The organism is Kribbella sp. NPDC020701, assembly GCF_055562215.1.
The window spans coordinates 251,277-306,009 of record NZ_JBVHFT010000002.1 but is presented as its reverse complement, the minus strand read 5'-3'; the positions used below and the strand labels follow the sequence as shown (position 1 = coordinate 306,009).

Here is a 54,733-nt window from a genome sequence, read left to right as displayed (position 1 = left end):
CCAACTGCTGGGCGGAGGCGGCGACGGGTGCCGCTCCCAGGGAGTCGGCCCGCGCGAGCGCTTCCATGGCGGTCTGTTCGATCTCGTTGAGGTCTCCGCTGCCGAGGAGAAGCGTGCCGCGCAGGACCCGGGCGGACACGATGTCGGTGGGATCGTCGGACTGCTCGGCGACGGCGACAGCCTGGTCTCCGAGCCCCGGGAGCCGGTCGCTCAAACCGCTCCGGGCGTCGAGAACCGCGAGTGCGAAGATCGCCCGGACCCGATCCTGGGACGGTACGACGGCCACGTCGAGAATGCGTTCCAGCCAGCCGGCTCCTTCGGCGAAATGACCCCGCGCCAGCCAGTACTGCGACAGGTTCACCCCCAGCAGCAAGGCCTGTTGGTGATCATGACGTACCGCCCACGCGAGCGCAGCGCGGAGGTTGTCGTGGTCGACGTCGAGCGACTGTGGACGTTCGACGACAACGCTGGCCCGTTCCGGATCCTGGGCGCAGGCCAACTCCAGGAAATGCTCGAAGTGCGCTGTCTCCAGCGGTTCGACCTCGTGCGCGGCGACGAGTCGCTCCCGCGCGAACTGCCTGATGGTCTCCAGCAGGCGATAGCGCGAACGCGGACCGTCGTGGTCGACCTGCAAGAGGGACTTGTCGACCAGGCGACCGAGACCGTCCAGCACGTCCGCGGCGGGAATCCGATCGTCCGCGCACACCTCCTCGGCCGACGGCAACGAGAAGCTGCCGGCGAAGACCGCGAGCCGCCGAAGCAGGATCTGCTCGTCGTCCGAGAGCAACGCGTGGCTCCACTCGAGCGCGGCCCGCAACGTCGCATGCCGCGTGATCTCACCGTGCCGGCCGAGCAGCGGAAGAGCCTGGCTCAACCGCTCGGCGATCTCCGCCGCCTCCAGGTGAGACGCGCGGGCGGCGGCCAGTTCCAGGGCGAGTGGAATGCCGTCGAGACGACGGCAGATCTCCACGATGGGCGCGGCGTTGTCCGCATCGAGGACGAAGCCGGGCCGGACGTCCTGGGCCCGGTCGACGAAGAGCCGTACCGAAGCCAGCGTCCCGAGCCGGCTCAGGTCACCGGCATCCTCAGGCTCCGGCAGCTCGAGTGAGGGCACCCGGAAGGTCACCTCGCCCGGCGTGTGCAGAGGCTCGCGGCTCGTCGCGAGCACGGTGACGCCAGGGCAGCTTCGCAGTACTGCGCTCGCGAGTCCGGCGCAGGCAGCGAGCAGGTGTTCGCAGCTGTCCAGAACAAGAAGGAGGTTTCGTGGAGCCAAGCGGGTGATCAGTGTGCGCAATGGGTCCGAGCCCGCTGCGGGATCCAGTCCCAATGCGGCCGCGACCGTGTCGGGGACGAGCCGCGGATCTGCCACCGGGACCAGGTCGGCGATCCAGATGCCATCGGCGTACGCATCGAGCAGCCGCCTCGCAGCCTCCTCCGCAAGTCGCGTCTTGCCCGCACCGCCGACCCCCGTGAGGGTGACCAACCGGCCCCGGTCCAGCAGGCGATGGAGGTCGGCGATCTCGCGCTCGCGTCCGACGAAGCTGGTCAGGGCGGGGGCGAGGTTGTGGCGGGGCCGGTTCGGGGGTGCCTCGCCTGTCAGAAGGTCGCGGTACACGCGTTGGGTCTCCGGGTCCGGATCGGTGCCGTACGTCGTACGCAGGTCGGTGCGGAGGCGTTCGTACTGGGCCAAGGCCTCCGACGATCGGCCCATCGCCGCATGACGCCGCATCAGGTCGCGGACGGCACGCTCGTGGAGCGGGTCGATGGCGAGGGCGCGTTGCAGGGCGTCGAGCGCCTCTACGTCGTTCTCCGTCGCCTCCGCCAGGTCCACGAGGAGGTCGCAGAAGGTCGCCCGGAGCTCGTCCCGCGGCCGGTCGGCCCAGTCCTCGAACCGGTCCTCGGGGAGCAGATCGCCGGCGTACGCAGCGACCGCGGCACGCAGGTCGGCGAGGTCACCGCTGGTCCGCCCGTGCGCGGCCAACTGCTCGAACGTCCGTACGTCGACCTCGACGAGACCGTCCGCGAGCAGCACCACGAAGTCGTCGCGCAACTCGAGCAAACCGTTGCTCGGCTCGTCGCCCGCAAGCGCTCGACGGGCGACGTGCAGCGCCTGGTGGAGATTGTTGACCGCGGACGTCGGAGCCCGATCGGGCCACAACGCCTCGAGCAGTACGTCGCGATGCAGCCGCTGATCCCGTGTCAGCGCGAGCAACTTGACCAGCGTCCGCGCCTTCCGCAGACGCCAGACATGGCCATCGACGGGTTGTCCCCCTCGATCGACCCCGAAACCTCCGAGCAGCCGGATCCGCACCAATCGCCCTCCCCCCGATGAGCGTAGACACAGATCCCTACGTCGCAACCACCTTCTCGGTTCAGCCTCTGCCCGTCGAGTAGACCAGCGCAACGGTTCCGGAGGGGTAGGACCGCGCGCTGTTCAACGTCAGCTTCCTGCGTTCGCCCACCTCCGAGAACATCGATCCGCCGCGACCGACGATCGCGGGGTTGAGCTTGAGCCAGTACTCGTCCACGAGATCTGCGGCGACGAGCGAGCGTACGGTCTGTACTCCTCCGAACACGACCAGGCTGCCGCCGGTGGACTCCTTCAACTGGCGAACCTGGTCCGCTCCGTCGCCGGCGGCCAGGGTCGAGTTCTCCCAGGCGCTGACGTCGAAGCTCTTGTCCGATGACAGGACGAACTTCGGCGTTGTGTTGAGCCACGCAGCCAGGTCGCCCTCGGCAGTCGTCCAGTAGGCGGCTGACGGTCCGAACGACTTGCGGCCCCAGATGATCGTGTCCGCAACGGACATCAGTTCGCCGGTCAGCTCGCTCGTCAGTTGCGGGTCATCGGCCATGAAGTCGAGGTCGTTGTCCGGTCCGGCCATGAATCCGTCGAGGGTCATGTCGCTGAAGACGATCAGTGGTCGCATGGTCTCCTCCTTGGGCTCTATCTCCCCAATCTCCCAGACGACGGTTTCAATCCGCTTTCAGCGATCCGGCCAACTGCGATGCCTCGGGCCAGGCCATCCATAGGCACTTCGGAGTGCCGTTGAGTCGAGTCGGATCTCCGCCAGGCGGTGGTACGGCGGCCGTTTCTACCGAACTGCCTCCCGCCGCCCGGTAGAAGTGCTGCGCGTCTGTGTTCTGCTGCAGCACCCACAGGTACATCGCGTTGCTCTTCGCCTCGCCGACGACCGCGTTTGCTGCGCGGGCCAGAAGCTGAGTGCCGATCCCGGTACGGCGTTGCCGATAGTCAACATGCAGATTGTCGACAAGGCTGCCCCACCGCGGATCCTTGTCGAACTCGACGTGGACGAAGCCCGCCAGTTGGTCGTCGTACTCGGCGAGGATGGTCGCGGACCTGGCCGGCGCCGCCAGCCGTCCCGACCAGACCGACCGACGATCGGCGTCGATGTCCCCATCGAGGAACGAGTCCGCATACGCGCCCCGGTAGTGCCGACGCCAGCTATCGGCGTGCAGGAACGCGACCTGGTCGGCGTCCTCCGCCCCGGCCGAACGGAACCGCAACGATGCCATGCCAAACCTCCCACTCGCGGCTTGCCCGGCACTCCTGCGCCGAGCCTGGTCCTCACCCGGGGCACCCCACCCACGAACGGAGGGTTGCCGGCCAGCAAGCCGGGGCTGAACGCTGACACTCATGACCAACGCCAAACCGTACCAGCGCCTCCTGAGGCCCCACCACCAACTACTGGTTCCTTCTCAAATCAACCGCGAACTGACTGACTCGGTCAGCGGGGGTTGTTGGTGCGCCAGGCGGCGTAGTCGGCGACTGACTTGGCGACGTCGAAGGTTGGCTCGAAGCCGGTGTCGTGGGTGAGCCGGGTGATGTCGAGGTACGGGTCTGCGCCGGGGCCGGCCTGGCGCCCGGGCAGGAGGTCGAGCTTCAGGCCGGGCGTGATCGCCTGCAGGGCTTCCGCGAACTCGCGGTTGGTGTACGGCCGGCCGCTGGACACGTTGTAGGTGTCGTGCCGCAACGTCTCCGCGGTCGTCAGGAGGGCGATCGCGCGCCCAGCGTCCGGCGCGTAACAGCAGTCGCCGCCGTCGTCGGCGTACAGCGGCTTCGGTTGCTCACCGCGGAGTACGGCGCTGATGTACGGCGGAATGTAGAAGAACGGTGATTCCGGATCGACGAGCGGTCCCCAGATGGTCCCGATTCGGAGTACGACCGGCTGGACACCACTGCCCTGGAGGCTGTGCGTGGTCAGCGGCTCCACGGCCTTCTTGAACGCGATGATCAGATGCGGCAACTGCGCGGTCGGCAGCGCGAGCTTTTCGTGCCAGGGGATCTCGGTCCGGCCGAGGTACGCGCCGAGGCTGCTCGCGACAGCGAACCTGCGGACTCCCCACGCGCGAGCGGCGTCCAACGCGTTGAGCAGGCCGGTCAAGTCCGTACGGAAGAAGTCGACCGGGTCCTCGCCGGGGATGCTGCCGGCGAGATGGACGATATTGCTGATGTCGTGACGATCGCCGAGGGCGAGGAAGGCTGCCCGGTCGGTGACGTCGAGGGATTCCACGGTGACCTGGCTGGCGAGGAACGACGGGACCTCGGTACGGCGGTACGTCGTGACGACGACCTCATGTCCGAGATCCAGGAGCGCGCGGGCGGTGTGGGCGCCGATCATGCCCAGGCCGCCCGTGACGAGGATCATCGGACCACCTCGTAATGGAGGTGCGTGACGCCGGGTGCCGGGATGGCCTCCACCAGCCGGAGCCGCACGTGCTTCGGGACCTCCTGGAAGAAGCTGCGACCGCCGCCGAGCAGGATCGGTACCTGATGCAGGATCACCTCGTCGACAAGGTCCGCCGCCAGGGCCGAGGTCAGTGCGCCGCCACCCATGACCGCGACATCCTTGTCCCCGGCAACCTCACGCGCCGCCGCGATCGCGTCCTCGATCCCTGTGGTGACGAGCGTCTGCTGCTCGCTGATCTCGGGCGCTGGCCGGTGGCTGAGCACGAAGAGCGGTGCCGTCGGATGCGGCCCATCGCCTCCCCAGTGGCTCGAGTGCTCGTACGTCGTACGCCCGGAGACCGTCGCCCCCACCCGCGCCGCGATGATGTCGAAGAACCTGGCGCTCGGCTCACTCAACTTGAACCCGCCGAACAGCTCGCTCGGCGTGTCCCCGTCGAAGTACCAGTCGAAGAGCATCCCCGCATCACCAAGCCCACGCCCGAACTCCGCAACCCCATCGGGAGTCCGCCCACTGATATACCCATCAACCGAAACAGCGTGCGCACTGAACACCTTGCTCATATCACTCCTCCGCTAGACCATCACAGTCCGAACCTACGAGCGGCCCCCCACCAAGTCTTGAACGAATCCAGCAGATCCACTTTGGCGTCAGGCGGGGGCGCCTAGCCAAGTGGTGAGGGCTGTTTGGAGTTGCAGCTCGTTTGGCGGTTCGCCGGGGGTGGTGGCCCAGGCTATTGCGCCGTCGGGGCGGATTAGGAGGGCGGATAGGCGGTTGTCGTCTATGGAGTTGACCTCGACGATTTCCAGGCGATCGCGCCGGCCGGCGGCCGCTTTGAGGGTGGGGGTGTGGGGTGGGGTGAGCAGTACGGCGCGGCCCGAGCGGGTGAACTGGTTGAGGCGGGCGGAAGTGGTCGCGGTGGTGAAGGTTAGGTCGGGGCAGTGGTGGCCGATTAGTTGGTGGTCGTCGGGTTTGGTGTACGGGAAGGTGTAGCGGAGTGCGAGGCCTCCGAGGAGGCGTCCGAAGTACTGATTGACTTCGCGGATGTCCATGAGTTCGGAGACGAGGTCGCGCAGTGCGTCAGTGTGGGGACCAGGGCGCATCAGGGCCGACTGTGCGCGGGTGTTGGCCAGTACGGCGGCGCCGGCGGGGTGCCGCTCGTCGGTGTAGCTGTCGAGGAGCCCCTCAGGAGCCACGCCTCGTACTTGCGCCGCCAGCTTCCACCCCAGGTTGACAGCGTCGACCAGGCCGAGGTTGAGACCTTGTCCGCCGTTGGGCGAATGCACGTGGGCCGCATCTCCTGCGAGGAGGATCCGGCCGAGTCTGTACGTGCTCGCCTGACGAGCGTTGTCGGTGAAGCGGAGTCCGTCGCTGACCTCGGTGATGTCCACGTCCACGCCGGCGACCCGCCGTACGCTCGCCTGCAGTTCCTCGGGCGTGACCGCACCCCGCGGTACGTCGGGACCCTCGACGAAATCGAACGTACCCAGCACGCCCGGGCCGTGGATCAACATCCCGCCTTCGAGCCGGCCGGACGGAGGGAGCTTGTCCGGATCGGCGATCTCGACCTGGGCTTGACGCGCGGTCATGATCGGCAGGGTGCCCGGGAAGTCGAATCCGGCCAGCCTGCGGATCGCGCTGTGGCCGCCGTCGCAACCCACGACGTACGCCGCCTCGAGCCGTCGCTCGCCGTCAGGTGTGGTGACTGTGACCGAGACGCCCTCGGCATGCTGGACGAGGTCGGTCACCGTGTACTCGCGCCGTACGTCGATGCCGAGGGCAACAACGTGGTCGGCCAGGATCCGCTCCAGGTCCGGTTGCCAGATCAGCCGCCCGGTGCGATCGGGCTCCTCCTGCAGATCAGGATCGATCTTGTGGATCCACGCGAAATGGTTCTTCGCGCTGCCATGATCTCGCTTCTTCTCGTCCTGCCGCTCGGGCTGGCAGGCCTCGAGCGCCGGGCCGAGTCCACGGCGCTGGAGCGCCTCGAAGGCCAGCGGACCGACGCCGCGTGACTTGCGCTGGGGAGCGGGCTCGGCCAGCCGCTCCAGCACGAGGGGCTGGACTCCGGCGAGCTGAAGCTCGATCGCGAGCGTCAACCCCACCGGGCCGGCCCCGACCACGATCACTTCGTAGGACATGGGATCTCCTTGTTCTTGGCGGGAAACGCCAGTGCGGGGAAAAGTGGAAGGACCGACAGCCCAAGCGCCCACGCGAAGGTGACGCCGTACGCCGCGGCCGGATTGCCTGTGTGTTGGGCCAGTTGGCCCTGGAGGATGAGCACAAGTACTGCCATGCCGATCGAGCCGCCGACGCGGTTCATCACGTTCAAGGCACTCGCGGCACGGGGAACCTGGTGCCGCTCGACACTGCCGAACGCCGTCGCCATCCCCGGAGCCATCGTCGCGCCGATCCCGGCACCGCGGACGGCCAACGCGAGGAGCATGATCCAGTTGGCGAGGCCGGAGCCGAGGAAGATCAGCGGTACGGTGCCGATCAGGCTGAGCATGATGCCGACGAAGATCACCCCACGAGGACCGATGCGATTCGTGAGACGGCCGGCGACGTACGAGATGGCCGCAGCGCCAAGCGCCTGCGGTGCGAGTGAGAATCCGGCCTCGATGGCACCCCTGTGCTCAACCTGCTGAAAGTAGAGCGGGAGGACGAGCATCGAGCCGTACAGCGTGGCGCCCAGAAGGAATGAATTCGTCGTGGCAGCGGTGAAACCGCGACGGGCGAACAGGCGCAGGTCGATCAGCGGCGGCTTCCTCGTGACAACCGCGTGCACGCAGTAAGCGCTGAGCAGTACGACGCTGCCGATCAGCGGGACGATCGCACGGACAGAGCCGGCGCCGTGATCGCCAACAGCGGACAAGCCGAAGATCAGCGCAGCCAGACCCGGTGACAGCAGGCCCAGCCCAAGCCAGTCGAGCTGCTCGCGACCTGCTGCGGGCCGGTCCTCAGGGATCACTCGCACTGCCATCAGCAGCGCGAGCACCCCGACCGGCACGTTCACGAAGAACATCCAGCGCCAGTCCAGGTCCTGCACGATCACTCCGCCGATGACCGGACCCACGACTGGTGCGAACAACACCGGGATGACCAGTACGCCGACGATCCGGCCGAGCTGATCAGGTCCGGCCGCCTGTGCCAGGATCCCTTGTCCGACCGGCTGCATCACTCCGCCACCGATGCCCTGGGTGACCCGGAACGCAATCAACGCGGGCACCGACCAGGCGAAGCCGCACAGGATCGATCCGGCCACGAACAGCGCAACCGACGCGATCCACACTCGCCGGCCACCGAACCGATCAGCCAGCCATCCGGAGAGCGGGATGACGATCGAGATCGCCAGCAGATAGCCCGTGGACACCCACTGCAGCGTGGACAACGGTCCACCCAGATCGCTCGCGATCGAGTCGATGCCGACACTCACGATCGTCGCGTCCAGCCCGGCCAGTACCGCGGCGAGGCTGAGTACGCCGCCCAACCGCAGCAGCATCGGGTCGAGCGGAACCAGCCCGCCTCGCCTCCCAGCCCGTTGACCGGTCTCCACTGGCATGCCGCACCTCCGTCTCTCTAGGTTCGGCAAAACCATATGCTCGACCTAATTTTATGTCAAACCTATCTATGGGTCGGACATAATTGAGCTAGGCTGCGACGTATGAGTGAGCGTGGGTCCGGACTGCGGGAGCGGAAGAAACAGCTGGCCCGGCAGCAGATCTCGGACGTGGCGACAGCGCTGTTCCTCGAGCGTGGCTTCGACGAGGTGACGATCGCCGAGGTCGCGGAGGCGGCCGGCGTCGCCAAGATGACGGTCACCAACTACTTCCCGCGCAAGGAGGATCTGGTCTTCGACCAGCACGTCGAGCTCGCCTCGCACGCCGCACAAGCGATCGCCGGCCGCGCGAGCGGGGAATCGGCTCTAGCCGCGCTACACCGTGCGTACTTCGAGGCACTCAGACGTCAGGACGCATCGGTCGGGCTGGCCAGTGAGGGGTTCGTCAAGATGATCACCGGCAGTCCCGCTCTGCTCGCCCGGCTACGCGAGATCGACGAACAGCGCGAAGTGGCCATCGCTGACACGCTCGCCGCAGAGACCGGCACAGAGACGGGCGCAGACATCACCTTGGCGGTCGCCGCAGCCCAGCTCGCCGCGGTTCATCGCGTCCTCTTCCGGCAAGCGTTTCGCATGACGCTCGAAGGCAAGACGCGTGCCGAAACGACGGACGAGCTCGCCGACCTGGCGCGCCAGGCCTTCGAACAGCTCGAACCTTCCCTCGGCGGCTATGCGATCCGCTGATCCGACAGCATGTGCTCAGGCGTCGGGCTTTGCCTCGATCGTGTCGAGATCGCGTACGGCGTACCGGTGGTGCTCCCACTCCTCCTCGAGAATCACGTGCAGGCAGGAGAGAACGGTCTCGGGGTAGTCGGGGGCGTGGGGATTCTTGCGCTGCGCGGCCAGCGACTCCGGTGTGACTGTGGCGAGGAAGTCGCGCACCATCTCGACGCGACCCGCTCGGACGTCGAGCACCTCGGCGTACGTCGGTTTGACCGTCGTGAAGACCGACCTGTCCAAGCGGCCGTCGTCCCCCGCCCCGGTGTCTGTTTGACCGATGGGGTGGAAGGGCTGTTCCTTCTCCAGAATCGCCCCGCCCAGCCACATGTCCGTGGCAAGGACCAGGTGCCGCAGCGTCTGCGCGAACGACCACTCGCCGGCCACTGACACGTCGACCGTGTCGGCCGGCATCGCCGCGACGCGTTCGAGCGTGGCCGCCCAGGTGCGCTCGAGGGCAGCCCAGGCCGCGCGCAGATCGTCCGGATCCTCGGCCCGTCGCTCGGATCGGCCGGGAAAGCGGCGGTCGAGCTCGGCCTCGACGAAGGGGATCACGTTGACGCCGTTGACGCGGAAGAACGTCTCGCCGTCAGAGAGCCAGGGTGCGTCGATGTCTGCCGCGCGTACCTCGACGCCGCGCATCACGACCTCGGACAGATCAGCCCCGACGAACCGCGCCCCCCGCAGATTCGTCTCGACGAACTCCGCGCCTTGCAGGTCATCGGACCGCGTGAAACTAGCCATGACATCCCCTCTCGCCACCCAGTTGCCGCAAGCTAACACGCCCCTCCGACAATGAACCGCGCAGATGGTCCCGATGTATCTGGTCGTGGCCCGGTCGCCTCCGAGGTAATGAAGGGGGTTGCCATGCCTGAGGATCTTGAGGTTGTCGTCGAGCCTTACGAGGACGAACTATCCGAGCGGCTGGTGCAAGCGCGGAATGTCCTGGTGCGCCACGAACGGGTCCGTGAGCACTTCGGTGATGCCGACCCATCCGCTCTGATAGTTCTCGGCCCGACCCTGCTGGGGCGCAAGCATGACGAGAGCTCACGATTCGTCGCGATGGTCTTCGACCCGCGAGAGAACAGCTCGGTCGAGGTGACTGGTCGGCTCGACAGCGACGACGTCGAGCTGACGCCGAGCGCCTTCCGGCCGAATCCGACCAGCGGCGAGCTTGGTGCTGCGCTCGAGGTGCTCCGTGATGACCCGGAGTTCGCTGAGCTGCGGGGCCGGGACGATGTCGTGGTTTACCAGCCGATGCCACCGCTGGCGGATGTCGAGCGGGACGACGGGACGACCCTGCGGCGAATCGCGTTAGGGGTGTTCGACCCGGAGGCCGAACGGCGGCACCGCTACGTCGCGGTCGACATCGGCGACCGGCTCGTGGAGTGGGACCCGGATCCCTTCCACGGGCTCGATGGGGACTGCGAGGAGAGCCTGCCGGTGGGCGTCGACAGCCTGCCTGACGCCGGAGGCCGTGACTGGGTCCGCGTCCGGGTACTGCGCGGGGGCCAGGAACTGTGGAATCTGGTCGTTGTCCGGCCGCGCGCGTCCGCACCTACCCATCTGGGCAAAGGATCCGGCGTGGAGCTGAGGCACGTCACCTACCGCGGGCGGCTCGTCCTGTGGCAGGCGCACGTACCGATCCTCAACGTGCTCTACGACGACGGCGTCACCTTCCGCGACTGGCAGAACCAAGAGACCCCCTTCCTCGCCAACGGCTTCGACCCGGTCGGGCCGGGCTGGCGGGTGTGCACGTCCCCGCCGGCAACGATCCTGGAGTCCGGGACCGACGCGGGGAACTTCCAGGGCGTCGCGCTGTGGTACGAGGACGGCGAGTTGCGCATCGTCAGCGAGGTCCAAGCCGGTTGGTACCGCTACGTGTCGGACTGGCGACTGCGCGACGACGGCACCATCGCGCCGCGGTTCGGGTTCGCCGGTACCCGCAATCCCCGGACCTGCATGCGACACCAGCACCACGTGTACTGGCGCCTGGACTTCGACATCGAGGGCGCCGGCAACGACGTTGTCGAGCAGCGCGGCCTGATCTTCCCCGGTCTTCCGCCGTGGTGGCGTCTGGTCCGGGAGACGAAGCGGACGCGATCGTTGTTCGCTCGTCGCTGGCGCGTCCTCGACGCCCAGAGTGGCCGCGGCTATGGCATCACACCCGGACCGGCGGACGGCACCGCCGATGCCTACGGCGTGGCCGACCTGTGGTTCCTCCGCTACCGGGCCACCGAACTCGACGATGGCGTCGGCGTCGTCGGTGGCTCACCAGCGGACACCCAATGCCGCCTCGACCAGTACCTGACCGCCGAGTCCATCAACTCCACCGACGTGGTCGTCTGGTACGCCGGGCACTTCCTCCACGACCAGGCGCACACCTCTCCCCACCACGGCCACATCGTCGGCCCCGAACTCCGCCCGATCAACTGGTAACGCCGCGAACATCGAAGACGGCCAGGTCGCCTTGGCCGGGGCGAAGTGGTTGGCGAAGTCGAGCGCGGTCTGCCCGAGGCCGCCGCGGCTCACGGCTTCGAGGCGGTACGGCGTTCCAGGGTTTCGATGATGGTGGGGCAGACGTCTATGTCGTAGAGCCTTTCGACGCTTTGCACTCCGCCCGGGCTCTCCGCGTTGATCTCGACCACCTTGTCGCCGATCACATCGATGCCGACGAAGTACATGCCGTCGGCCACGAGCTTCTCGCTCATCGCTTCGATGATGCCGCGTTCGGTGTCACCGAACTCGAGAGGGACCGAACGTCCGCCCGTACTGATGTTGGCCCGCGGGTCGTTGCCCGTGGGCACCCGCCGGAAGGCGGCCGGCTGTCCGTCGCGCTCGAGGATCTGTCCCTCGAGCAGGAAGATCCGGGCATCGCCGTTCTCGCCGCCGTCGACGAACTCCTGGACGATCGCGTAGCCGTCCTGGAGCACGGCCTCCGTCATCTGCGCAAGGTTCGCTTCGCCGCCATCGCCGATCATGAACACGTTCCGGCCCTTGGCGCCGTACAGCGGCTTGACGACGCAGTGCCCGACCTTGCCGGCGAACCGCTCGATCGCTTCTGGATCGCGCGTCACGAGCGATCGGGGGCGGATCTTGTCCGGGAACTCCTCCAGGTAGAGCTTGCTCGGTGCGCGGGTGAGCGACATCGGGTCGTTCACCACCGTGACGCCGCGCGCCTTGAGCATCTGGCCGAAGACCGCACCCAGTGGACTTGCCCACGGCCGCTCCTGCAGATCCGCGATCGATTCGTTGCGCAGGAACAGGGCATGGAGGTCGTCCATGACGATCCGTTCGGCATCGCGTTCCTTGATGCGCTCCATGAAGGTCTCGAGCGTGTCGTCTTTCGCGAACTCTGCGGCATGAGCCCGGGCCACCAGTTGGCCATCGCTCTCACCGAGCTCGACGTCTCCGACACCGACGTACCAAACCTCATGTCCGCCCTGGGCCGCGGCCCTCGCCAGCCGCGTAGTCGTGTACTCGTCGATCTCGGTAGCGACGTCGTTGACGAAGAATGCAAGCCTCATGCCGACACCGTTCCTTCGTACAGGTCCGTGACCGACGCGCCCGCACGCAGTCGGTCGAGGCGCTCCTGAGCGCCGGGCACATCCAGCCAGCGTGGACGGACCCACGGTGCCTCGAGTACCTCGCGGTCGAGCAGGTCCTGGATCAACGGGATGTGGTCCAACGCGAGCTTGCCGACGAAGAGAACATCGAGGCTGCTGCCCTCTGCGAGGGTTTCGAGCAGCCGCGTGATCCCACGGAGGTAGATCGCGTCCTTCACGGAACCGCCCCCGACGACGACCCGGATGGCGATGGACCAAGCGGTCCTCGTCGGTATCTGATGGTCTGCCCGTAACGACTCGAAGATCTCCAGGAATTCGGCGCCGTCGAGCATCTTGCCGATGGCAACAACTCGCGCAGCGAGCACGCGGAGACGCCGCGGGTCCAGTCCGCCGGTCAGGTACTCGGCGAGCACGGCAAGACCCTCTTGGGTCTCGTCGTACCCAGGCAGTCCGATCGTCAGCAGGGTCAGAGGTTGCCTGGCGCCGTTCTGGTAGGTGACGACATGGGTGCCGACCTCGTGGTGCAGCAAGGGCTCGACGCGGTCCGACCTGATCGCGGCGGCTTCGGGGATGAGCAGCCGACCGAACGACACCATCAGTTCGGAGATGTCGTCACGCACCTCGACGTGCACCGGGAAGTCCGGATACAGGGCGCGGTATCGATCGAACTCCGCACGAGCCGCCTCCGCGAACACGCCGGCCGTGACACTGCGGGAGCTGGGAGCCTGGGCTGGAATGGTCTCGAGCAGCTCCTCCGCGGCGGACGCGAGAGGCTGGGCGATCCCGCCGTACAGTTGCAGCGATCCGTACACGAACCGTGACGTGTCGCGATCCTCCAGGGCCGTGATCTGTCGTGCGATCTCGTCCCGCTTCACCCGGAAGAGTGTGTGCAGCGCAGGGTCGGTGACGTTCTCGATCTCGAGGCTGTAGAGGTCACGTCGCACCATGTCCGGCTCGAATTCCAGTGGCCTGAGCCGGAGGGTGGGGGCCGTCCCGAAATCACCCCGTTCGAAGTCCGCCCAGGCCTCTGCCCCATTGACCGGCGTGATGTTGAGCAGCAGATCCAAGCTGCGCTCGATCTCGGTGAGCCGGGCGTCGATATCGAGAGCAGGCGCAAGCTGTTCGATCGGAGAAGTCACTCCGCAGCGGTACCCACCAACCACGGCAACCAACCTGGGCGGAGTGCGTGGACGGTCGCAGAGCTGAATGGGAAGAACCTGCCGCCCCGTTGCCGGGCGTGGGTGAGCACAGGCTGGAGCTCGGCAAGAAGCCTTGACGATGGCCCTCTACGTGGCGATCTGCCTGATGGCCTCCTTGATCGCGATACCGGAGAGCGCCGCCGAGCACAACAACGTGTGGGGAATCATCTGGGGGATCACCCTCGGCCTTGCGATCGCGCACTGGTTCGCCTTCCGTGTCTCGGCACGAATGGTGGGGGCCGGCACGGTCCGCTCTTCCGATGTCGGGGTGGCTGGAGCTCAGCTTGCCGGCTGTACGCCTCCAACCGGCGCATCACCACCAAGCGAACCATGACGTCCCATCCGTCCTGGAACGCAATAATCACGATCGTCCCACCGATCACCGGCAGTGGCATCGGCGCCGCAGGTAGTGTGCTCCCACCATTCCGTCGACCGATAGGTGGTGCCGAGGTGCGCGGCTGGAACCTCGCCTTCGCTCTAGTCCTCTGGGCCTACTTGTTGCTTGTTGCGCCATGGCTCGCACGCCGCAGCCATCGACTGCTCGTCCAGTCGCTTGCCGCCGGTGATGCGAATAGCCGGATCCGTCAGTACACCAGCACCGCCGGACGGAACGTGGCAATCGCGGCAGTGGCAGTCGCCCTGGTGGTAACCGCCGATGGTGGTCAGCTCGAATATCTTGGTCTGCGGTCGCCAACGAACGCGGCCTCTCTTTCGGCGTCACTGGCGGTCGCTCTGGCGGTCGTCATGGTCATCCGCTTGGTGCAGGTGCGGCGCAGCGGGAGGATCACGATGGTCTCCGGCGACAAGGTCGGGCCATATCAGCCGGTGACCATGCTCGAGCGCGCGGTGTACGGCGTAACGCTGCTGGTCAACAGTGTCACTCGGCAGATCGTCTTCGCCGGCTTCCTCGGCGTCACCGTCGTGTCAGTGTGGCCCGAGGCGTCGGCATGGTTCGCGATCGGGGTCGCGGCGATCGTCGCTGCTGTGAACCACAGCTGGCTCAGCCGGTCGGCCATACCGATGGGCGCCCTCGGTGGTGCGCTGTCGATGTATCTCTTCCTTGCGACCGAGAGCATTCTGCTGGGCGTGGCCTACTTCGTTGTCGCCGGTGCCCAGGGATTCATCGCACCGGTCACCAATGTCACGAGCAAGGCCGGCCGCAGCCGGGTGGACGAACCGGCCACCCCGGCGTGATAAGTCTCCAGGAGATGGTCATTCGTCGGTGAGGCCGTTGCCGAGTGTGGTGACGACGGGCCGCGGCGCGGTGTCGACGGCGAGCCGGAAGACGTCGGGGCGGTGGTAGTGGCCGACCGGGTCGAACATTCGCCGCGCCGAACGCACCTTGGCGAGATCCAGTTCGGCGACCAGGACGGTCTCGGCATGCCGGACAGGTCCGGCAAGGATCTCTCCGTTGGGGCCGACGATCACCGTGTTGCCGGGCTCGACCCAGTCGGGGTCGTCCGGATCGGTCCGCCACACTCGGTCCCGGTCGGGGAAATCTGCCGGGATCTGATCGACACGCAGGCACGGATTCGCACCGATCACGTAGCAGCGGCCTTCTCGGGCTATATGCCGCATGGTCGCGATCCAGCCGTCACCTCTCGCCAACGTCGGTGCCACCCACACGTCGACACCCTGCGAGTAGAGGTAGAACCGGGCCAGGGGCATGTAGTTCTCCCAGCAGATCAGTCCACCGATGCGCCCGAAAGGGGTCGGGTAGGTCTCGAGCATCGAGCCGTCGCCCATTCCCCACACGGTGCGCTCCGAGCCGGTCGGCATCAGCTTGCGATGCTTGCCGAGAAGGTTGCCGTTGGCATCGAAGTACAACAACGTGTTGTAGATCGTGCTCCCCGCGGCCTCGCGCTCGTTGATCCCGATCACCAGATAGACCCCCGCCTGCCGAGCCGCTGCCCCGAGCCGGTCGGTGGCCTCGCTCGGTACGACGACGGCCTGGTCGGCCAGCATCGCGAACCACTGCTCGTCACCGTCCCAGATCGGCGGCCCGTCGATCCAGATCGGCGTACCAGGCACGAACGCCTCGGGAAACACGACCAGGTCGGCCGCCTGCACTGCGGGGTCGGCCAGCAACTCCTCCACCTTGGCAAGCGTCGCCCCGCGATCCATCAGCACGTACGCCGCTTGCACAGCTGCAACCGTCAACATCGTCATCTCGCCCCCTGCCCCGACGATACGCCGTACCCGACGAGGTGGTGGCTGTCGTCAGTTGCAGCAGCCTGACTGCTTGGTGGGGGTGTTGTCGATGACGGTCAGTAGGCCGCCGGTGATACCCGTCGCCAGGCCGCGACCCGCCGGGACGGCTTGTGGTGCGGGGCCGCAGCAGCCGCCGGACTCCTCGGCGCTGCCACCGTAGGCCAGGTTCGAGGAGCAGACCCCGGTCTCGGGCAGGTCCAACCGGACGTCGCGCGCGGCTTCCCAGTCGCCGGCGATTGCGGCGACGACCGAACGGGCTTGCTCGTACCCGGTCGCGAGGAGGAACGTCGGCGCCCGGCCGTAGGACTTCGCACCGACCGCGTAGTAGCCGGGCTCGGGGTGGGCGAGCTCGTCGACGCCGTGCGGCGGAACGGTGCCACAGGAATGCTGGTTCGGGTCGATCAGCGGCGCCAGTGCCCGCGTTGAGCCGAGGATCGGGTCCAGGTCGAGGCGTAGCTCACCGACCATGTCGTGGTCCGGGCGGAACCCGGTCGAGTTCACGACCGTGTCGGCAACCACGCGCTGTTCGCCGGCGACAAGCTCCACGCGGCCGTCGGAGGTCGGCGCCAGTTCCTCGGTCCGGAACCCGCTGACCAGTTCGACGCGGCCGGACTGCACCAGCTTCTTCAACCGCGTGCCGAGCGCTCCGCGGGCAGGCAGTTCGTCGGCCTCGCCACCGCCGTACGTGCGCGCCTGGTCGGTGCCGCGGACCACCCACAGCACCTCCGTGCCGGGGACCTCTTCGGCGAGTTCGCCCAGTTCCAGCAGCGTTGTCGACGCGGAGTGACCGGCGCCGACGACCGCCGTACGGCGGCCTGCAAAGCGGTCACGGTCGCGGCCGAGTACGTCGGGAAGCGCGTGCGCGATGTGGTCAGCCGCGCCCGACTCTCCGCGGGCGGGGATGCCCGAGCCGCCGAGAACGTTCGGACGACGCCACGTCCCGGCCGCGTCGATCACCGACGACGCGAGCAACTCGGACCCGTCGGCGAGGCGGACCAGGAACGGCGCGTCTTCGCGACCTGCGGTACGGATCCGGTCGAAGCCGACTCGAGTCACTGCGATGACCTCGCCGTCGTACCGGATGCGGCCGGAAAGCTCGGGGGTCTTGGTGAGTGGTTCGAGGTAGTCGTCGATCAGGTCGCCGCCGGTGGGCAGCGTGCCCAGTTCGGGTTCGGTCCAGCCGCCGGCGCGTTCCAGCAGCCGCCGTGCGGCAGAGTCGATGTCGTAGCGCCACGGGCTGAACAGCTTCACGTGCCGCCACTCGTCGATCGCCGCTGCCACGCTCGGCCCGGCCTCCAGGACCGTGAACTCGATCCCGCGCTCGGCCAGGTGCGCGGCCGCCGCCAAGCCGATCGGGCCCGCGCCGATCACCACCACCGGAGCTTCGGTCATGTCCTCATCCCCACTATCTAGAAGTTCATCTAATCAGCGCCCAGCTTGCCTCTTGATTAGATGGAAGTCAAGATAGATCTATGTCTAAACAGCAGATCGAGCTCATCGCCTCTCCGGTGGGTGGTTGCTGCGCTCCCATCTCGTCCGCGGTGCTCGATGTCGAACAGGCGGCCGAGGGTGCGGCGGCGTTCAAGGCGCTGGGCGACCCGGTGCGGCTGCGACTGCTGTCGATCATCGCCTCGGCCGGTGGGGAGGTCTGCGTCTGCGACATCACGCCCCGGTTCGACGTGTCCGGCCCGACGATCTCGCATCACCTGAAAGTGCTGCGTGAGGCCGGGTTGGTCGACTGCGAGCGGCGCGGGACCTGGGTCTACTACTGGCCGATCCGCGAGCGCATGCAGTGGATCGCCGGCCTCCTGGCGGTGGATTGACTTCCTGAAATAGCTCAGTGATCATTGAGTCAATGAACACTGAGCGATCTGCCTTGGCCGATCGAGCCCGGATCCACGCCGCGCTCGGTGATCCGGGGCGGCTGGCGATCGTCGACACCCTCGTCGCCGGTGACGTGGCACCGGGTGAACTCGGGGCGGCGCTCGACATGCCGACCAATCTGGTTGCGCATCACCTGAAGGTCCTGGAGGACGCGGGCGTGGTGGTCAGGACCCGATCCGAGGGCGATCGACGTCGTACGTACGTACGCCTTGTTCCGGATGTGTTGACCACGATCACCGCACCGGTGCTGTCGGCGCCGAGGGTGGTGTTCGTGTGCACGCAGAACTCGGCCCGGTCACAGTTGGCAGCGGCAGTCTGGTCGCGGCGCAGTCACGTCCCCGCGCTGTCGGCCGGCACCGAGCCTGCCGCCCGCGTTCACCCCGGCGCGGTCCGGGTCGCGCGCAAGCACGGACTCAACCCGGACACCTGGCGTACGTCGCAGGTCGAGGACGTCGTCCAGTCCGATGACCTGGTCATCGCGGTGTGCGACAACGCCTACGAGCACCTCCATCCCGACGGACGACCGCGGCTGCACTGGTCCGTCCCAGACCCAGCGCCGGCAGGTACTGACGCAGCCTTCGAAGCCGCCTACCGCGACATCGCCGACCGCATCGACCGCCTCGCCCCCGCCCTCGCTGACGAAGCGACCGAGTCCACCACCAGGAGCCGATCATGACCGAGATCGCCGCCCACCACCGCCAGAACCTGTCCATCGACCAGAACCTCGCGCTCCACACTGCTGCCGCGCGGCTGAGCGACGAGTTCGCCAACATCTATGGGCCGGAGACGATCGAGCGCTTCCTGCACTCCAGTTACGACCAGTTCGCCACCGGCAGCACGATCCCGAACTTCCTGCCGTTGCTTGCCGAGCGGTTCGCCCGCCAGCGTCTGACCGCACTGGCACGAGTTGAAGGTCACCACGACGACGGTCGACCGGTCGTCCTGTTCCTGTGCGTTCACAACGCGGGCCGATCCCAGATGGCGCTGGGGTTCTTCCAGCACCTCGCGGGTGCGAACGCCGTCGCCTGGTCCGGCGGATCCGAACCTGGGATCAAAGTGAACGCCGCCGCAGTAGGTGCCATGGCCGAACGTGGAATCGACATCTCTGGCGAGTACCCGAAGCCGTGGACCGATGAGGTGGTCCGCGCCGCCGACGTCGTGATCACCATGGGCTGCGGCGACGCCTGCCCGATCTTTCCCGGTACCCGCTACGAGAACTGGGATCTTGACGACCCCGACGGCCTCGACGTTGCCGCCGTACGGCCGATTCGCGACGAGATCGAACGCCGCGTCCGGGGGCTGCTCGACGAACTCGCCGTACCCGCTGTCCCGGAGCGGGCGTGAGTGGCCTGGTAGCTCCGTTGTGGCGGCGCGCTGCGGCCGAGGGGCTCGGCACTGGGCTCCTGGTTGCGGTTGTAGTCGGGTCCGGGATCGCTGCGGCGTCGCTGTCTCATGGTGATGTCGGTCTGCAGTTGTTGGAGAACGCGTTCGCGACAGCGCTCGGTCTCGCCGTACTGATCCTTGCCATCGGGCCGGTCTCGGGCGCGCATTTCAATCCTGTGGTGTCGCTGGTCGACTGGTGGCTCGGACGTGCCATCGGGTCCGGACTGACGTCTCGCGATCTCGCCGCGTACCTCCCCGCGCAGGTCGGCGGGGCGATTGCCGGCGCTGTACTGGCCAACCTCATGTACGGCGAGACCGCCGTGACGTGGTCGACGACACATCGCTCCGCCGGTCACCTGTGGCTTGCCGAAGTCGTGGCCACCGCGGGCTTGATTCTGCTGATCTTCGCGCTCGCGTGGACCGGCCGTGCCAACCTTGCGCCGGCCGCCGTCGGGGCGTACATCGGGTCGGCGTACTGGTTCACCTCGTCGACCTCGTTCGCTAATCCCGCGGTCACCATCGGCCGCGCGTTCAGCGACACCTTTGCCGGCATCGCGCCGAGCTCGGTGCCCGCGTTCATCGTCTTTCAGTTGTTCGGCGGCGTCGTCGGCGCCGGGCTTGTGGTTTTGCTGTACGCCGACGCGGGGCGTGCCGCCGACGACATCGTCACCCCACACACCGACACCACCGGAGCATCCTCGTGAGTAAGCCAAATGTCTTGTTCGTCTGCATCCACAACGCCGGCCGATCCCAAATGGCCGCCGGCTGGCTGCGCCACCTCGCCGGTGACACCGTCGAGGTCCGGTCGGCCGGATCCGAACCCGCCGACCAAATCAATCCCATCGCAGTCGAGGCAATGCGCGAGGTCGGCATCGACATCACCGGCGCGACACCCCAGTTGCTCGCAACCGAGACCGTCAAGGACAGCGACGTGGTCATCACCATGGGCTGCGGCGACGCCTGCCCGATCTTCCCCGGCAAGCGCTACGAGGACTGGGAGCTCATTGATCCCGCCGGCCAACCGCTCGAGGTCGTCCGCGAAGTCCGCGACGACATCCGAGCCCGCGTCGAGAAGCTCGTCGCCGAACTACAGACCGCGTAGAAGGACCACGAGGCTTTCGGCTGGGCGAGCACTGGTGCTCACGCGTGTTTGAAGCAAGCGATTGCAACAGCCTCGATCTCTGTCGCCGAGAGCCGTTCCCCCAAAGGGTTTCGAGACGATTCAGTCTCATCGCGGTTTCAACCCGCCGGCCCCCGGGTAGGTCGGGTGGAGCACGGACGACCGGAAGAGTCTCGGGGACTGGACTGGGAGGAACTCTTGTCAATGCGGTACCCGACGGCTCGAACTGCCGATGAACGGCAGCAGGTGATGCCCCCTGATGGATTGCGCGTTTCGTTCGAGGAGCTGCCTCCCCGGGACGGATAGCCGAACCTGATGGATGCCAATGCCCTCCAGCACAGCTGGGACCGGGTGACGGAGCACGGAGAACAGGTACCGCTGTACTTCTACTCGCACCTGTTCGTGTCCCATCCCGAGGTGCGGTCGATGTTCCCGCTCTCGATGTCGAACCAGCGGGACAAGTTCGTCAGTGCACTCGGCAGGATCGTCAGCCACGCCGACCAGATCGAGAACGATGCGGCCTTCGTGCAACACCTCGGCCGCGACCATCGCAAGTACGCCGTCGTTGCGGAGCACTACAACGCGGTCGGTGTTTCGCTGTGCGCGACCCTGAAGCACTTCCTGGGAGCCGAGTGGGACGAGGATCTCGCCGTCCACTGGACGGCGGCCTACCAGGTGGTCGCACGGATCATGGTCGAGGCGGCGGAGACGTCCGAGGAGTCCAGCCCTGACTGGTGGGACGCCGACGTGATCTCAGTCGAACGGCGGACCATGGACCTCACCCTGCTGACCGTCCAGCCGAGGCACGCGTTCCAGTTCCGCCCCGGCCAGTCGTTGTCCATGGAGATACCGCAACGCCCCCGGCTGTGGCGGTACTTCAGCCCGGCCAACGCCCCGCGCCGGGACGGTTCGATCGACCTGCACGTGCAACAGATCGACGGCGGCCAGATGAGCCCGGCGGTCGTGCGGTCGCTGAAGGTCGGCGACACCGTGAAGCTGGGAGCGCCGGTCGGCGACCGGCTGACCCGGTGGGACAACGACGCGACGGACCTGCTGATGGTCGCCGGCGGAACCGGTCTCGCCCCGCTCCTCGCGGTCCTCGAGCAGATCGACCTCCAGTGGCAACAGTCGGGCACCGGCCCCCTGGTTCATCTGCTCCACGGCGTCCGGATGCCCTGGCACCTCTACGACCGCCCCCGGCTGCGAGAAGTCGCCGAGAGGCGCCCATGGTTCGACTACACGGAGGTCGTGTCGGACGACCCGTCCTATCCCGGGACACGCGGGAAGGTCGGTACGGTCGCGGCCCAGCAGGCGCTGTACGGGCGTACGGCGATGGTGTGCGGCGGCCCGCAGATGGTCGCGCACACGCTGGAGCAGCTGGCCGCCGCCGGGATGAGGCCCGAGCAGATCAAGTACGAGCACTTCTACTACGCAGCCGCGGACCAGCACACCGGACTGCCGGCGCTACCAGGTCAGGAGACAACAGGTGACGAACAGCAACCACCGCCACGGCTCTCCGCGTTACCAGACAGCCCAGTCGATCCGGGACCAGACGTTCCGGCGTCGGATGAGGGGTCTCGACGCGGACGAGGTGTATGGGTTCCTCGATCTGGTCGCTGAGCAGTCGCTGGCCAAGGAGCGAGAGCTCAGCGAGAAGCGGGCCGAGAACGAACGTCTCCAGGCAGAGCTGCGGCGCGTGCAGGCGGAACTGCATCGCGTGCAGGCGGAGCTCGACGAGCGCGAGCAACTCGGCGACCGAGTGAACGAGCAGGTCGTCCAACTCTTCAGCCAAGCACAGTTGGTGGCCGAGGAGATGGTCCAGGACGTCAGCCGGGATGCCCGTGAGCGCATCGGGCAGGCACGCGCCCAGGAGCGCAGGATCGTCGACGCGGCCATGGACTCGGCCGGCCAGCAGGTTCGCTCGTACGCACAGACGGCTCAGGCGCAGATGCAGTCGATCATGGAGTCGTTCGCCAGCGACGTCGACCGGCTCGGGACCCCACCTCTGTCCGGCGAGCCGAGTTCTGCGGCGACCCATCAGGGCGACCCGTTGTTCGACGACATGGGCGACCGGCAGATCCGCTTCCGGAAGGGCAGCGGTCCGCAGTCTGCGGGCTCGGACTGACCGGTTGAGCGATTCGTAGCCAACCATCCAGGTGCCCGCCGGCCACAAGCCGGTCATCACGCTCCCGACGGAGTGATATGAAGACGCAACGTCAAGACTTCTGCCCTGCCCACGCGACCCCTGCCGACCCACCGGCGACGAAGAATCGCCGGCTTCTGGCCCTCCCGCTCGCAGTCGTCGGACTGGCCGTGGCCGGTCCCGGCGCGGTGGATCTCGGCTGGTACGTGCCGACCAGCCGCGCGACCGCCGTACTGCTCGGACTGAGCCTGGCCATCTTCTTCCTCGGCGTTCGGATCCGCGCCCGCCACAGCGTTGCGGTTCATGCCGGAGAACAACTGCTCCAGATCGGCGACAGGCCGTGGCGCAAGACCCGGCAGGTCGGCCGTCCGGGGTCACCAGGTCCTGGGAGGATCCGGGCGACGCGGCGCCATCCGGTGAGCCAGCCCGCCCCCGAGCGAAGCCCCGCGAACGTCGACATCGAGGCGGTTCGGGCCGAGGCCGCGGCGTTCCTCGAGCTCTTCCAGGCCGAGAACCCCCAGGCCGGGTCGATCGGGCCGCGGGTCGCCGCGGTGATGCGCGAGATCGACCTGACCGGGACCTACTGGCACACCCCTGAGGAGCTGGCCTTCGGCGCCCGCGTCGCCTGGCGCAACAACTCACGGTGCATCGGCCGGCTGTACTGGCGCAGCCTGCAGGTGCGCGACCTGCGGACCGTGTCCAACGCCGGCGAGGTGGCCGGGCACTGCTTCGATCATCTGCGCGCGGCTCACAACGGCGGCAAGATCCGGCCGATGATCAGCGTTTTCGCTCCCGAGACGCCGTACCGGCCCGCCCCAAGAATCTGGAGCGAGCAACTCGTCCGGTACGCCGGGTACGAGCAGCCGGACGGGCGTGTTCTCGGGGACCCCCGCTACCTGACCTACACCACCGAGCTGATCAAGCGCGGGTGGCGGCCGCCCGAACGCCCGGGAGCCTTCGACGTACTCCCGCTCGTCGTGGAGACCGTCGAGGACGGACCGCGGATGTTCCAGCTCCCCGAAGAAGCGGTTCACGAGGTCCCGCTCGAGCACCCCGAGCTGCCCTGGTTCGCGGACCTGGGCATCCGGTGGCACGCGGTCCCCGTGATCAGCAACTTCCGGCTCGTCATCGGCGGCGTCTCCTACCCGGCCGCACCCTTCAACGGCTGGTACATGGGCACGGAGATCGGGGCCCGCAACCTGGGGGACGGCGACCGCTACGCCCTGGTCCCGGAGGTTGCCGAACAGCTGGGGCTGGACACCTCCGACGAGGCGACCTTGTGGCGAGACCGGGCCTTGGTCGAGATCAACCGTGCGGTCCTGCACTCGTTCAAGGCGAACGGCGTCACCATCTCCGATCACCACACCGAGTCCCACAGGTTCCTCATCCATCTGGAGCGCGAGGAGCGGGCAGGTCGCCGTTGCCCGGCCGACTGGAGCTGGATCGTGCCACCGATGTCCGGCTCGCAGACCCCGGTCTTCCACAGGTACTACGACACCGAGGACCGAGTGCCGAACTTCTTCGCCGACGACGACGCCGTACGCCGCGGGCTCCAAGGCGGCCCACCCGCCTTCCGCTGAGTTTCTCGGCTTCGGTGTCGAAATGTCCGTGCTTTGTTCGACGTAGGGGTGACTATCAATCACTGCCGACATCGTCCGAAGGAGCCCCACCATGTCGTTCCCGCGCAAGGTCGTCGCCGGTTACTTTCTGTCTCTCGATGGAGTGGCTGAGGCTCCCGACCGGTTCATCACCGCTTGGGACGACGAAACGGATGCCAGCGGCGCGAGGCTCATTGAAACCCAGGACACGGTCATTCTCGGCCGCCGCAGTTACGACGAGTGGGCTGCGTTCTGGCCGGAGAGCGAGATCCAGCCTTTCGCCTCCTTCATCAACGCCATTCCCAAGTACGTCGCAACGTCGACGCCGCTCGAACCCGAATGGACCAACTCGCGCGTGATCGACGGCGGGCTGGTCGATTTCGTACGGCGCCTCAAGGGTCAGCCGGGCGGCGACATCGGCGTCCACGGCAGCATTTCGGTCACGCGGACGCTGCTTGCCGCCGACGTCGTCGACGAGCTCAGGCTCGTTGTCGCGCCGACGATCGTCGGGAGCGGGCAGCAGCTGTTCGACGGTTTGCCGCCCATCCGGCTCGAGACCATCCGCTGCACTGCCTCAGCTAGCGGCCACCTTCTCGTCGACTATCGCGTGGTTCACTAGGCGCCTAGCTGTTGCGGCGGGCGATGACTCTGGAGAGGCCGAGCGTACGGCCGCCGTCGGTGCGAAGCATCTGAGCTTCTTCCCGTCCCGGCGTACCACTGTCGTGGTCGCATGCGTCGTTCCACTGCAACCAGTCTCGCCACCCGTCGGGCAGTCGATCGGCGATCTCGACGGTGACCAGGCCGGTCTTCTCCCAGTGCCGCCGCCACCAGGCGGGACTGTGCCAGGCGCAGAAGTCCCATTTCCAGTAGGGCTCGAGGTGTGGTGGCGGAAGCGTCTCGTACTCCTCGGCGAGACCGGGCTGAACGATGCCGATCTGCCCGCCGCGTTTTACGAAGCGTGAGTAGTAGCCGAGATAGAGGTCGTCGGTGCCGAAGTAGTGGTAGGCGCCGATGCTGACGAGCACGTCGAAGAAGTCCTCGGCGAACGGCAGGGCATGGGCTTCGGCGTAGATCGGGTGAACCTGGTCCGCTACGTGTGCCTCGGCTGCGCGGCGCAAGTTCTCGTCGGGTTTGACCCACAGGTCAGTCGCCCACACCTCAACACCGAACTCCTTGGCCAGAAAGATCGAGCTCAAAGCGGTTCCGCAACCCAGGTCGAGTACCCGCATACCGGCGTCGAGCGGCATGAGGTCGGCCAACGCCTCCGCCTGCCACACGGGGTTCGGCCCCATTCCCCCGTCGACCATCCACCGCCCCGAGTACCCAGCGGACCGCGGATACCGCTCGTTCCTCAGCAACGCATCGAGCTCAGCATCATCCACCCGACCGAAGTCTGGGCGACCACCCACAACCAGACAACCGGTTATCCGCCTGCCCGAATTTGGTGTCCAATCCTTGCTACGCTGCGTCGAGCGTCAGAGCACAAAGGAGGTGGTCCACATGCGTTGTCTACGCGCGGTGCCGCCTCGCTGGTATCTCCAGCGGCTCTGACCCTCACCGGGGCTCACCGCATCCAACCTGTGCGAGGAGTCCTCCTTGAGTTCGATCGACCGATCTGTAGCGCTGAGCGCGGTTCGCGCCCTATTCCATGACTATCCGTGTGCCTACTGGGTGGCGGGAGGCTGGGCGCTCGACCTGTTCGCTGGTCGCGTACGACGGCCACACAGCGATGTCGATGTTGTTGTCCTTGCGCGCGATCTGGACCAGGTCGCCACTACGTTCACCAGGCCGCGACCTTTGGTCCAGCATCCCGAAACGGGTGTCCGCCGCCCCTGGGCATCCGGTGAACAGCTCATACCCGGCCCTGACGCGCTCGTCTTCCCCGACGACCTGCATCCTTGCCCGATCCAGATCCTCTTCGCCGCGTCGGATGCAGACGAGTGGGTCTACCACCGGGGTCGAGGAACGATCCGGAAACCTCTCGCCGAGATCACGCTCACGTCGCCCGACGGTCTCCCGTACCTGGCCCCGGAGATCGTGCTCCTGTTCAAGTCCCGCGGTGGTCGCCCAAAGGACGATGAGGACTTCGCCGACGTCGCCGGACTGCTGGACCCGGAACGCCGGCGCTGGCTCCTCGACCGCATCGCACCCCGCTACCCCGACCATCCCTGGCTGCCAACCCTCCGCTAACGCCCGCCATAGGCCGAGTATCCGCTCCCCGAAATGCGTTTGCCCTGGATGGTGGGGGCTGCTTCGCTGGCGCTGTGACCGACATCCAGACATCCCGGCTGAGCTTGCACGCCATCGACACGGCAGAGGGCGAACGCATCGTCGCTCGACGTCCGGGTGACGGGGATGCCTGGGCTGCGGACTTCCCGTTCGACGGAGACGTCATCGGAGTCACAGCCTTTCTCCGAAGCACGGCCGCGCACGGCGACCAACGTCCCCTCGGGCACTACCGGATCACCCGCTCCAGCGACGGGAACGCCATCGGGGGCATCGGCTTCAAAGGCAGGCCGGACGGCGGATGCATCGAGATCGGGTACGGCCTGTCCCCGTCGGCCCGTGGGCAGGGCTATGCAGGCGAGGCCCTCGTCGCCCTACTGCGTATCGCCGCCGAGCACGGATTGTCACGCGTCATCGCTGACACAACCAAGGACAACATCGCATCCCAACGGACCCTCGAACGCGCCGGATTCAACCAGGTAGGTGATGACGGAGACCTCTACCTGTACGAGGTACTACTCAACGCCCCGACGCAACGGACTCAAGCACAATAGCCCTCGTCGGTCAGCCTATAGTTACGTCGTGGATATGAACTCCTATCAACAGGCAGCCCTTCGAACCGCTGCACCCAAGGAGAAACATAACGAGCTGTTCCACCTTTTGCTCGGGCTCGTAGGTGAAACAGGTGAGATCGCCGAAAAAGCCAAGAAGATTGTCCGCGACAAAGACAGCGACTTCTCCCAGTGGGACATCGAGGATCTTAAGAAGGAACTCGGTGACACGCTGTGGTACATCGCTGTTATTGCGGACCACTTCGATGTCCCTCTTGAGGACGTTGCTCAACTCAACATTGCGAAGCTTGCCGACAGGCAGAAACGAGCGATGCTCGGCGGCAGCGGCGACAATCGCTAGGCAGATCTGCGGATCTCATCCGGAACCCAGCTCCGCATCAAGCTTGGTGGGCCAGTCTGCGTCCGCGAGATCACCACGTACAAGGACATCGCGCCAATCACTCCTCGCCAGCTCCAATGAGCTGCGAAGCCGGCTCAAATCGCCTCGGGCCCACACGACGATCGCGGCCTGAACACGCTCCGAGTCACCAGCCTCAGACACGAGTCGCACAACTTCCTCCGCGCTTCCAGGCTCCGGAAAATCGGACCGGATCCGTCGCCGAAGACGCGATGACATGTCCGCCATACGACGAGGATCGCAGACAACCATGAGCCGCCCCCAATGCTGACGAGGGTGCTGCCTCCAGCAGAGTCTTAGCAGGGGCGGGTAGGTATCGGTGTGGCAGCCGCACGCGGACTCACGTACTGGCGCTGTCGAGGAACGCCAAAGCCTCCGCGACGCACTCGTCCAACGGCTGGGTCGTGTCGAGCCGAAGGTAGGTGTCCGGCCGCTTCATGTTCGCGATCCCGTCGGCGAACAGGTCCGAACCGGAGCGCTCGCGATCGGCGGCCAGGTCGATCGGTGGCATGTCGACAGACAGCCGCTGGCTGCGCAGTGCAGGCCGGGACCGCAAGCGTGTGTCAAGCACATCGATGTCCTCGGTGACGCACTCGATGTAGCAGTAGGCCACCCCGTGCTTGGCCGCGAGCGCCTGCCCGGCCGCCAGTAACTCGTCGTAGAAGCACGGGCTGTCGATGACCACGCCGAGCCCTTGTGCCACGACGTCGTCAGCCATCGCCTTCACCACGTCGTAACTGGCGACGCGGGCGAAGGTCAAGGCGGCGTCACGTTCCAGGTTGTCTGCGCCGCCACTTTCCAGCATCGCGGTCAGTACGACGTCGCGGTCGATCGCGACCAGGCGGCGGTGGCGCACCAGCTCGCGAGCGATGGTCGTCTTGCCAGCGCCCGGTACTCCCGACATCTGAACAACAACGACGCCACCCATCCGGCTCCCATCAGATCAACACGGCCTTGTGGAACACATATGCCGAGAAACCTAGCGCCGGACATCGATCACTGGGGCCTTCGGTTTGCGCGCTCGGAGGGATTTGAACCCCAACCTTCGGATCCCTAGGATCCTGCACACTCCGAGCGCTCACGCCGCCCAACCGGTTGCGAGCGTCGTGTGTCTGGTAGTCGATCTGTCGGGGCTGGGCGGTAGCGTCCCGTGGGTGCCGCACTACCCGCCGCAGGCGAGACCGCTAGGCCCAGACGCCGAGGGCCAATGGGTCCACCGCTGGACATCACCAGAGTGGACGCAGACCGCAGATGCTTGGGTTGGTTGTCGCCTCGCCGAGCATGGTCGCCGGATCAGTGGCGAGCCGGTTACCTACCGGGCCCGCTTCTGGTCCGTGGTCCGCTGCTATCCGACCGTCGAGGGGCTGGTGTGGTTCAAGGAGAACAATCCTGGACATCGATTCGAGGCCGGTTTGGTCGCTGCGTTGGCGCAGCTCGCGCCAGAGGACGTGATCTCGCCGATCGCAGTCGATCGCGAACGCAGTTGGCTGCTCACGGACGATCAGGGAACGACGCTCACGCATCCTGACGTTCGTGATCAGCCGACGCGCCGCATCGTCGTCCGTGCGCTGGCCCGCCTTCAGTGCGCCTTCCTCGGCCGCCTCAACGTGACCGAGCACTCCGGGATCATCGAGCTTGCACCAAGCACGGCCGGTGACCGAGTGCGCGCCGTAGCCCAGGAGTGGGCGTCGCTGCAGCCCGGACATCCGCTGCGGCCAGGGCCAGGCATCCTGAAACGAGCTCAGGTTGCCGCTGAGGTACTGGATCGACGGACCGCGGCCCTCAGCGACATCGTTCCGCTCGACCTGGAGCTCAACGATGTGTATCCCGCGAACATCTTCGCCGACCGCTCGACCGGCGCACTCCGGCCGCGGTTCTTCGACTTCGGTAACGCGATCTGGGGTCATCCCTTCGTCTCGCTGCACGGCTTCCTCGACTCAGTGGTCGAATGGACCGAAGCTCCCTTGTCTCGCACCGACCGTGACGAACTGCTCGACGTCTACCTGACGGTTTGGCGCGATCACCTCGACGCCGACCCACAAGTCCTGCGGACCGACCTCGCCGCCTCCGAGGCACTGCTCGGCGTGCACCGCCTCGTCTCGTGGTTACGCCTCGTCCCACACGCCGATCCAATCGAGCTCCAAACACGAGCCGAGATACCCCACAACTACCTCGCCACCGTCGCCGCGCTAGCGAGCTAGTGCCGTCCTTCAAACGACGGCAAGTCTCCGACAGAGGAGACTAGTCGGCAGACTCGGTCGGCACGCGGAGCCCTCTTGATGCGTGTCGTGGTGGCCGTACGATCGTGCGGCCAGGGACGGGGCCAGCCGCCGGCCTTTACCGACATCGTCACTGGCTGTCTGTCCGGCTGCGTGAGCGGGTGAGATCGGCGATCCTCAGATGGTGCGCGCGGTGAAGGGCCTCGGCCGGAGGTCGTAAGCTGGTCCGCGCTTTGGTTCTTATGAGGCCAATCCGGCAGGTAGTAGGTTCGGAGAGGTGCCCTCCGTCGACAGATGCGCGACACTCGTCCGCCAACTGATGTGCGACGGTCGGGCGCGGATCGCGACTGCCAGATGTGTAACGGTTTGCGTGGACGACTCGGCCAGTTCCACCGGTACAGTCGGGGCGCTGTCTTTATCGGCGGGGACTCCTGCGGCCGGGCCGAGGACGTCCGGTTGTCGGTCTGCCGCAATCTAACGTTGTACGTCCACCAGTGCCGCGAGGACCTGCACCATGCGTGAGGCGATCGACCTGACCGCGTTCCAGCCGGTCCACCAGGGCTTCTCGGCGGTGATCTCCCGCTCCGGGCCGTGGCTGCTGCGGGAACCACGCTCGGCCGAGGCTCAGTGCCGGCACGACCGCGAGGCCGACGTACTCGCCGTCGTCGCCGACGGGCTGCCGGTCGAGGTGCCAGCCGTCGAGTCGCGGATTGCCCCGACGCCGGAGCGGCCGTACGGCGCGCACCTGGTCCGGTGGCTGGAGGGCGACGAGGTCGACCAGACGGTCGACCCGGCGTCGGTGGCGCGGTTCGTCGACGTCCTGCACGGGCTGGACAGCGCACCTATCGGCGTTCTGGTGCCGAGCTTCGGTGAATGGTGCCGACAGCAACGAGAACTGGAGACAGCCGGACTGGCCGCGCTGACCGGGCGGGTCGACGATGGTCTGTTGTCCGAGCTCGGCCGGCTGATGAAGAGGCTCGGCGATCGGATCGCCGACTGCCCACGGCCGTGCGTGGTTCACGGCGACCTCTGGTACGGCAACCTGCTGATGCGGGACTACCGGCTGACCGGCGTACTGGACTGGGAGTTCGCTGTGATCGGCGATCCGCTGGTCGACTATGCGGCGCTGTGGTACCTGGGTGACGACTTCATGGCGGCCCTGCTCGCCGCGCTCGGACAGTCCGTGCCCGACCTGCCGGAAACCGTCCGGTACTACCGGGTCCTGCGCGAGTTCACCGGCCTCACCTGGTCGATCGACAAACACGACGAGGAGGAGCTGCGCGAATCGGTGGACAAGGTCGCCGACGTCGCGGAGACGGTCCTCAGCTGACCCCAACCGCCTCGGGCCGAGCGGACGGGCTGCCCTTCTGGCATGTCCCGAGAAATGCAAAAGCCCAGGTCAGACGGGGTCTGCCTGGGATTTGGTTTGCGCGCTCGGAGGGATTCGAACCCCCAACCTTCTGATCCGTAGGAGCGAGCAACAGACGGTTAGCTCCTGGGCGCAGGGTGAAGCATGGGCTCCGAGGTTGTCCCGATGGCGGTTCGTGTGGACCTGTTGGGGTCAGACTGGGGTCAGTCGGCAAGCTGCCGCATATCCGGCTCGGAAGCATTGAGCGAGGACCAGGAGCCGGCCCGCCCGAGCACGATCGGTGGTCTGTCTCGGCCCGCCGAGTAACCGTCGTTGACCTCATCTAATTGCACGTTAATTGCACGGCATCTACCGGGCTGAGCAGTCTGTCGCGTGTGGAGTGGGTGCGCTTGCTTGCTGTGCGCGGGCGGGGTTGAGATTAGGCGGGTTGCCCTGGTCGGCCGAGTGGGCGACGCTGCGCGCACCGAGCACGAATGACTACCGCCGACCTCAGATCCCGTATTGATCAGTTTCCTGCGCCGAGCCGATCTAGACTCCCGAGACCGGCCCGTATCCGGAGTCCGACGAGCTCATCGGCGCGGCCCCAGCAAGTGCCACTGCCGTATAGGCGCCGACGGAGAAGCCTCGTGAGGATTTCTGCCAATGACCTGTCGGATCCGGAGTGAGGCGTTCGTAGTAGGGGTGACGGGCGGCCGGAGAAAGGCCGCCGGACTGACAGAAGGGCATGGCGCCATGCGGAAACTGGTCTACGGCATGAACCTGACCCTGGACGGCTACGTCGCCGCGCCCGGCGACGACATCGGCTGGGGCGTGCCGAGCGACGAGCTGTTTCAGTGGTGGCTCGACCAGGAGTTGGCGATCGGGCTGTTGATGTACGGGCGCAAGCTGTGGGAGGCGATGAGTTCCCACTGGCCGACCGGCGACCAGCAGCCCGACGCCACCCCGGCGCAGATCGAGTTCGCGCGGAACTGGCGGGACACGCCGAAGGTGGTGTTCTCCTCGACGATCGACAAGGTCGACTGGAACGCTCGCCTGGTCACCGGCGACGCGGTAGCGGAGATCGCCCGGCTCAGGGCCGACGACGGCGAGCCGATGAGGGTCGGTGGCGCCACGCTCGCTGGGGCGGCCATGCGGGCCGGGCTGGTCGACGAGTACGAGATCGTCACTCATCCGGTGCTGGTGGGCGGCGGCAGACCGTTCTTCACCGCGTTGGACAGCTGGGTGAACCTGAACCTGGTGGAGACGCGGACGTTTCCCGGCGGCGTGGTCCTGACCAGGTACGAGACGAGGCGTTGAGCACAGGTTCCGATCGGGTCGACCGTCCAGGGTTGCCCGGCCACATCCATGGCCCTTGTTAGCAAGCCTGTTAGCACGGCACCAACCGCGCGCTTCATGGCAGTTCCTCCTCGCGGGGAGGTCGGACGTTGTGAAGCCTCTTCTCTGCCGAGGCTCCAAAGTCACTGAAGTTGAGGCGCGCCTGCGTCAGACTCAGCCGCCCGTTGGGGCCCCCACGCACCACATCGGCATCATGCACGTCCTGCCCGTCGTCTTCCCAGAAGCAAACCGAGCAGATCTCGTATTCGCCTCGGCTGCCCAAGGTCAGGTGTCCGCAGCACGACGGGTCTGGCCGCGCCCTGCGCCACACGTGCCTCCTGCGTCTTCGCGTCTCCTGATAGGTCCTGACTGGGCTGAACGGCAGGCGGGAAGACGCACCCCGAGCCCCGACCAGGAGGCCGGCCGATTCGGACCCGTCATCCCAGAGTCGTGAGGCCCCCGCCGGAGGCAATTGCTCTTGTCTCTCGTGAAGACCCCGAGGGCGTGCCGCGCGCCGAAGGCGCGCCTTGATCCATAAGAGCCAAATTCGGGAAGTGGGATCGGCGGGAGGGTGTGTGTGATCCGCCAGGAGATCCGCGACGCTAGGTGATCTACTGCCGGTCGGGTCAGAGAAACCGACTAGCTGTCCCCCATCGCCAGTTCGTGGAAGTACGTGACGGGCTTGCCCAATGCGTTGGCGTACGCGATCTCGCGGCGGGTGGCGTCCCCGATGTAGCCACCGGGGTTCACGATTCGTACCTCATCTGCGAGGTCGATCCTGCGGAGGTGCAGCTCGCCCAAGGCCCGCACGAGCAAAGGGTCCAGCACACGCGCCCCGGTGGCCTCCGGAGCCAGGACGATCGCCAGATCGAGCGTCAAGCGCGTGCGCTCGGTCGCAAACTCCCTGCTGAAGCGCAGGGAACCGCACAGACAAACGATCTTCGGGCGAGCAACCGGCACATTGGACATGGACACCCTTCAAGAGCCAAGGATCCCTCCAGCATTCCATGCTGCCGTTGAATGAGAGTGATCCGCGCCCGGCGAGCTGAGGTCTCCGGCTGGCTTTGGGTCGGCAGGTCGTGCGCCAGCTCCGTGATCGCCGCGTCGGGCTGAGGCTGTTCGCTGCTGCTACTGACCATGTCGACGAGGACCAGGACGACGAAGGCGGCGAACCAGACCCGTCAGCGGTGGTGCCGTGTTAGCAAGAACCGCCACGAACAAGCAGAAACCCCAGGTCATCTAGCTCCTGCCGTGGGGTTTCGTTTGCGCGCTCGGAGGGATTCGAACCCCCAACCTTCTGATCCGTAGGAGCCTGCACGTGGCCTTCCGGAGCCTTATCGAGAGTCGGCGGCCGATAGACCAGTTGCCTAGAAATGCTGCTTGTTAGGAACCGTTGGGGTCAGGCTGGGGTCACGGCCGAGCACGGCAGTTGCGCCGCCTGGCGCCCAATTCGCTGTGGTAATCTGCTGCCTCGCAGGCGCGGGTTCAATCCCGGTCGTAGGGCGCAGCGGCACAGCAGCCGAAAGGGCAAGGCCCACCTACTTCAAGACCGAAGAGGGAGCGCCATGCCCAAGCTCGAAACCTATAAGAAACAAGCGAAACTGCTCGTTCGCTGGCACCGCGAAGAGAACTTCTCGATTGGCGGTCGCATCCGACAGCTCGCGCGCTATCGCACGTTGTCCGACCGCGAAGCGCTCGCGCTGAAGTTTCCCCTCACCGAGGCCCAGGAGATCATCGCCCTCGAAGCGGGCTTCGCCAGCTGGGCCGAACTCAAGGCCAGCACGGAGGCGGCCCCGCCCACCAGCGAGCAGCCGGAGACTCAGGACACGGCAGTCGCGAGCGCCAGACCGGTGCTGTACGTCGCCGACGTCGATGCCGCGGCTACGTTCTATCGGGACCAGCTCGGCTTCCGGATCGACTTCGTGCACGGCAACCCGACGTTCTACGGATCAGTGTCGCGCGATGGCGCGACCTTGCACCTGAAGCTAGTAGACGAGCCGGTGTTCGCGGCCGGTGCCGCGGAACGAGAAGGGCTCATCATGGCGTTCATCGATACGCCGAACGTCCGCGAACTTTACGCGGAATATCTGGCCGCTGACGCCGAGATCGTGCAGAAGCTGACCAAACAAGCGTGGGGTGGCACCGACTTCATCGTGCGTGACTCGGACGGCAACGCGATCGCGTTCGTCGGCTGAGGCCCGACGCGGCCGAGGCATGACCGGTTGCGGTCAACCATGACCTCAAGAACCCAACCGTTCAGGAACTAACGACACGCCTGACAGTTCGACCTCCATAGTTGCCCCGTCCCCCTAATGAGCTGCCAGACCCAGGCCAGCGCGGCGCGGGTCAAGAGTCGGCTTGCCGATCCCGTAGCAATGCCGCGAAGTTAGCTGGCTTGGCGATGGGTCAAGCCGTGCATGGGTGGGTGTTGCTGCGTTGGCGCGGCGGGGGTTGGGAGGGGCGGAGCTCCTGTAGATCAAGGGACTGTCTAGATCACCCTGGTTTCCCACAGGAGCTCCGCGCATGTCTGAGTCTGCCACCGTGACGGTCCCGCGTTCCATTACTGCTGCCGCGGGAGTGTTCGCTCCCGGGCATCTGGGTGAACTGACCCAGTACCTTCCGTTCGAGCTGGTCGATGACGTGTTGGAGCAGACCAAGACCATCCAGCGCCGGCTGCGGGATCTGCCATCGAGGGTGGGCGTGTACTTCGTCGTGGCGCTGGCGATGTTTCCTCGGCTGGGGTACGCCCGGGTGTGGCAGAAACTGACCGCGGGGCTGGTCGGCATACCGTTGCCGGCGCCGTCGGAGAAGGCGCTGCGGGACCTGCGGCGACGGCTCGGGCCCGCCCCGTTGAAGGCGCTGTTCGAGGTCGTCGCCGGGCCACTGGCACGGCCGTCAACACCAGGCACCTGCTATCGCGGCCTGCGCACGGTGGCTTTCGACGGCTGCAATTCGTTGAAAGTGCCTGACACCGACCGGAACCGATCCTGGCTGGGGCGGATCCGTTATCGGATGGGCTGGGCCGGCTACCCGACCGTCCGGCTCATGACGCTGATCGAGACCGGAACCCGCGGTCTGCTCGGCGCTACCTTGGGCTCGGCGAAGGATCGGGACGAGGCGAGGGTGGCCCGGCGGCTGCTGCCGCTGCTGAGGCCGGGCATGTTGGTGCTCCTGGACCGGGCCTTCGACGCCAACGGTTTCCTGGTCGAGCTTGATCACACCGGCGCGAAACTGCTGGTGCGGTGCAAGTCGACTCGCAATCCACCGGTGCTCAAGCATCTGTCCGATGGCTCCTACCTATCCGACCTCGATGGCTTGGCGGTCCGCGTCATCGACGCCGACCTGGCCGTGACCGGCGCCGACGGCAGCCGCGTGCAGGACCGGTACCGGCTGATCACCACCCTGGTCGACGACCGCCGCTACCCGGCGCTGGAGCTGGTCAGGCTCTACCACGAACGCTGGGAGATCGAGATCGCCTACCTGGCGCTGCGGCACACCATCCTCGACGGGCACGTGCTGCGCTCGGGTGATCGTCCCGGCCTGGAACAAGAGATCTGGGCACTGCTCACCCTCTACCAACTGCTGCGGATGGCCATGGTCACCGCGGTCGAGTCCCGATCCGGCACAGATCCGGACCGGGCCAGCTTCACCACCGCACTCGAGGCCGCCCGGGACCAGGTCACCGCCGCTGCCGGCATCTACCCCGACGACCCCTGCGACCTGCTCGGCGTCATCGGTCGGGCCGTCCTGACCGCCCTGCTGCCCGCGCGCCGGCCGCGCTACAGCGCCCGCAAGATCAAGAACGGCACCACCCGCTACATAGGCCGCGATGACACCCGCCCGCAGACCCCGACCACAATCGTCGCCATCGAGATCGCGGTCCACACCCCACCGTTGACCAGCCCACGCCGGCAACCCGTTCCACAACCACGACCCACCCGCCGGCAACACATCACCGCCATCATGAAGGCTGACCCGACACGCGCCTGGAACGGCCGCGAGCTGGCCAAACGGCTCGGCATCGCCCCCCGAAACATGCTCACCCAACTCGCCGAATGGACCCGCCAGGGCTTCCTAACCCGCACCAGCGCCGGCAACTACGCGCTCCCCGACCCGCCATAACCCAAAGACGTTGACACGCACAACCACAGCCCTAACTACGCGGCATTGGATCCCGTAGGGACGCCATCGGCGCTCTTGATGCGTGCCGTGCTGGCCGTACGATCGGGCGGCAGGGGGACGGGGCTACCACGGTCAGACGCCACGCCATCGGACGATGCCAGCGCTTCTGGGGAACGGGGAATCTTGGCCGTCTCCGCGCGGGGGGCGCGCCGAAGGCGCGCCCTTGATCCATAAGAGCCAAATTCGGCAAGAAGGATCGGCGGGAGTCTGTCCTCCGTCAGGTGATGCGCGACACTCGTCCGCCAGGTGATGTGCGACAGCCGAAGGCACGGATTGCGGCCATGAGCGGACGTTCGGTGACAGGGTCCGTTGAACCACTATTTGTCGAGGCATGGAGCGTGCTGAGCGTGGGGGCTTGTGCCTGACCCTTGAGGAGGCTGAGATCGTTCGAGCCGCCCTCTTCACCATTGAGCATTACATGAACAACGTCTGGGATCAGACCGAGATCCGCGCCGTATCAGGCTTCACAGTCGACCGGTTCGCGAGTGTCCGTCAGGCGATCGACGCAGCCAGCGATGGGACATCCGGCTGAGCTCGTAGGTCGCGACGGGTGATCACCACTCCGCCCTGATCGCGGCAGATCCGGAAGTTACTGCTGAACGATGTGGATGAAGACGTCAGTTCGTTCAGCGGCCGGACGGTCGACCAAGAGGTCCACGTACAGCGGCAGCCCGTTCGAATTCGCGTCCCTGACTTGATCGATCGTTCGGGACGTTGTCCACGTGCTCGGCTGCCATCGCATGAACCTGTCAGGCAACTCCTGGTCCCAGACGGATTCCCTTGGCAGAGCCGGCGATGAAGACGAAGGTGAGGGCTTCAAAGCGCTCCAGGTGAGGCGGTAGTCCCCGAGAAGCTTTGCCAATCCGGCACTATCTGTGGAGAAGCGCAGGTAGATCTCGTTGATGTCCCAATCGCGGAGCTGCACCCATTCGAGGACTTTGACGTCCGCTGGCAGCTCGATGTCGTAGTACTCGACGTGGTCGCTGAACTCTCGACTCTCGGCGGCCCCGCTCGTGATCTCGACCTGAGGCTCGAACCCGCAGCCCACGGTAGCGGCGAACGCGACCGCAATAGCTGCGCCCAGCGCTGCACGACTTCGGCTGTGCACAGCGCCACACTACGGCAGCCGAAGACCTGAAGAGATAGCGATCGGACGGCGCGACGCCGTGTGCTGGTTGGTCCTCTCATCGGCAGTTCCGTGCTTCACCGACAGCGGCATGACAGGACGTTCGGTCGACGCGCCCTCGCGGCATGACGGTGCCTGTACGTCAGACTGGCTCAGTGAGGTTTCCAACGCCCGATGACCCGGCCGATGCTCCGGTGTGGGAGAACTACGTCGTGGCCCAGGCTGCCCATGCTGCGCTGCGCAAGATCCCAACATACGTTCACGCCTTGGGTGTTGAAGTCGACCGCGCGAACATTCGCCTCGTCGTTCAGCGCCCGGCCGGGGCTCCGGCCAATGACGAGGACCTCGACGACATCGTCGATACGCTAGCCGACCTCATTGGACCAGATGCGAGCGTTACCGAGCGCGCTGACGTTCGTCCCGAGCCCGAGTTGCGGCCCGACGCTGGAGTGCGCTGGTTCTACGCGGCGCGGGTTGCCCAGATCGTCGGCTCATCGGCCTGACCGCGCGGATCGCGGCTAGATCCGGAAGTCATCGTGGATCTACTGCTGATGACGCCAGAGCAGGGTGCGCGCCTCCTTGGTTCCGAGCTGCTCCAGCCCGATCCGTGCCCAGTCACGTATGGATTCGTCTTGACTGGCGAGAGCCTCGCTCAACAAGGGGAGCGCATCTGGAGAGCGTGCCTCGCCGATCAACTCCAGGAGCCAGCAGCGCAATCCATGGTCTTTCTCGCGTGAGTAGGCCGTGATCAGATCGGCGACGTGTTCCTGTGCGACCTGTTTCACGAGCCCAAACCCGTCTTCCCGGACCTGAGGATTGTGCTTTCGCATCATCTTTATTCCTCGTGTGAACTGGTCGACCACAGCACGACTCTAGGCCGCTTGGTGCTGGTCGACGGCTGGCCTACCGACGTCCGCACATCGGCATGAGCGCGCGGATCGCGGCAGATGAGGACGTTCCGCGTTCAGGCATCCACGATGATTGGCCCATGCCCGACGTGAGGATAGGCACCGACGACTGCCACCTGCTGCTGACTCAGGTCGACCCAATGGACGCTCCTCCGGAGTCACTCGTGGCGCAATTGCGTCTTGATGGGCTCGCTGCTTCGGTCACCGTTGTGCGTCACTACGCGTCCGGCTTCCAGGATCTGGCCGACTTCTTCGAGCAACACGCGCATGACTGGCGCGGCTGGGAGGGGACACGAGAGTGGGAGTCCCTCGAAGGTGACCTGAGGATCGAGGCTCGACATGAGTACGGCCATGTGCAGTTGAGGGTTACATTGCGGCACGCGCTGGTCGACTGGGGGAACGATGGCTGGGTTGCGACCGGCGACTTGACGATCGATCCCGGCGAACAGTTGACGCGTGTCGCCGCAGACATGAAGACCTTCGCCGCTGGCTGACGGCTCATCCCCAGACACCCACCCATCGGCTGATCGCGTTTCACCAACAGCGGCATGAGCGGACATCCCCATCGCCGTCTCAAAGGCGTCGGTTCGCCCGCCCATTTTCAATCGTCGGGTGAGGCTCGAAAGTCGCCGGTTCGGACAGCATGAACGAATTCCTGCACCGAGGCGAGTAGTGGTTCCATGTCATGCCACCCGCTGCTCGCGATATCCGTGAGTTGTACCGCTGGCTCATGGTCGCGCAGGTCGATGCAGTAAAGGTTGCGGCTCCCATCGCCACCCAAGAAAAAGATCCCGGGATGAAGTGACGTAGCCTCACCCCACGTGTCGAGCCGGTCCAGCGCCTCGACCGGATCGAAAAGCTGGACATAGTCTCCCGACTCAAGCCAACCCTCGCGCAACCACTGTTCGCTTTGCAGATACTCACGCCAGGCCGTCGGAATGACGGTTCTCAACCGGCTCTCGACGGCAGCAAAGTCATCGTCGCTGACAGGCTGACCCCATTCAGCCGGCTGAATGCTCTCATCGACCACGGCATCATTGTGAGCGATGCGCTCGACGCCCGCACATCGGCAGATCCGTGCGTTGTGCGGCGTCCCGCGTGGTTGCACGGCTTCTAGCGTGTCGCACATCAGTTGGCGGACCTTTCGCGTGGATCTGGTGGCGGATCTGTGTCGCGGCGTGTGAGTGCACGTTCGGTTCTCTGCGTGGCTTTGGCCACGGGCCGCCGATTCAGCCGTGCGTGTCATTGCCTTGACGGTCAGCGACTTGTCAGCGACTGTTGTTCAGGTCGCTAGAACATACTTTCCCTTGAGCTCCGCAAATGGTTCTCAGGGTGTGACCTTGGGTGTTACGTCGTGGACGGTGTCCGTGACGGGGGTGGAGGTCCGAAGGACCGAACGGGAATGGCGCCCCACAGCAGCTGACGATTGGCAGCCCCGGGGTACCAAGTGCGCCGAGGTCCATCCGAGGTGCCGCTAGTCATCTCGTCGGCGTTTGCGAAGTAAGAGCGCGGCGAAGACGAGGAACAGGGCGGTGATGCTGCCGGAGACGGCAGGGTGAACCGTGTAGCTCAGGCTCGAGTGGGCGTCCTGCACATGCCGCGGGTGCTCGCGGTCGTATCTCACCTCGATCGAGCCGCCGACCGCCGCGTTGACAGGGAAGTTGCTCGTCCGTTGCCGGATCTTCTGCCCGGCCAGCGTCACGTACTCCACCTCGATCCAGTCGCGGTACTTGGAGGTGCAGGCACGTCCCGAGCAACGGAAACGGTCGGAGGCCACGACCTGACCGAGCACGACCTCGCCGCGGAGCCTCAAGGAGTGGATCTGCCACAGTTGGATGCCGCCAAGGACCCCGAACACCGCGGCCACGGTGAAGCAGAAGGCAGCCCAGCCGTAGGCGCGGCCTGCGTTCGTCTGCGTCATGCGACTACCCTGCGCTCGTTCGATTCATGCGGCTACGACGTACGGCGCGGGCGGCTAGCTCCCGCCGTACGGCGAGGTCCTCCATAGTCTGTACGCCGATATCTCGCACGGCTGGCCGGTCCGCGCCGAAGAACGGGTATTCGCTCACCTGGCGGCGCAAGCGGCGGATCCGGGCCTCTGCCCAGCCCGAGCCCGCTGGGCAAGCCACCGCAGCGGCGCTCTCTGCCTGCTCAAGTCGCTGGCAAAGGGTCGGGCGGTAGATGCGGGCGCTCCCGCCACCGCCGGGTGCCAGTACTGGCATTGCGGCCATTGCTGGGCCGCCCGGTTCCTGAGCTGCAGCAGTCTCTGGGAGGCGCCCGCCGGCCGTCCGCAGCGCCGCTGCGGATAGCCCCGATCGCAGATGAGCGCCTCCAGAGCGTCGACAACACTCCAGATAACGACACTCCGTCACATCCGCTAGGCGGCATGTAACCACGTCAGCTACATCAAAGACATCGTTACGAAGGCTTAAGGGAACATACTTTCTGCGTATCTGCTTTAGTGCAGTGCCCGACTCGGTTCCCCTCGAGCGCTGACCGGTTGCTTCCCGAATACCAGCACCTGGCCGTCGGAGGCATCATCTGCGACGGGCACAACTACGCCTCATACTTTCGCGTCCAACATGTGGATCCACCGCACGCCCTGGTACGGACTCGGGCTAACTGCTCGCCGCCGGATGTGCTATCCCGCCGGCGGCACGGGCGCCCGTACCACGGTGGCGGTGCCGTCCGGGTCCGTCACCGTGCAGCTGACCGCGTTCGAGGCAAGGCCAGTCTTCTTGCCGAATGTCTTAGCGACGATTTCTACGCCCCCGGTAGGCGTAAAGGTGATTAATAGCAGGACCATGTGCTGGTCATCGATCCACCGGCTCGCCGAGTCGCCGGGCGTGCCGACGACGGTGATCGCGCCCTCGGCGCAGGCGACGGTGAACGTCTCCAGACCATGTCCGGGCGGGGCGTCGGCGACGGCTGGCAACGCGGGCAACGCGACCGCGGCGGCCGTTAACGCGCCAAGTGCGAGAAGTCGCTTCATGTGTGTCCCCCTCCGGTGAGGTGGCTTAGGCATCCACTATCCCGCAGGCAACGTGCTCCAGTCTCGTGTTTGAGCGATCGCGTCTTACTTCCGCCGCTAGAACATACTTTCTGGGCAGCTCCTTCAGTGCAGTGCTCGCTGCTGGCCGGGCTTGAGGAGGGTGGGCAGGGGTGCGGGGTCGGTGTTGACCGCCTGCTGGAGGAGTCGGTAGAAGAGCAGGCCGCGGCTGCGAGCGGTGCGGCGGTTGAACCGGAAGGTGTACTCGTCGAGGTAGTAGGGCAGCTGGTGGTCGGCGACTGCGTAGTGCAGGGTGCCGGTGAGCCAGCGCTTGAGCAGTGAGGCGACCAGGTGGACGCCGGGGAGCACGGCGGTCGGGTCGGGCGCGTTGTAGCCGGTGGCGTACTCGTGGGTGTAGCCCAGCTTCGCGAGCCGGCGCATCATCTGGGCGCCGTCGGTGCGGATCGTCGAGGCGGGCTCGATCATGCGTTGGGCGAACTCGACCAGCTCCAGCGTGGCGGGTCGTTCGGCGACCTCGAGCCGGATCCGGCCGAGTCTCCTGCCCCGTTGACTTTCTCGGCCGCGACCATCACCGCGACCTTGTCGCTGCTGGCCCCTAGGTGGCCGGTGCTGACCCCGCCGACGAAGGTCTCGTCTACCTCGACGACACCGCTCAGCCGGTCGCGGTCGGGGCGGACCATGGCGCGGCGCAGCTTGTGCATCCAGGCCCAGGCAGTCTCGTAGGAGCCGAACCCGAGCACCCGCTGCAGCCCTTGCGCGGAGATGCCGTTCTTCTGCGAGGTAACGAACCAGATCGCCGCGAACCACGACGACAGCGGCGTGCGGGTCCGGTGGAAGATCGTCGCGGCCGTCAGCGAGGTCTTGCGGCCGCAGTCCTGACACATTCACAGGCCCCGGCCGGTGCGCCACGCAGCCCGGCCGCCACACGCCGGGCAGACGAACCCGTCCGGCCACCGCACCGCGGCCAGGTACTCCAGGCACGCCGCATCGTCGGGGAACCACGCGAGCAGCTCCTGGTAAGTCCGCGGATAGTCAACCCCGCCGACCGGATGACCCTCAGACGCCCCGTCCACGCCCACAATCTACTGCACTAAAGCAGATACCCAGAACATACTTTCGATTGTGTGGCATCCTGCGCCATGGTCGGTCGGTTCAATGTGCGCGAGGGTTCGGGCGACGGGGACTGGTCGGTCTGGGACAACGCGGCGAACGGCAGCCGGGGAGCGGGCCTGTCCGAACAGGCCGCGCATCGGCTCGCAGCGGACCTGGAGCTGCAGTACGACGCGTACCGGCCGCGGTCACCGGACCATGTCCGGCGGGTCGACCCGCCGGTGCCGGTGGAGAAGGCCTCGCAGCCGGCCGGGTTCCTGGACGCCTGGATCTTCGAGCAAGGAACCTGGCTAGGGCGGGTCAAGGGGAAAGATGGCAAGGTCTCCTGGGTCCCGCAGGCGGAGCTGCGCCGGGCCGAGCAGTTCTGATGGCCGCCGTCGACCGGGGACCGGTCATCCGGTTGCAGGGGCGGTCCCAGCGACAAGTGGCAAGACTAATACTTCCTCGACTGCATCCGGGCCGCGCAGCGGACGCATCGCAGGGTCGGCGACCCGGGGGGCTGGCCACTGTCGTACGAGCGGCCGGTGTCGGGTCTCATCTGGGTCTGGCGGGAGGGAAAGAACTGTCACCCGAACCCGATCGACTGACCTGAGCGGCCGCCGCGCGGAGCGGCCGGGCGACCACTCGATCGCGCCGCGCCCGTCGCGCGCGGCGGATCATCTCGATCCGCTGGGGGTCGAACCACCACTGCCGGTCCTGGAAGACGGCCGGCAGTTTCTCGTCTCCGGCCAGCTGGGTGACGTAGATTGCGGTGAGCCTCAGTCGTTCAGCGGTCTGTTTGGTGTTGGGGTAGCCGGGTGGGCCTGCGGGGTGCCGGAGCGGTTGGGGTTTCGCGGCCGTGATGGCCGCGAGGTCGGCCGGGTAGACCATCGACTTCGTGCCGGGGACGAGTCGCAGGTGGCCGTCGGCGACGGGCTCGAGGGTGGCCTTGGGCGATCGACCGAGCATGTGGGCGGCGTGTTTCGGCGGGATCGGTTCGCCCTTGTCGCGCAGCGCCTCGACGTCCGACAGGAATAGCGGTCGGCCGTTGTTCGGCGGGCCGTGCCGGGGCAGCCGGCCGAGCGCGCCATACCGGTGGACCTGGGCGGGTTTCTTGCCCAGGACAACGGCTGCTTGCGCGATAGAGATCCGGGGGTCGTCGACCATCCGGGGCTGCCCGAGCACTGGATCGCCGGGGGGTTCGCCCGGTTCTTCGTGCTGGTCGGCCGCCATGCACGAAGCCTCACACGAACAAGGTGCTGGCTCAGTGTTCCAGCGTGTTCAGTCGCTGTTGCTCGGTGTCGCGGCGTTTCCGGATGGCGGCGGCGTTGCGAGCGGCTAGGTGGAACGCGCGTTGCAGTCGCGGGAGTTGTTTGCGGGCGTCGCGGAGGGCTTCGCGGGTCTTCTCGAGTTGGTCGTTGAGCCGGTCGAGGTCCGGTCGACGTTGGCCCGTCCGGCGGTTGGCGCGGCGGATCGCTTCGCAGGCTTCGGCGCCGGGGCCCTGGGCACAGGCTGGGAGCGGCGGACGACCCGGGGCCGGATCGGGGCGAGCTGGGCCGGGTCACCGTTCTCGTCGACGACGCCGAACCCGACGTGGCGCAGCGCGCTGGTCAGCTGCCCGCTCCGCAATAACTGGGCGGCGCCGGGGTCGACGAGAGCGGCGTCGAGGGTCTCGGTCAGCCGCTCCGGGGTCTCGGCGGTAACACGCCTGCGGCCGGCGGCGCGCTGGCCCGCGGCGCGGACGAGATGACGGACCAGGTCGTGGCGCTGCCGGGTGAGTTCGCGCCGGCGGGCGCCGGCGGCCGTCAGGTAGGTCTGGCGCAGCCGCTCCCCATGCTCGGTCAGGGCATGAATCCCGTCCGGGTCGGCACAGACCAACTGGTTGGCCAGCCACGCGGCGACCGTCGGCTTGCGCAGGGCAACGATCGCAGCCGCGGCCACCTCGTCACCGCGGTCGCGAACCGCGTTCGCCAGCTGGTTGCGGGCAGCCACGAACTGCTCGGGTGGCAACCCGTACAGCTCGACGACCGCCGCGTCTATCTCCACGCCTCCACGATCCACGCCCGATCAGCCACCGCCAACCCCGCCCGCAAACCTCGGCAGGTCCTCGGGCCGAAGGTCGGGGCGCAGCCGCACGTAGCGCATCCCGTGCCGCGCCTGTCCGGCCTGGGTCGCGGCGTCGGCGGTGACCTCGGCCACGGCGGTCGGTTCGACCTTGATGAGGGGCTTATGGGAGTCCGGGCCGCCCCACCGGTAGGAGGTGATCTCGTCCGGCCAGGGATGACCGAGCCCCGCGGCGGTGAGTACGGCGGCGAGCTGGGCGGCCTGGTCGGGTTTGAGCGCGACGGTGCGCCCGACCACCACCAGCTCGCCGGCAGTGGTGTAGAGGCCGGCAATGACGACCTCGGGATGGGTGATCGAGCCGAGCACCCCGCCTACGACGACCTCGCGGGTCTCACGGTGCTTGACCTTAGAGCGCTGAATTCTGTGTCGTGCACTGTCGCGCTGAGGGCCTATTCGGCAGGTGCACGACACTCGCTGCTGCGGTGAGGCATGGGACTGGTGGGATGCCGTGGACCGGCTGGCGCGTTCATGCTGAGCTCAGCTAGCTTGCCCTGAGGACACCTTTGGCAGCCCGCGGCCAGGTACGTGGGAGTCTGACCTCCTACCTTCGTCGCCAAGGCGTCTCCTTCTTCTGAGCCTCCGGGTTTCCTGAGGCTCAGAAGCGGGTGTCTGGGGGCTGCCCGCGCACCTTCAGCGCAGGGTGCACTCGTGTGCCGGCCGGGGACTCGGCTGACGGGGCGGCGACAGCGGCGGTCGCCTTCGGCCAGGTCCACGCGTAGTAGGCGACACCTGCCAGCAAAGCGGCCTCGGCCAGGCTGCCGAGGATGTAGTAGTTCCACTCGCCGATGGCGCCGCCTGCGATCGTGATGGCGTAGAGGACCGCCAGGACGATGTTCGCGATCCGCGTGACCCTCACTGGCAGAGTGAGGCTGAGGAACACCATCAGGCTGGGAATCAGGATGTAGATGGTCATGCCCAGCAAGAAACCTTGTCCGATGGTGAAGGCGAACATCTTGCCGGCCTCGATGTCGGCACGCACGTCGCGTCGGAACAGACTGAACAAGTCCACGTACACAAAGACAAACAACGTGGATGCCCACAGTGCGCCGATCTTGATCCGTGGGTTGATCCAGTAGTCCTGGTAGTCGGTCGTGGCGGACATGATGACCTCCTAGCTGCTCGAGTCCGCGTCACCCGATGCCGGACACGGGCTATCCGCTTCCAGCTCAAGCCTTCTCTGTCGTTCCACGATCAGACAGAGGCGTAAGTCCTACCGTGGAACTGCCGTTCTTCCCCGGTCGGATGTCCAACGCGAGGAGAGACCTGACTGCCAACTTTGCTGTCTCCGGGGCAAGACGGGATAACCAGTGGCCCGGCAGCCGGGCGGCACCGGTGGCTGACGTCCGCTCAGTTAGCCGCAACCCGGGCGCTCTCTCGATCCGGCCGAGCGTGGTCGCGGACCCCGAAGACGACCAGGTATCCGACCATCCAGAGTTCACCGATGGTCGCGGGGACGGTCAGCAACCCGGCCACGAGATCGGCATTCGGGAACGCGTAGCCGACGAAGGTGCTGAGCACGTAGCCCACACCGCCCGCCATCAGGACCTGGCCCAACAACTTCGGCAGCCACCGCGAGCGCACCACGAGCCAGCCCATCGGGATCAGCCACAGACCGAAGAACAGGCCCGCTACTCCCCAGAGATGACCGCTGATGACGTACAGCAGCTGAACGGTGGCAGCCGCACCGCCGGACACGGCCAACGACCGGTCATCAGCGACGTCCAGGGCCGTGGCGAGCATCGCCGCGCTGCCCAGGATCGCCACCGCGTTGACCATCCCGAACACCGCGACCAACCCTGCGGCGAACATGTCGACGCTGCGGAACAGGCGGTAGAACCACACGGCCGCGAGGGCCTGGGTCAGCACGATGCCCAGCTCGAGCACGATGCCAAGGCGCGCCATCGACGTGTGTTCGACCAGGTTGGACAACGTGCCGCGGGGGTCATCGGCGACGTAGAGCCTGCCGCGGACAAGCATGAACCCGAGAACGCCGGTGACGGCCAGCCCGAGGTACAGCAGCCCGGTCGTGCGAGCGGTTCGGGTCAAGTCGGCGCCGATCACCTCGGGGGCCGATCCGGGCCGGGTGTGCGTCTCGGTCATCGGAAACTCCTCTCACGGGACACGGAGCAGGGTCAGAACTTGCCCAGTGCGATCTCCGAGAGCAGCAGGGCAACGGGAAGCAGGCCTAGAGCGGTGGCCAGCACGACCATCCATGACCGCTCGTGGTGACGGACGATCGCGACCAGGCCGGAGACGAAAGCCGCGACCGCGCACACCCAGATGCCCAGGCCCCACACGAGCTGGGCTCCGCTGTCGGTGTAGCTGTCGGCTGGTTCGACAATGCCGAACGCGAAGGAGAGCACGAGCAGGACGATGCCAGCGACGGAGAATCCTGCGAACATAATCGCCCGCCGGCCGACGCGGGATTCCGGCCGCCCCCGCAGGTCGTGACGGATGCTCAGATGCTTGGTCATATTTCGAGTCTCGTCCTGGGGTGGCCCGGCCCCTAGGGTCCAAAGCCCTCCGGGGTCAAGTCCCTACACCCGAGCGGTCCTGGGCCACTTGGACGACAAGGCTTCCAGGCCGGCAACGCGCCCCGTCAGCCAAGTGCTTCGGTGTCCGTTCGCTCTGAGCTTGAGCCACCAGATCGCCTCAACCAGCTCATCAATCTCGACCGATCGATCCACAGGCCGCATACTCCCGGCTGGCCGGGGTCAGTCCTCCAGCTCGTTTGCGGCCGGTGACAGCGTTCTTACCGACACACCCACTAGCCGGCCACGCTTGCGAGGTACTGCAGGGGCAACTCGCCGCGTGTTCGGATCTCGATCGGATCGGCGTGTGGAACCAGACGCAGCCAGGAGACGAGCCGGTGCACACCGGCCAACTCCGAATCGCGGCGGACGCTCTGGCATGTCTACTCACTCGGCGCGGAACCAGACAGCCGTGAGGGTTTTCGTCGCTGTCCATCGTGTTGATGGACCCTCCACGCCGGGCACATCGCCTCTGTCTAGGGCGAGGGCGCCGACCGACGATGGAATGAGACAGACCCCAGAAGGGAGGCACTGTCATGCAGTGGGATTTGGGACTTCAGGGACTAGCTCTGCTCGGTGCCATGTCGCTCGGCTTTGGTGTAATCGCCGCGTTGGTCGTAGGCAAGGGTGTGGCATACCGGCTGTTGGCGACCGCGATCACGACCGTCGCGTGCTTCGGCGTCGGGTTGGTCACCAGCGAGGTGCTGTTCGGCTGGGCTACCGACGAGGAATTGCAGCCGAACATCGACGGGTTGTCACGCGACGAGGTGCTCCTGTCCAGCGTGCTCACCACCGGCGTGGTCGTGCTAGTGATGCGGTATCTCGCGCACCGGGCGGGCGACCAGAAATCGCCCCGCGACTGGCATCTGATCGGCCGTCACGGACGCCCGACCGACCACGCGTGAGTCAGGGGGATGGGATGCCACGGTCAGTCATCGCAACGTCTACGCCACCGGGCACGGCGCCGATCCGCAAGGTGATCGTGCGTGTCACGATCGGCTCCTTCTCCCTCGCTGCCCTCCTGGGCATCATCGCGCTGCTGCGCGGCGGGGAGTTCGGCCAGACCCAGTTCCGCGTCCTGCTGACCACTCTGCTCGTCGGAGTAGTCAGCATCGCCGTGCTGTGCTACCTCGCCACCGCCGGCCGGCCGTCTCAACCGGTGGGGGTGGCAGGCGGGGTCATCGTGCTGGTCCCCCTGGTCACCGCTCTCCTGATGATCTGGGGCGACGTGGAGCACGGCCCGTCCGAGGGAATCCTCAAGACCTTCGGGATAGGCACTGCCGTCGCGGCCACACTCGCCCAGGCCGGCCTCCTGCTGACCCTCGGCGAGCGCGCACGACCAGGGGTGCGCCGCATCCTCGATGGCACGCTCGCCCTCGCCGCTGTCCTTGCCGCCATGGCCAGCGCACTCATTGCGGGGTTCACCCCGGCCGAGGGCGGCTACTACCACCGGATCCTCGGGGTCGTGGCCATCCTCGACGTGCTGGGCACCGTGGTCGTGGCGGCCCTCATGAAGTTCGGCAGCGGGGATCTCGAGCGCGCCCGCGCCGACGTCCGCCTCCCCAAAGACCTCGCCGAGAGCGTGGCTGAGCTCGCCACGAAGTCGGGTCAGAGCAGCGACGAGGTCGTCGCCGCCGCAGTCCGCCTCTACCTCCGGGATGCTCGATAGGTCGCCTCAAAGGTGGTCCCGGCGGGAACAGTACGCCAAGGGAACGCACTGAGCTCGGCAGATCCGTGCGTTGGCGGCCCCTCGGCGGTCGCCAGGTTTCTAGCCCGTCGCGGATCAGTTGGCGGACAGGTGTCGCGGATCTACTGGCGGACCACAGGATCGGCGGGAGTGGGTCGAGCGACTTGGCCCGGTCAAGACCGACGGCTCGGCTCGGGTCATCCCGCTTCCCGCACCGTTGCTCAAGGTCCTGCGCGATCACCGTCGCGCACAGGACGCGGACCGTGAGGAGGCCGGCCGAAGCTGGAAGGAGGGCGACTACGTGTTCACGACGAGCCTCGGGACGCCGTTTGAGCCTCGGAACATCAATCGGCACTTCGACAAGCTCTGTGCCTTGAGCGGAGTTCGGCGGATCCGATTCCACGACCTCCGACACTCCTGCGCCTCTCTGCTGTGGAGCCAGGGGGTTCCGCTGGAGCAGATTCAGGACATCCTCGGGCACGAGGACCCCCGGACGACGAAGACCATCTATGTCGACGTGGCGGAGGACCTTCAGCGGGGCGCCGTGGACAAGCTCGGGTTCCTGTTCGAGCAGGACGGCGAGTGACGTTGGGTCAGCCGTGGGGGTCAACCACCCTCAGGAACGCGAAAACCCCGGGTCATCCACCTGGCTGACCTGGGGTTTTGTTTGCGCGCTCGGAGGGATTCGAACCCCCAACCTTCTGATCCGTAGTCAGATGCTCTATCCGTTGAGCTACGAGCGCTGGACAACGTCGAGTAACGATACATGGGGGAGGTGGGTGGAAGCCAATCGGCTCTGGCGTGCGACTCGCCGGGGGTGGTGGGGGCTCAATCGGAGGGGGTGGGGTACGGCGGCTCTAGCATCCGGAGGTGGGTATCGAGGACTTGCTGGGCGGGCGCGATCTGGGGGACGTGAAGGAGGCGGTCGGGTTCGTGATGGAGAACTCGGACGACTTCCAGAAGGTCCTGGACTTGGTACGGGAGCTGCCGGACGGTGCGGTCGGATTCATTGGGAAGCTGCCTGATCTGCTGATGACGATCGGGTCGGGGCTGGCTGAGGCCGGGGAGCAGGCGGCGAAGGCGGCGGGTGCGCTGGTCGGGGATGACGGCGAGGGCGGTGCGCGGAAGGCGCTGACCGGGAGCGCGAACACGATGAGCGCGGCCAAGGACAAGCTGAAAGATGCCGCAGGCATGCTTTCGGGGCTGGCCGGGGAGCTGGACAAGATCCCGGGCATCGGGGATGCGGCGGCGAAGAAGCTGACGACGGCAGTGGGCAGATCGGCGGGGTCGCGGACGAGGTCGAGAGCCTGGCCGGCAATCTGCAGGACCTGTCCGGCATCCTCGCGACGGTCGGCGACGCCCTGAACGGCCTCGGCGCCAGGCTCTCCGAGTCCGCCGGCTCGGTGAAGACCCTGCTCGACTAAGCGCAGTACGGCGGTCGGTTCGGCGGAGACGATCGTGGACAGAGCTGTGCCTGCCCCGAGCTGAGTGGGTTGGATCAACGACCCGACTGCGGTTGGGAGTCGCTGGCGCGTTGGCGTCCCGTGGGGTGGGCATGGGTGAACCCGGTCGGGGTGGAACCGGGTGGGGGTGTTGTGCGTCGGAGGCGGGCAGCTGACCGGTAGGGAGGACCTTCGCGTGGCTAGGGTCGCGGGCATGGCTAGTCGACTGGTTCGGGGTACGGCGATCGGGTGCGGGGTGGCCGCGGTTGCGGGGGCCGGGATCGGGTTTGCTGTGGGTGAGCCGGTGCAGCCGGAGGACATCGTGCCGGCTCGATCGATGCCGGCTGATCTGTGTGCTCGGGTCGGTGACGTGTCCAGCCTGTTGCCTAAGGCATCGAGTGGTGCTGCGAAGGTCACCATGGTGCAGGGCGGCAGTACGTCGATCACCTGCGAGGCGGGGAGCAGCCGGAGCAAGGTGAGCGCGTATACGGCGGCGGCCGTGAAGCTGACGATCACGCCGTACGGCGGACGCGACGCCGGCGCGGGCAATGCGCCGTTCACGCCGGAGCAGATGGCCAAGCAGGTCTTCAGCCGATCGCCGATGGACGCGGTGCCGGATCGTCCGTATCCGACCAAGGCCAGTCGGGGCGCGAGCGGTATCGGCGGGGAGGCGTGGACCGTGCGGACGCTCGTTCAGCGCGCGGACATCGTCGTACAGGTGGACTACACGGCCAATCCGATTGATGCGGACACGGCTGAGAAGGTGGCGCTGGTGCTGGCGGACCGGGCGATCTGGGAGACGAAGTGAGCGACAGTACGCCGGTGATTCCCGGGTACCAGTTCGACCAGCGGCTGCTGCTGCATCCGCTGGCGGAGTTGTGGCATGGGCGCAGCTTCACCGGGATGGAGGTCGTTGCTCTGCTGTTGAGTGACGCCGGCGCGCGGGATGCGACGGTGCGGGATCGGCTGGTGCGGGCGGGGCGCGACGCCGCGCTCGAACCCGCGCGGCTCGAGACCCCGTTGTGGGCGGCGAACTTCAACTCCGTTCACCCGTACGCGATCACGCAGTTGATCCCAGGCCAGACCGGCGCCGAACGCTTGATCGACCCGCTCGACGGAGTCCTCGGGAACGACGACGAGTCGCTGCAGGCGGTCCGGGCCCAGCTCAGTCGGTACGGCGCAATGCCGCCGAGCATCCCGCCGTACGACGGCAACCAGGCGACCCCCTCGTACGCCGACCACCCGCAACCAGGACCGCAGTCCGAGCCGGCACCCGGGCAGCCGCAGTCGAAGATCGAGGTTGCGCGGGAGTACCGCAAGAAGATCGGGGCCGGGATCTACGTGGTCGCCGCCCTCATCGTCCTGATCGTGTTCACCGTGACCTACTCCGTCGGCACCGCGATCGGCAGTTCCGTCAAGGACGAGCCGACCGAAGCCGCACCCGTCGCCGCGGTCAGCCCCAGCGCCTACCCGTCGCCCGTGCTCCTCCCCGCGATCGAGAAGATCACCACCGCCCCGTACAAACGGCCGGACGGAGCTCCCGGCGTGTTCGGCGCCACGTATCCGGCCGGCACCGACCTCCAGGTGATCACGAACGCCGAGTTGCCGATCGCGCTCGGTTGGCCGCGGCCGCCGCAGGTGACGTTCCTCGGCGAGTCCTCCTCGGTCGTCTACCGGCGGATCCAGACCAAGTCCGAGTACTCCGAGGTCCTGAAGAACTCGATCGACGCACGGCTCGCGCTGCACCCGTGCGCGAGCCTCGCCGGCTGCCTGGCGGACCGGGCGGCGTTCGACCAGCAGTGGACGAAGGTCTTCAAGATGCCGGCGCCCGCGACCGCGAAGGATGCGCGGACCTGGCTGACCGAGCGCAAGACCTCGCCGTACGCCGTGACGATGACGAGGGCGTTCCTGAGCGGCGGCCAGTGGTGGCTGGTCGGCACCGCGGTCACCACAAACACCTCCGGCGAGGAGCCGGACGTCCAGCGGGTCGTCAACGACATCTGGCGTCAGACCACCTGATCACCGACGAATCTTCGGTGAACGGCCCGCGCGAACAGCGCGGGCCGTTCTCATTTTCACAAGGTTCACCGGAAAGCGATTGTCGCGAAAACTTTGTGACCGGGTTCACTTTCTAGGGGTTCTCAGCACTCGGTTCGATCCCGTACCGTAGTACCACTTGCTCACTGGTATACGTCCACTGGACGCACTGGTATGCGAGAGATCACACCGCCAGCCAGCTGAATCGAACCGCCGGAGACCCCGGCGGCCGGAGCCGTACCCCCCTCAGCGTCGAGGGGCCGGGCGGCCACCGGGCCCGACAGCCGAGAGGGAATGAGCCGCGAATGACGACTACCGCCAGCCCGACCCATACCGAAGCCGACCTCCCCGCCGACGCCCCGGACCCCCTCAAAGCCGAGGACCAGAAGAAGACGTACGACCTGACTGACGCCCCGACCCACCACGCCGGCCTGCTGGCCTGGGTCGCCGAGGTCGCCGAACTGACGCAGCCCGACCGGATCCACTGGATGGACGGCTCGGACGCGGAGTACGCCAAGCTGACCGCCGAGCTGATCGACGTCGGCACCATGGTCCGGCTGAACGAGGAGAAGAAGCCGAACTCGTTCTGGGTCCGCACCGACCCCTCGGACGTCGCCCGGGTCGAGCAGCGCACGTTCATCTGTTCGGTCGACGAGGCCGATACCGGCCCGACCAACAACTGGATGGCGCCGGCCGAGATGAAGGCCCTGATGACCGGCCTGTACCGCGGCTCGATGCGCGGCCGGACGATGTACGTCGTCCCGTTCTGCATGGGGCCGTTGACCGCGGAGAAGCCGATGTTCGGCGTCGAGATCACCGACTCGGCGTACGTCGTCGCGTCGATGCGGATCATGGCCCGCACGGGCGCCGAAGTGCTCGCGAAGATGGGCACCGACGCCAAGTACGTGCCCTGCCTGCACTCCGTCGGCGCTCCGCTGGCTCCCGGCACGAAAGACGTTCCGTGGCCGTGCAACGACGAGAAGTACATCGTGCAGTTCCCCGAGGAGCGCGCGATCTGGTCGTACGGCTCCGGGTACGGCGGCAACTCGCTGCTCGGCAAGAAGTGCTACTCACTGCGCATCGCGAGCGCGATGGCCCGTGACGAGGGCTGGCTGGCCGAGCACATGCTGATCCTCAAGCTGATCTCGCCGGAGAAGAAGGTCCACTACGTCGCGGCCGCGTTCCCGAGCGCCTGCGGCAAGACCAACCTGGCGATGCTCGACCCGACGCTGGAGGGCTGGGAGGTCGAGACGCTCGGCGACGACATCGCCTGGATGCGGTTCGGCAAGGACGGCCGCCTGTACGCCGTCAACCCCGAGTTCGGCCTGTTCGGGGTTGCCCCCGGCACCGGCTGGAAGACCAACCCGAACGCGATGCGCACGGTCGAGAAGGGCAACTCGGTCTTCACCAACGTCGCGCTCACCGACGACGGTGACGTCTGGTGGGAGGGCTACTCGCCGACCCCGCCGAACCACCTGACCGACTGGAAGGGTCGCGAGTGGACGCCGGACTCCGGCGAGCTGTCGAGCCACCCGAACAGCCGGTTCTGCACGCCGATCAAGCAGTGCCCGATCATCGCCGACGAGTACGAGGACCCGAACGGCGTGCCGATCTCGGCGATCATCTTCGGTGGCCGCCGCGCCACCACGGTGCCGCTGGTGACCGAGTCGCGGGACTGGGCGCACGGCGTGTTCATGGGCGCGACGCTGTCGTCGGAGACCACCGCGGCCGCGGTCGGCAAGGTCGGCGTCGTACGGCGTGACCCGATGGCGATGCTGCCGTTCCTCGGATACGACGCGGGCAAGTACTTCGACCACTGGCTCACGGTCGGCAAGGACCACGACGCGGCCCAGCTGCCGAAGATCTTCTACGTGAACTGGTTCCGCAAGGACGAGGCGGGCAAGTTCGTCTGGCCGGGGTTCGGCGAGAACAGCCGGGTGCTGAAGTGGGTCATCGAGCGGCTCGAGGGCCAGGCGGACGCGATCGAGACTCCGGTCGGCCGGGTGCCCGCGCCGGGCTCGCTGGATGTCTCCGGGCTGGACCTGACCGACCACGAGCTCGAGATCGCGCTGAACGTCGACGCCGAGGAGTGGAAGGCGGAGATCCCGCTGATCGAGGAGTGGTTCGCCAAGCTCGGCGACACCGTGCCGGCCTCGCTGCGGGTCGAGCTCGACCATCTGAAGGCGCGGCTCGGCTGACGCCCCAGGACACCGGTCGCTGAGTCGGAAGCCAGCGACCGGGCAGCAAGCGCGGGGGGGGGGGGGGTGGGGGGGGGGGGGGGGGGGGGGGGGGTGGGGGGGGGAGGAAGAGAACAAGAACGACACCCCTCTCTCTTCCCGGGGAAGAAGCAGGCC

The 54,733-nt window shown here is 66.7% G+C and carries 59 protein-coding genes, 1 tRNA gene, 1 pseudogene and 1 riboswitch (1 of these 62 running past the window's edge); of the genes and pseudogenes, 32 read left to right on the top strand and 29 right to left on the bottom strand.

Going from position 1 to position 54,733, the window contains the following annotated elements:
* The 7 genes from ACZ3HV_RS04945 to ACZ3HV_RS04915 form a co-directional block, all read right to left on the bottom strand.
* On the bottom strand, positions 1-2,311 hold the 5' portion of the coding sequence (locus ACZ3HV_RS04945; RefSeq protein WP_465681009.1) for a BTAD domain-containing putative transcriptional regulator. The gene continues 839 nt to the left of window position 1, outside the view; only the first 2,311 of its 3,150 coding nucleotides appear in the window; the start codon lies at positions 2,309-2,311; the stop codon falls past the left edge of the window.
* A 61-nt stretch (positions 2,312-2,372) separates the two neighbouring features.
* Complete coding sequence (locus ACZ3HV_RS04940; RefSeq protein WP_465681007.1) at positions 2,373-2,927, bottom strand: dihydrofolate reductase family protein; 555 nt, start codon at positions 2,925-2,927, stop codon at positions 2,373-2,375.
* Between the two features lie 46 nt (positions 2,928-2,973).
* Entirely contained in the window at positions 2,974-3,534 is a 561-nt protein-coding gene (locus tag ACZ3HV_RS04935; RefSeq protein ID WP_465681006.1) for a GNAT family N-acetyltransferase, read from the bottom strand.
* 12 nt (positions 3,535-3,546) lie between these two features.
* Positions 3,547-3,661: riboswitch (SAM riboswitch) on the bottom strand.
* 85 nt (positions 3,662-3,746) lie between these two features.
* Complete coding sequence (locus ACZ3HV_RS04930) at positions 3,747-4,667, bottom strand: NAD-dependent epimerase/dehydratase family protein (protein WP_465681004.1); 921 nt, start codon at positions 4,665-4,667, stop codon at positions 3,747-3,749.
* Positions 4,664-5,269, bottom strand: coding sequence for a dihydrofolate reductase family protein (locus ACZ3HV_RS04925; protein ID WP_465681002.1), 606 nt, complete (start codon positions 5,267-5,269; stop codon positions 4,664-4,666). The genes ACZ3HV_RS04930 and ACZ3HV_RS04925 overlap by 4 nt, the downstream gene beginning before the upstream one ends.
* 87 nt (positions 5,270-5,356) lie before the next feature.
* Positions 5,357-6,847: an FAD-dependent monooxygenase gene (locus tag ACZ3HV_RS04920; RefSeq protein WP_465681000.1), complete on the bottom strand. Its 1,491-nt coding sequence runs from the start codon at positions 6,845-6,847 to the stop codon at positions 5,357-5,359.
* Positions 6,832-8,268: a DHA2 family efflux MFS transporter permease subunit gene (locus ACZ3HV_RS04915; RefSeq protein WP_465680998.1), complete on the bottom strand. Its 1,437-nt coding sequence runs from the start codon at positions 8,266-8,268 to the stop codon at positions 6,832-6,834. The genes ACZ3HV_RS04920 and ACZ3HV_RS04915 overlap by 16 nt, the downstream gene beginning before the upstream one ends.
* A gap of 102 nt (positions 8,269-8,370) precedes the next feature.
* Here ACZ3HV_RS04915 and ACZ3HV_RS04910 point away from each other — a divergent pair, with 102 nt between their 5' ends.
* Positions 8,371-9,009: a TetR/AcrR family transcriptional regulator gene (locus ACZ3HV_RS04910; RefSeq protein ID WP_465680996.1), complete on the top strand. Its 639-nt coding sequence runs from the start codon at positions 8,371-8,373 to the stop codon at positions 9,007-9,009.
* Positions 9,010-9,024: 15 nt separating this feature from the next.
* Here the strand turns inward: ACZ3HV_RS04910 and ACZ3HV_RS04905 are convergent, their stop codons facing one another.
* On the bottom strand, positions 9,025-9,786 hold the full coding sequence (locus ACZ3HV_RS04905; RefSeq protein WP_465680994.1) for a DinB family protein: 762 nt from the start codon (positions 9,784-9,786) through the stop codon (positions 9,025-9,027).
* A gap of 123 nt (positions 9,787-9,909) precedes the next feature.
* Here ACZ3HV_RS04905 and ACZ3HV_RS04900 point away from each other — a divergent pair, with 123 nt between their 5' ends.
* On the top strand, positions 9,910-11,481 hold the full coding sequence (locus tag ACZ3HV_RS04900; RefSeq protein ID WP_465680992.1) for a hypothetical protein: 1,572 nt from the start codon (positions 9,910-9,912) through the stop codon (positions 11,479-11,481).
* A gap of 89 nt (positions 11,482-11,570) precedes the next feature.
* On the opposite strand, the gene ACZ3HV_RS04895 is transcribed toward ACZ3HV_RS04900, so the two are convergent.
* Both ACZ3HV_RS04895 and ACZ3HV_RS04890 read right to left on the bottom strand, forming a co-directional pair.
* A complete protein-coding gene (locus tag ACZ3HV_RS04895) occupies positions 11,571-12,569 on the bottom strand; it encodes an ATP-grasp domain-containing protein (RefSeq protein ID WP_465680990.1) in 999 nt (332 codons plus the stop codon).
* Positions 12,566-13,747, bottom strand: coding sequence for a flavohemoglobin expression-modulating QEGLA motif protein (locus ACZ3HV_RS04890; RefSeq protein WP_465680988.1), 1,182 nt, complete (start codon positions 13,745-13,747; stop codon positions 12,566-12,568). The genes ACZ3HV_RS04895 and ACZ3HV_RS04890 overlap by 4 nt, the downstream gene beginning before the upstream one ends.
* A gap of 139 nt (positions 13,748-13,886) precedes the next feature.
* On the opposite strand from ACZ3HV_RS04890, the gene ACZ3HV_RS04885 reads away from it, so the two are divergent.
* Both ACZ3HV_RS04885 and ACZ3HV_RS04880 read left to right on the top strand, forming a co-directional pair.
* Positions 13,887-14,141 carry a hypothetical protein gene (locus tag ACZ3HV_RS04885; protein ID WP_465680986.1) on the top strand — a complete coding sequence of 85 codons (255 nt, stop codon included), beginning with the start codon at positions 13,887-13,889 and terminating at the stop codon, positions 14,139-14,141.
* Positions 14,138-15,001 (top strand): hypothetical protein, encoded by an 864-nt coding sequence (locus ACZ3HV_RS04880; RefSeq protein ID WP_465680984.1) that lies wholly within the window; start codon positions 14,138-14,140, stop codon positions 14,999-15,001. Before ACZ3HV_RS04885 ends, ACZ3HV_RS04880 begins: the two co-directional genes overlap by 4 nt.
* 18 nt (positions 15,002-15,019) lie before the next feature.
* Here ACZ3HV_RS04880 and ACZ3HV_RS04875 read toward each other — a convergent pair whose 3' ends face one another.
* Both ACZ3HV_RS04875 and ACZ3HV_RS04870 read right to left on the bottom strand, forming a co-directional pair.
* A complete protein-coding gene (locus tag ACZ3HV_RS04875) occupies positions 15,020-15,976 on the bottom strand; it encodes a carbon-nitrogen hydrolase family protein (protein WP_465680982.1) in 957 nt (318 codons plus the stop codon).
* A gap of 51 nt (positions 15,977-16,027) precedes the next feature.
* On the bottom strand, positions 16,028-17,410 hold the full coding sequence (locus tag ACZ3HV_RS04870; RefSeq protein WP_465680980.1) for an FAD-dependent oxidoreductase: 1,383 nt from the start codon (positions 17,408-17,410) through the stop codon (positions 16,028-16,030).
* A gap of 80 nt (positions 17,411-17,490) precedes the next feature.
* Here ACZ3HV_RS04870 and ACZ3HV_RS04865 point away from each other — a divergent pair, with 80 nt between their 5' ends.
* The 9 genes from ACZ3HV_RS04865 to ACZ3HV_RS04825 all read left to right on the top strand — a co-directional run bounded on the left by ACZ3HV_RS04865 (position 17,491) and on the right by ACZ3HV_RS04825 (position 24,765).
* A complete protein-coding gene (locus tag ACZ3HV_RS04865; protein WP_465680978.1) occupies positions 17,491-17,841 on the top strand; it encodes an ArsR/SmtB family transcription factor in 351 nt (116 codons plus the stop codon).
* Between the two features lie 32 nt (positions 17,842-17,873).
* A complete protein-coding gene (locus tag ACZ3HV_RS04860; protein ID WP_465680976.1) occupies positions 17,874-18,578 on the top strand; it encodes an arsenate reductase/protein-tyrosine-phosphatase family protein in 705 nt (234 codons plus the stop codon).
* Entirely contained in the window at positions 18,575-19,246 is a 672-nt protein-coding gene (locus tag ACZ3HV_RS04855; protein ID WP_465680974.1) for an arsenate reductase ArsC, read from the top strand. The genes ACZ3HV_RS04860 and ACZ3HV_RS04855 overlap by 4 nt, the downstream gene beginning before the upstream one ends.
* Entirely contained in the window at positions 19,243-19,989 is a 747-nt protein-coding gene (locus ACZ3HV_RS04850; protein WP_465680972.1) for an aquaporin, read from the top strand. Before ACZ3HV_RS04855 ends, ACZ3HV_RS04850 begins: the two co-directional genes overlap by 4 nt.
* On the top strand, positions 19,986-20,387 hold the full coding sequence (locus ACZ3HV_RS04845; protein WP_465680970.1) for an arsenate reductase ArsC: 402 nt from the start codon (positions 19,986-19,988) through the stop codon (positions 20,385-20,387). Before ACZ3HV_RS04850 ends, ACZ3HV_RS04845 begins: the two co-directional genes overlap by 4 nt.
* Positions 20,388-20,720: 333 nt before the next feature.
* Positions 20,721-22,025, top strand: coding sequence for a globin domain-containing protein (locus ACZ3HV_RS04840; protein WP_465680968.1), 1,305 nt, complete (start codon positions 20,721-20,723; stop codon positions 22,023-22,025).
* Positions 21,973-22,530, top strand: coding sequence for a DivIVA domain-containing protein (locus tag ACZ3HV_RS04835; protein ID WP_465680966.1), 558 nt, complete (start codon positions 21,973-21,975; stop codon positions 22,528-22,530). The genes ACZ3HV_RS04840 and ACZ3HV_RS04835 overlap by 53 nt, the downstream gene beginning before the upstream one ends.
* 77 nt (positions 22,531-22,607) lie before the next feature.
* Complete coding sequence (locus ACZ3HV_RS04830) at positions 22,608-24,128, top strand: nitric oxide synthase oxygenase (RefSeq protein ID WP_465680964.1); 1,521 nt, start codon at positions 22,608-22,610, stop codon at positions 24,126-24,128.
* 91 nt (positions 24,129-24,219) lie between these two features.
* On the top strand, positions 24,220-24,765 hold the full coding sequence (locus ACZ3HV_RS04825; protein WP_465680962.1) for a dihydrofolate reductase family protein: 546 nt from the start codon (positions 24,220-24,222) through the stop codon (positions 24,763-24,765).
* Between the two features lie 4 nt (positions 24,766-24,769).
* Here the strand turns inward: ACZ3HV_RS04825 and ACZ3HV_RS04820 are convergent, their stop codons facing one another.
* Entirely contained in the window at positions 24,770-25,528 is a 759-nt protein-coding gene (locus tag ACZ3HV_RS04820) for an SAM-dependent methyltransferase (protein WP_465680960.1), read from the bottom strand.
* 214 nt (positions 25,529-25,742) lie between these two features.
* Between ACZ3HV_RS04820 and ACZ3HV_RS04815 the strand changes: the two genes are divergently transcribed.
* The 3 genes from ACZ3HV_RS04815 (at position 25,743) to ACZ3HV_RS04805 (ending at position 27,284) form a co-directional block, all read left to right on the top strand.
* Entirely contained in the window at positions 25,743-26,336 is a 594-nt protein-coding gene (locus ACZ3HV_RS04815) for a nucleotidyltransferase domain-containing protein (RefSeq protein WP_465680958.1), read from the top strand.
* A 74-nt stretch (positions 26,337-26,410) separates the two neighbouring features.
* Entirely contained in the window at positions 26,411-26,926 is a 516-nt protein-coding gene (locus tag ACZ3HV_RS04810) for a GNAT family N-acetyltransferase (protein WP_465680956.1), read from the top strand.
* 34 nt (positions 26,927-26,960) lie between these two features.
* On the top strand, positions 26,961-27,284 hold the full coding sequence (locus ACZ3HV_RS04805; protein WP_465681697.1) for a nucleoside triphosphate pyrophosphohydrolase family protein: 324 nt from the start codon (positions 26,961-26,963) through the stop codon (positions 27,282-27,284).
* Between the two features lie 397 nt (positions 27,285-27,681).
* On the opposite strand, the gene ACZ3HV_RS04800 is transcribed toward ACZ3HV_RS04805, so the two are convergent.
* Positions 27,682-28,245 (bottom strand): P-loop nucleotide/nucleoside kinase family protein, encoded by a 564-nt coding sequence (locus ACZ3HV_RS04800; protein ID WP_465680954.1) that lies wholly within the window; start codon positions 28,243-28,245, stop codon positions 27,682-27,684.
* Between the two features lie 250 nt (positions 28,246-28,495).
* Between ACZ3HV_RS04800 and ACZ3HV_RS04795 the strand changes: the two genes are divergently transcribed.
* The 3 genes from ACZ3HV_RS04795 (at position 28,496) to ACZ3HV_RS04785 (ending at position 32,225) form a co-directional block, all read left to right on the top strand.
* Positions 28,496-29,542, top strand: coding sequence for a hypothetical protein (locus ACZ3HV_RS04795; protein WP_465680952.1), 1,047 nt, complete (start codon positions 28,496-28,498; stop codon positions 29,540-29,542).
* A 532-nt stretch (positions 29,543-30,074) separates the two neighbouring features.
* Positions 30,075-30,890 carry a phosphotransferase family protein gene (locus ACZ3HV_RS04790; protein ID WP_465680950.1) on the top strand — a complete coding sequence of 272 codons (816 nt, stop codon included), beginning with the start codon at positions 30,075-30,077 and terminating at the stop codon, positions 30,888-30,890.
* Positions 30,891-31,661: 771 nt separating this feature from the next.
* Positions 31,662-32,225: a dihydrofolate reductase family protein gene (locus ACZ3HV_RS04785; RefSeq protein WP_465680948.1), complete on the top strand. Its 564-nt coding sequence runs from the start codon at positions 31,662-31,664 to the stop codon at positions 32,223-32,225.
* Between the two features lie 94 nt (positions 32,226-32,319).
* Here the strand turns inward: ACZ3HV_RS04785 and ACZ3HV_RS04780 are convergent, their stop codons facing one another.
* A complete protein-coding gene (locus ACZ3HV_RS04780; RefSeq protein WP_465680946.1) occupies positions 32,320-32,574 on the bottom strand; it encodes a CPCC family cysteine-rich protein in 255 nt (84 codons plus the stop codon).
* Between the two features lie 308 nt (positions 32,575-32,882).
* On the bottom strand, positions 32,883-33,212 hold the full coding sequence (locus tag ACZ3HV_RS04775) for a hypothetical protein (RefSeq protein WP_465680944.1): 330 nt from the start codon (positions 33,210-33,212) through the stop codon (positions 32,883-32,885).
* Between the two features lie 596 nt (positions 33,213-33,808).
* Here ACZ3HV_RS04775 and ACZ3HV_RS04770 point away from each other — a divergent pair.
* From ACZ3HV_RS04770 to ACZ3HV_RS04760, 3 genes are all read left to right on the top strand, one after another.
* Positions 33,809-34,438: a VOC family protein gene (locus tag ACZ3HV_RS04770; protein WP_465680942.1), complete on the top strand. Its 630-nt coding sequence runs from the start codon at positions 33,809-33,811 to the stop codon at positions 34,436-34,438.
* 328 nt (positions 34,439-34,766) lie between these two features.
* Positions 34,767-36,365: an IS4 family transposase gene (locus ACZ3HV_RS04765; RefSeq protein WP_465680940.1), complete on the top strand. Its 1,599-nt coding sequence runs from the start codon at positions 34,767-34,769 to the stop codon at positions 36,363-36,365.
* Positions 36,366-36,756: 391 nt separating this feature from the next.
* Complete coding sequence (locus ACZ3HV_RS04760; protein ID WP_465680938.1) at positions 36,757-36,957, top strand: hypothetical protein; 201 nt, start codon at positions 36,757-36,759, stop codon at positions 36,955-36,957.
* A 57-nt stretch (positions 36,958-37,014) separates the two neighbouring features.
* On the opposite strand, the gene ACZ3HV_RS04755 is transcribed toward ACZ3HV_RS04760, so the two are convergent.
* Entirely contained in the window at positions 37,015-37,473 is a 459-nt protein-coding gene (locus tag ACZ3HV_RS04755; RefSeq protein WP_465680936.1) for a hypothetical protein, read from the bottom strand.
* Positions 37,474-37,706: 233 nt separating this feature from the next.
* Between ACZ3HV_RS04755 and ACZ3HV_RS04750 the strand changes: the two genes are divergently transcribed.
* A complete protein-coding gene (locus tag ACZ3HV_RS04750) occupies positions 37,707-38,054 on the top strand; it encodes a hypothetical protein (protein WP_465680934.1) in 348 nt (115 codons plus the stop codon).
* Positions 38,055-38,093: 39 nt separating this feature from the next.
* Here the strand turns inward: ACZ3HV_RS04750 and ACZ3HV_RS04745 are convergent, their stop codons facing one another.
* Positions 38,094-38,414, bottom strand: coding sequence for a HEAT repeat domain-containing protein (locus ACZ3HV_RS04745; RefSeq protein ID WP_465680932.1), 321 nt, complete (start codon positions 38,412-38,414; stop codon positions 38,094-38,096).
* A gap of 62 nt (positions 38,415-38,476) precedes the next feature.
* On the opposite strand from ACZ3HV_RS04745, the gene ACZ3HV_RS04740 reads away from it, so the two are divergent.
* Positions 38,477-38,953 carry a DUF6228 family protein gene (locus ACZ3HV_RS04740; RefSeq protein WP_465680930.1) on the top strand — a complete coding sequence of 159 codons (477 nt, stop codon included), beginning with the start codon at positions 38,477-38,479 and terminating at the stop codon, positions 38,951-38,953.
* 107 nt (positions 38,954-39,060) lie between these two features.
* On the opposite strand, the gene ACZ3HV_RS04735 is transcribed toward ACZ3HV_RS04740, so the two are convergent.
* The 4 genes and pseudogenes from ACZ3HV_RS04735 to ACZ3HV_RS04720 all read right to left on the bottom strand — a co-directional run bounded on the left by ACZ3HV_RS04735 (position 39,061) and on the right by ACZ3HV_RS04720 (position 42,542).
* Positions 39,061-39,588, bottom strand: a complete 528-nt coding sequence (locus tag ACZ3HV_RS04735) for an SMI1/KNR4 family protein (protein ID WP_465680929.1) — start codon at positions 39,586-39,588, stop codon at positions 39,061-39,063.
* A gap of 345 nt (positions 39,589-39,933) precedes the next feature.
* On the bottom strand, positions 39,934-40,380 hold the full coding sequence (locus ACZ3HV_RS04730) for a DUF3592 domain-containing protein (protein WP_465680928.1): 447 nt from the start codon (positions 40,378-40,380) through the stop codon (positions 39,934-39,936).
* A 720-nt stretch (positions 40,381-41,100) separates the two neighbouring features.
* Entirely contained in the window at positions 41,101-41,451 is a 351-nt protein-coding gene (locus ACZ3HV_RS04725; RefSeq protein WP_465680926.1) for a hypothetical protein, read from the bottom strand.
* A gap of 123 nt (positions 41,452-41,574) precedes the next feature.
* Positions 41,575-42,542, bottom strand: a pseudogene (locus ACZ3HV_RS04720) (IS1595 family transposase).
* 66 nt (positions 42,543-42,608) lie between these two features.
* On the opposite strand from ACZ3HV_RS04720, the gene ACZ3HV_RS04715 reads away from it, so the two are divergent.
* Complete coding sequence (locus tag ACZ3HV_RS04715) at positions 42,609-42,947, top strand: hypothetical protein (RefSeq protein WP_465680924.1); 339 nt, start codon at positions 42,609-42,611, stop codon at positions 42,945-42,947.
* A 166-nt stretch (positions 42,948-43,113) separates the two neighbouring features.
* On the opposite strand, the gene ACZ3HV_RS04710 is transcribed toward ACZ3HV_RS04715, so the two are convergent.
* The 6 genes from ACZ3HV_RS04710 to ACZ3HV_RS04685 form a co-directional block, all read right to left on the bottom strand.
* Positions 43,114-43,791 (bottom strand): hypothetical protein, encoded by a 678-nt coding sequence (locus ACZ3HV_RS04710; RefSeq protein ID WP_465680922.1) that lies wholly within the window; start codon positions 43,789-43,791, stop codon positions 43,114-43,116.
* A gap of 105 nt (positions 43,792-43,896) precedes the next feature.
* Positions 43,897-44,604, bottom strand: coding sequence for a hypothetical protein (locus ACZ3HV_RS04705; protein WP_465680920.1), 708 nt, complete (start codon positions 44,602-44,604; stop codon positions 43,897-43,899).
* A gap of 21 nt (positions 44,605-44,625) precedes the next feature.
* On the bottom strand, positions 44,626-44,988 hold the full coding sequence (locus ACZ3HV_RS04700; RefSeq protein ID WP_465680918.1) for a hypothetical protein: 363 nt from the start codon (positions 44,986-44,988) through the stop codon (positions 44,626-44,628).
* A 289-nt stretch (positions 44,989-45,277) separates the two neighbouring features.
* On the bottom strand, positions 45,278-45,784 hold the full coding sequence (locus ACZ3HV_RS04695; RefSeq protein WP_465680916.1) for a DUF6326 family protein: 507 nt from the start codon (positions 45,782-45,784) through the stop codon (positions 45,278-45,280).
* Positions 45,785-46,029: 245 nt separating this feature from the next.
* Entirely contained in the window at positions 46,030-46,782 is a 753-nt protein-coding gene (locus tag ACZ3HV_RS04690) for a DUF4386 domain-containing protein (RefSeq protein WP_465680915.1), read from the bottom strand.
* A 32-nt stretch (positions 46,783-46,814) separates the two neighbouring features.
* Positions 46,815-47,156: a hypothetical protein gene (locus ACZ3HV_RS04685; protein ID WP_465680913.1), complete on the bottom strand. Its 342-nt coding sequence runs from the start codon at positions 47,154-47,156 to the stop codon at positions 46,815-46,817.
* 593 nt (positions 47,157-47,749) lie between these two features.
* Between ACZ3HV_RS04685 and ACZ3HV_RS04680 the strand changes: the two genes are divergently transcribed.
* The 3 genes from ACZ3HV_RS04680 to ACZ3HV_RS04670 all read left to right on the top strand — a co-directional run bounded on the left by ACZ3HV_RS04680 (position 47,750) and on the right by ACZ3HV_RS04670 (position 49,486).
* Entirely contained in the window at positions 47,750-48,118 is a 369-nt protein-coding gene (locus ACZ3HV_RS04680; RefSeq protein ID WP_465680911.1) for a hypothetical protein, read from the top strand.
* 14 nt (positions 48,119-48,132) lie between these two features.
* Positions 48,133-48,882 carry a ribbon-helix-helix domain-containing protein gene (locus tag ACZ3HV_RS04675; RefSeq protein ID WP_465680909.1) on the top strand — a complete coding sequence of 250 codons (750 nt, stop codon included), beginning with the start codon at positions 48,133-48,135 and terminating at the stop codon, positions 48,880-48,882.
* A gap of 118 nt (positions 48,883-49,000) precedes the next feature.
* Complete coding sequence (locus ACZ3HV_RS04670; RefSeq protein WP_465680907.1) at positions 49,001-49,486, top strand: tyrosine-type recombinase/integrase; 486 nt, start codon at positions 49,001-49,003, stop codon at positions 49,484-49,486.
* An 84-nt stretch (positions 49,487-49,570) separates the two neighbouring features.
* Here ACZ3HV_RS04670 and ACZ3HV_RS04665 read toward each other — a convergent pair.
* Positions 49,571-49,643: transfer RNA gene (locus ACZ3HV_RS04665), tRNA-Arg, on the bottom strand.
* Between the two features lie 127 nt (positions 49,644-49,770).
* On the opposite strand from ACZ3HV_RS04665, the gene ACZ3HV_RS04660 reads away from it, so the two are divergent.
* From ACZ3HV_RS04660 to ACZ3HV_RS04645, 4 genes are all read left to right on the top strand, one after another.
* Positions 49,771-50,265 (top strand): hypothetical protein, encoded by a 495-nt coding sequence (locus ACZ3HV_RS04660; protein ID WP_465680905.1) that lies wholly within the window; start codon positions 49,771-49,773, stop codon positions 50,263-50,265.
* Between the two features lie 291 nt (positions 50,266-50,556).
* Positions 50,557-51,150: a hypothetical protein gene (locus ACZ3HV_RS04655; RefSeq protein WP_465680903.1), complete on the top strand. Its 594-nt coding sequence runs from the start codon at positions 50,557-50,559 to the stop codon at positions 51,148-51,150.
* Positions 51,147-52,361 carry a hypothetical protein gene (locus tag ACZ3HV_RS04650; RefSeq protein ID WP_465680901.1) on the top strand — a complete coding sequence of 405 codons (1,215 nt, stop codon included), beginning with the start codon at positions 51,147-51,149 and terminating at the stop codon, positions 52,359-52,361. Before ACZ3HV_RS04655 ends, ACZ3HV_RS04650 begins: the two co-directional genes overlap by 4 nt.
* Positions 52,362-52,684: 323 nt before the next feature.
* The gene (locus ACZ3HV_RS04645; RefSeq protein ID WP_465680899.1) at positions 52,685-54,577 is read left to right on the top strand and encodes a phosphoenolpyruvate carboxykinase (GTP); all 1,893 of its coding nucleotides are present in this window, start codon (positions 52,685-52,687) and stop codon (positions 54,575-54,577) included.
* Positions 54,578-54,733: the final 156 nt, after the last annotated feature.

Coding starts and splice junctions, on each gene's coding strand:
- ACZ3HV_RS04800 (WP_465680954.1), bottom strand. CDS start 28,245: ATGTCGGGAGTACCGGGCGCTGGCAAGACGACCATCGCTCGCGAGCTG.
- ACZ3HV_RS04760 (WP_465680938.1), top strand. CDS start 36,757: ATGGAGCGTGCTGAGCGTGGGGGCTTGTGCCTGACCCTTGAGGAGGCT.
- ACZ3HV_RS04690 (WP_465680915.1), bottom strand. CDS start 46,782: ATGACCGAGACGCACACCCGGCCCGGATCGGCCCCCGAGGTGATCGGC.
- ACZ3HV_RS04775 (WP_465680944.1), bottom strand. CDS start 33,212: ATGTCCAATGTGCCGGTTGCTCGCCCGAAGATCGTTTGTCTGTGCGGT.
- ACZ3HV_RS04715 (WP_465680924.1), top strand. CDS start 42,609: ATGGTCGGTCGGTTCAATGTGCGCGAGGGTTCGGGCGACGGGGACTGG.
- ACZ3HV_RS04900 (WP_465680992.1), top strand. CDS start 9,910: ATGCCTGAGGATCTTGAGGTTGTCGTCGAGCCTTACGAGGACGAACTA.
- ACZ3HV_RS04825 (WP_465680962.1), top strand. CDS start 24,220: ATGTCGTTCCCGCGCAAGGTCGTCGCCGGTTACTTTCTGTCTCTCGAT.
- ACZ3HV_RS04680 (WP_465680911.1), top strand. CDS start 47,750: ATGCAGTGGGATTTGGGACTTCAGGGACTAGCTCTGCTCGGTGCCATG.
- ACZ3HV_RS04910 (WP_465680996.1), top strand. CDS start 8,371: ATGAGTGAGCGTGGGTCCGGACTGCGGGAGCGGAAGAAACAGCTGGCC.
- ACZ3HV_RS04805 (WP_465681697.1), top strand. CDS start 26,961: ATGAACTCCTATCAACAGGCAGCCCTTCGAACCGCTGCACCCAAGGAG.
- ACZ3HV_RS04905 (WP_465680994.1), bottom strand. CDS start 9,786: ATGGCTAGTTTCACGCGGTCCGATGACCTGCAAGGCGCGGAGTTCGTC.
- ACZ3HV_RS04730 (WP_465680928.1), bottom strand. CDS start 40,380: ATGACGCAGACGAACGCAGGCCGCGCCTACGGCTGGGCTGCCTTCTGC.
- ACZ3HV_RS04740 (WP_465680930.1), top strand. CDS start 38,477: ATGAGCGCGCGGATCGCGGCAGATGAGGACGTTCCGCGTTCAGGCATC.
- ACZ3HV_RS04710 (WP_465680922.1), bottom strand. CDS start 43,791: ATGGCGGCCGACCAGCACGAAGAACCGGGCGAACCCCCCGGCGATCCA.
- ACZ3HV_RS04840 (WP_465680968.1), top strand. CDS start 20,721: ATGGATGCCAATGCCCTCCAGCACAGCTGGGACCGGGTGACGGAGCAC.
- ACZ3HV_RS04655 (WP_465680903.1), top strand. CDS start 50,557: ATGGCTAGTCGACTGGTTCGGGGTACGGCGATCGGGTGCGGGGTGGCC.
- ACZ3HV_RS04645 (WP_465680899.1), top strand. CDS start 52,685: ATGACGACTACCGCCAGCCCGACCCATACCGAAGCCGACCTCCCCGCC.
- ACZ3HV_RS04785 (WP_465680948.1), top strand. CDS start 31,662: ATGCGGAAACTGGTCTACGGCATGAACCTGACCCTGGACGGCTACGTC.
- ACZ3HV_RS04935 (WP_465681006.1), bottom strand. CDS start 3,534: ATGGCATCGTTGCGGTTCCGTTCGGCCGGGGCGGAGGACGCCGACCAG.
- ACZ3HV_RS04880 (WP_465680984.1), top strand. CDS start 14,138: ATGACGTCCCATCCGTCCTGGAACGCAATAATCACGATCGTCCCACCG.
- ACZ3HV_RS04865 (WP_465680978.1), top strand. CDS start 17,491: ATGTCTAAACAGCAGATCGAGCTCATCGCCTCTCCGGTGGGTGGTTGC.
- ACZ3HV_RS04685 (WP_465680913.1), bottom strand. CDS start 47,156: ATGACCAAGCATCTGAGCATCCGTCACGACCTGCGGGGGCGGCCGGAA.
- ACZ3HV_RS04830 (WP_465680964.1), top strand. CDS start 22,608: ATGAAGACGCAACGTCAAGACTTCTGCCCTGCCCACGCGACCCCTGCC.
- ACZ3HV_RS04875 (WP_465680982.1), bottom strand. CDS start 15,976: ATGACGATGTTGACGGTTGCAGCTGTGCAAGCGGCGTACGTGCTGATG.
- ACZ3HV_RS04765 (WP_465680940.1), top strand. CDS start 34,767: ATGTCTGAGTCTGCCACCGTGACGGTCCCGCGTTCCATTACTGCTGCC.
- ACZ3HV_RS04930 (WP_465681004.1), bottom strand. CDS start 4,667: ATGATCCTCGTCACGGGCGGCCTGGGCATGATCGGCGCCCACACCGCC.
- ACZ3HV_RS04695 (WP_465680916.1), bottom strand. CDS start 45,784: ATGTCCGCCACGACCGACTACCAGGACTACTGGATCAACCCACGGATC.
- ACZ3HV_RS04925 (WP_465681002.1), bottom strand. CDS start 5,269: ATGAGCAAGGTGTTCAGTGCGCACGCTGTTTCGGTTGATGGGTATATC.
- ACZ3HV_RS04915 (WP_465680998.1), bottom strand. CDS start 8,268: ATGCCAGTGGAGACCGGTCAACGGGCTGGGAGGCGAGGCGGGCTGGTT.
- ACZ3HV_RS04790 (WP_465680950.1), top strand. CDS start 30,075: ATGCGTGAGGCGATCGACCTGACCGCGTTCCAGCCGGTCCACCAGGGC.
- ACZ3HV_RS04860 (WP_465680976.1), top strand. CDS start 17,874: ATGAACACTGAGCGATCTGCCTTGGCCGATCGAGCCCGGATCCACGCC.
- ACZ3HV_RS04675 (WP_465680909.1), top strand. CDS start 48,133: ATGCCACGGTCAGTCATCGCAACGTCTACGCCACCGGGCACGGCGCCG.
- ACZ3HV_RS04735 (WP_465680929.1), bottom strand. CDS start 39,588: ATGTGCGACACGCTAGAAGCCGTGCAACCACGCGGGACGCCGCACAAC.
- ACZ3HV_RS04770 (WP_465680942.1), top strand. CDS start 33,809: ATGCCCAAGCTCGAAACCTATAAGAAACAAGCGAAACTGCTCGTTCGC.
- ACZ3HV_RS04940 (WP_465681007.1), bottom strand. CDS start 2,927: ATGCGACCACTGATCGTCTTCAGCGACATGACCCTCGACGGATTCATG.
- ACZ3HV_RS04835 (WP_465680966.1), top strand. CDS start 21,973: ATGAGGGGTCTCGACGCGGACGAGGTGTATGGGTTCCTCGATCTGGTC.
- ACZ3HV_RS04855 (WP_465680974.1), top strand. CDS start 18,575: ATGACCGAGATCGCCGCCCACCACCGCCAGAACCTGTCCATCGACCAG.
- ACZ3HV_RS04725 (WP_465680926.1), bottom strand. CDS start 41,451: ATGAAGCGACTTCTCGCACTTGGCGCGTTAACGGCCGCCGCGGTCGCG.
- ACZ3HV_RS04920 (WP_465681000.1), bottom strand. CDS start 6,847: ATGTCCTACGAAGTGATCGTGGTCGGGGCCGGCCCGGTGGGGTTGACG.
- ACZ3HV_RS04895 (WP_465680990.1), bottom strand. CDS start 12,569: ATGAGGCTTGCATTCTTCGTCAACGACGTCGCTACCGAGATCGACGAG.
- ACZ3HV_RS04885 (WP_465680986.1), top strand. CDS start 13,887: ATGGCCCTCTACGTGGCGATCTGCCTGATGGCCTCCTTGATCGCGATA.
- ACZ3HV_RS04870 (WP_465680980.1), bottom strand. CDS start 17,410: ATGACCGAAGCTCCGGTGGTGGTGATCGGCGCGGGCCCGATCGGCTTG.